The following is a 45,521-nucleotide window of genomic DNA, read 5'->3' as shown; positions in this document are numbered from 1 at the left end:
CCCCGCCGGAGAACCGTCAAGGCGCTGGAAGGCCAGTAATGAACCAGATGCATCAACAACCGCCACGCAACCCGTGCTGTGTTGTTCCGCAAGAGTGGATTTCACACTGTCGATCACGTTGGCGGCCTGCGCGTTATCCAGCTGCGGGTGTTCAGCGGCGAAGGCGGAAGTGGCCGAAAATAACAGCGTGCTGGCACACAGCAACGCTTGTACGGTGATATTTTTAACAGACATAGACTCATCCCTTGTAGCAGTAGAAAAACATGGCTTGACGTATTTTTCGAATAAGATTTCAAAAATAAACGTGTTAAATCAGAAAGATTAAATCGCAATAGCGTTAACGGGCGGAACACTCAGCGGCGTTTCTTATTGCCACACTAACTGGGGCGTTATTGCTCTTTGTTTCGCGGATGTTAATTCAATTAACAAAACGGCAAAAGTGACGATTGCGGCAGGAAATTAATTTTCAGGCGGTTTTGAGAGGAGATTATGCACAAATCAGGCTGGCAGGCCTTATGACATAAGGGGTGAACATTTTGTGCTTTTATGAACCAGATGATCCGTTTGTATTAATGCAATGTGATCGGGTTAACAAAAAAAACCTCCCTGAGCGGGAGGTTTTGGACTGGGCCGGTATCGTTAACTCAGGGGCTGCCAGCTGCTGCGGCATTCATCACGGCGGAAATTCAGAACGCGGCTGCGGTTAGAAATCAGTTTCACGTTATACCCCTGGAAGTACAGACAGAAGTTCTTTTTCCACGGGCCGTCCGGCAATTCGACCAGCAACCGTCCCGCGCCCAAAGACGTCAGCTGACCGCTGGCGCGCAATGTCCCCACACCCATCAGGAACTTATCGCCCTCAATATCAAACGCCGCTTTTGACGCCGGATGATACCAGCGGCCCTGAACCATTTTCAGGCAATCGTTAGGCTCAACCGGCGTGAAGTAACGCGGTGCATGGCCGATTTCTCCTTTGATGGCTTTACCGTCCCAGCGCAGGCGCATCGGCATATGCGCGGAAAGGGTGATCGCTTCATCTGCGTCTGCGCCCTGATACAGATTATCTGCCGAACCCAGATAACTGGCCGTGCCGTTGCTGACTTTCAGCCAGTAAGGTTCCGCCGTACTGGCATACAGACCGTCAGGCAGGGCGTGGCTGCGCGGCGGAAGCGGGGTGTCTAACAGCGCTGACATGACGTCCAGCGCATGGCTGTACGCGGCGGTGTCTTCACGGTTGGACACCAGCGCGACCCCTGCATCCCGCTCAGGATGCAGCAGGAAATAGGCTTTGTAACCGGCGTGAGAACCGCCGTGCCCGTAAACCGTATACGGCCCTATTTGCGTCGAGGTGGTGCCCAGCCCGTAAGCGGAAGGGATATCGCCGTGCAGGTAACGTTGCGCTGTCAGCGTTTTTAAAACGCCCGCGCCGGGGCCGGTTTGCGAAAGCAGGCTCTGCAACCAGACGGAAAGCGAACGGACGCTGCCGGTCAGGCTGCCGGACGCGGAAAGATGCAGACCGGCGAGGGCGGTTTTCCAGCCGGTGGTGTCCAGCCAGTAACCCGGCGCCAGGCCGGGCACAATATCGAACCAGGTTTCCGGTGCGTGAAGCGCGATGTCCAGCGGTTGCGCGATATGCTTTTGCAGCAGATCTTCAAACAAGATGCCCTTCTGTTTAAGGATTTCTTCCACCAGCCGGTAGCCGGTGTTGCTGTAGGAAATCTCGCTACCTGCCGGGAAATTCAGCGCGCCATCTTGTGCCAGAAACGTCATGATCGCTTCTGCGTCGCTGACGTTGTAAACCGACACGCCAAGCAGCGAAAGGGTTTCACGGACATCCGGCAGACCGCCGGTCATGTCCAGTGCCTGACCTATCGTCACCTGAGCCATCGGGGCTTTCAGCTGCGGTAAATGCTTGCCCAGAGGATCATTCACCGAAAGACCAGCATCGCTTTTCAGCAACGCCAGCGTGGCGAAAATATGTTTGGTGACCGAGGCGTAGCGGACAACGGAGTCAATGCTGAAAGGGGTTGCGGTGGTGAGGTTTTCCAGGCCACCGGTGGCAAAACCGCGCAGGGTTTTACTGTCGAAGAGGGTGATGGCGCCGCCCGGTTCGCCGGGTTTATTCCAGTTACCGGTAATACGTTTAGCCGTCGCTTCTGCGGCGTGCCACTGTAAATCAGAGGTCATTTGCGTCTCCACAAACTGTCTATCAGTGAGAAAGTGGGCAGCCGGAGCTGCCCGTGAAACCTGAACCTGTGCCGCGAGAAAACGGTTATTCGGGTTCCTCTAAACTGAGACTCAACGATCGTAATTCTGCGGTATGCGGATGGCTGACGTTGCCCGTCCGTAAATCGTCTGCGCTCAGAAGCTCGACCATTTCACCACCAATCATCACGCCAATGCTGGTGCAAAGGTGCGTTACCACCGCCAGATTGTGGCTGACCAGAATATAAGTGAGGTTGCGGCGTTCACGCAGGTCGCAAAGCAGGTTGAGGATTTCCGCCTGCACCGAGACGTCCAGCGCCGAGGTCGGCTCATCGAGCAGTAAAATTTCCGGTTCTGAAATCATTGCCCTGGCGATGGCCACGCGCTGGCGTTGCCCGCCGGAGAGCTGATGCGGGAAACGAAAACGCACGGACTGCGGCAGACCGACTTCACTCAGTGCGTCGGCAATGCGCTTCTCAATATTCAGAAAGCCATGAACGATCAGCGGTTCGCTGAGAATACGGTCGATAGTCTGACGCGGATGCAGAGAGCCATAGGGATCCTGAAAAACCATCTGCACGCGGCGGAAAAAACGCTTCTGCCGGACGGGCGTCTGGTCTTCACCGCCGATGACCATTTCGCCGGACCATGACTGATTCAGCCCGGCCAGCGCGCGCAGAATGGTCGATTTCCCCGAGCCGCTTTCACCAACAATGCCAAAACATCCGCCGGGGGCGACGCTGAAACTGACGCCTTTCACCACTTCGGTATCGCCGAACGCAATGCGCAGATTGTTGAGGATAATCTTACTGTTATCGAAAAAATCAATGTGTGTTGAGGCGTGTTCTGTCATGAGGTTTTCCATGCTTCATCACGTACCAGCACCGGCAGCCTGTCCCGCGGATGTTTCAGAGACGGCAGGCATTCCAGCAGCCCGCGCGTGTACGGATGCTGCGCGTTGAGTAAGTCACCGGCCTGTAAGGTTTCCACAATGCGTCCGGCATACATCACCGCCACCCGGTCGCAGAATTTTGACACCAGCGGCAGGTCGTGGCTGATCAGAATCAGCCCCATTCCCCGGCTGGACACCAGATCGTCGAGCAGGCGTAAAATTTCGGCCTGCACCGTGGCATCCAGCGCGCTGGTGGGTTCATCGGCAATCATCAGCTCGGGGTCGGGCGCCAGCATCATCGCGATCATCACGCGCTGGCCCATGCCGCCGGAGACTTCATGCGCATAACGTTCAGCCACTTTATGCGGATCACGGATGCGCACCTGATCGAGCAGTTCGATGGCGGCGTTCATCGCCTGTTTTTTCGTGCCGCCTTTGTGAGTCAGCCAGGCTTCCGCCACCTGTTTCCCCACCGGCATCACCGGATTCAGCGAGTATTTCGGGTCCTGTAAAATAAAGCCCACGCGTTTACCGCGAATTTGCCGCATCTGCTTTTCACTGGCATGACGCAGGTCTATGCCATCGAAAGAGAGCGTTTCGGCCCGGCAATGGGCGCTGGAAGGCAGCAGGTTCATCAGGCAGCGGGCGGTCAGGGATTTCCCTGAACCGCTTTCGCCCACGATGCCAAATTTTTCTTTACCCAGTGACAAAGAGACGCCGCGCACGGCATCAAAACTGCCGCTGTTGGTTTTAAACGTAATGTGCAGATCTTTGATATCAACCAGCATCATTGCTCCTTAGGATCGAGAACGTCACGCAGCCCGTCGCCGAGGAAGTTAAACGCCAGAGATGTCACAAAAATGGCAATCGCCGGAATTAACGGCACCCACCATTCGCTGAACAGGAACCGGCGGGCGGTGGCAATCATCGCGCCCCATTCCGGTGACGGAGGCTGTGCGCCCATGCCCAAAAAGCCCAGGCTGGCGGCGGTGATAATGATGGAACTCATGTCGAGCGTGATACGTACCACCAGGCTCGGAACGCACAGCGGCATGATATGACGCAGTACAATACGAGCTGACGTTGCGCCGGTCAGCCGGCAGGCGGCGATGTAATCAGTGCCGCGCACCTGCATGGTTTCCGCGCGCGCCAGACGGGCATACGGCGGCCAGGCGGTGAGGGCGATGGCCAGAATGGCGCTTTCAATCCCCGGCCGCAGTGCGGCGACAAATGCCAGCGCCAGAATCAGACGCGGGAAGGCGAGGAAAATGTCGGTGACGCGCATCAGCAGGCGATCTACCCATCCGCCCGCATAACCGGCCACGCAGCCAATCAGCAGGCCGAGCGGAGCGACGATCGCCACAACGATGATCACCATGCCCAGCGTGATGCGACCGCCGTAGAGAATCCGGCTCAGGGTATCGCGGCCCAGCTCGTCGGTGCCCAGCCAGTGCAGGGAGGAAGGTTTGGCTAAGCGGTGCGCCAGATCCTGCGCACCCGGATCATACGGCGTCAGCCAGGGCGCAAAAATGGACAGCAGCAGAACAATCAGCACCGTGAAAAGACCGGTGACTGCGAGTGGATTTTTGCGCAGGCCGAGCCAGATGCGGTAACGGCGTCCCCACACGGCCTGCGTGCGGGTCAGCGGCGTATCCGCCAGCAGCCAGGCGCGGCTACCGGCGCGGGGTGGCGATATAACAGGGAGTGAGGTCATTTTACGCGGGGATCCAATAGTCGGTAGAGAAGGTCGGCCAGCAGGTTGAGCAGCACATATATCGCGCCAATCAGCAGCGTGGAGCCGATCACCGGGTTCATATCCGCATTCATCAGTGAGACGGTGAGATATTGTCCAAGACCCGGCCACGAGAAGACGTTTTCAGTGACCACCGCACCTTCCAGCAAACCGGCATAGGTGAGTGCCAGAACGGTGATGAGCTGAACGCCGACGGTCGGAAACGCATGTTTCCAGATCACACGCTGCGCCGACAACCCTTTGGCACGGGCGGTGATCACATACTCGCCGCTCAGCGCGTTCAGCATAAAGGTGCGGGTCATGCGGGTGATGTAGGCCATGCTGAAATACGCCAGGATCAGCACCGGTTGCGCCATGTGCGCCAGTGCATCGCGGAACGCCCCCATGTCCCCGGCAATCAGCGAATCCACGGTTAACAAGCCGGTGACCTGGGGGATCATGTCCTGATAAATGATGTCCTGACGTCCCGGCCCCGGCGCGATACCGAGCACCGAGTAGAAAATCAGCAGGCTGAGCAGGGCCAGCACAAACACCGGCAGCGAGTGACCGGCCAGACATACCACACGGATGGTCTGATCGATCCAGCTGCCCTGACGGGTTGCAGCCCAGACGCCCAGAGGAATGCCGATCACGGCGGCGATAATGATCGCTGCCGTGGCCAGTTCCAGCGTTGCGGGGAAGAACCGGGCGATATCGGTGGTGACCAGATTGGAGGTCAGGGCGGAACGGCCTAAGTCACCGTGAAACACCTGACTGATGTAATGGAAGAACTGCAACCAGAGGGGCTGGTCCAGCCCCATTTCATGACGAACCCGTTCGACGACTGCCTGCGGGGCGTTATCGCCAACCGCAGCCAGAACCGGATCTGTCGGCATCACGCGACCGATAAAAAACGTCACCACCGACAGACCAAACAAAGTAAGACAAACGCTGATGCAGGTACTCAGATAGCCATTGAGTCTCTTGCTCACGCTTTCACAACCTTCTCGTAAGGGCTGGTGTTCATGACAGTTAATGCCACGCCGGAAATCACATTACGGCAGGCGGCGGTATTGGTCGGTTGCAGCATGATGATAAACGGGCTGTTTTCCATATGTCTGGTCTGCAATTCTTCATAGAGTTTGATACGGGTGGCCGGATCCGACTCTTTCAGCGCTTTGGTGCTGAGATCGGAAATGCTTTTGTCCTGCCAGCTGCAACGCCACGCCAGCGTGCGGCTCTTGGCAGCATCGGTGTTATCCGGGTTGCTGCAGAACGCTTCGGCATTTGAGTTCGGATCAAAGTAATCCGCGCCCCATTGGGTCAGCGCCAGTTGCTGCTGACGCGCACGCATCTTGGTCAGCACCTGACGGCTCTCGGCGGCCAGTAAGGTCACTTTGATGCCCACTTCGGCGAGGTTCGATTGCAAAGCCTGCACGATGTCGGAGGAAGGTGAAGCGGAATAGTGATCCAGCGTGATTTCAAAACCGTTCGGGAAACCGGCTTCGGCCAGCAGGGCTTTCGCTTTAGCAACATCACGTTTGTACATAATGGTGTTCACCGCCGCCGGGAAACCTTCAGGCAGGAAACTTTGATGGATTTTGTGCGTCAGCGGCACGATGTGCTGCTGAATATTTTCGTAATCCACGGCCCACTTAAGCGCCTGCCAGACCTGCGGTTTAGCCAGGTTCGGGTGCGCCGTGTTAGCAGAAAGCATGTAAGTGCCGGCGATACCTTTTCGCACCAGGGTGAAGTTTTTGTCGTTCATCAGCGGACGCAGCTGTTCTGTGGTCAGGTTGCGTGCGATATCCACATCACCTTTTTGCAACATCAGCAGTTGCGCAGAAGGATCGACGATGTGACGCATGATGATGCGCTGGATGTTACCCGCGTGCGGGTTGTTTTTATTGCTTTCAAGAATGACGGATTCGCTGACTTTCCAGTCGCGCAGCTTGAAAGCACCGGAACCGGCACTGTTTTTCTTCAGCCAGGCGTTGCCCAAATCGTCACCTGCCTGATTCGCCAGACAGGCCGATTTCTGCACGATGCTGCCGACGTTGGCGGTCAGGCAGTAGAGCAGGAAAGATTCAGACGCAGGTTCTGCGGTTTTGATCACCAGCGTTTCGGCATCAGGCGCGGTGACCATGCTGTCTACGTTGTCTTTGGTGTAGCCAAACTGATTGATGATATAGGCCGGGCTCTTGTCGAGTTTCACCACACGTTGCATGGAGAACGCGGCATCTTCTGCGGTAACCGGTTTGCCATCGGCCCATTTGGCTTTTGGATCCAGTTTGAAGGTGAAGGTTTTTTTGTCGTCAGACGCGGTCCAGGACAGGGCCAGATCGCCTTCGATTTCGTCCGGGGAGGCCAGCTTTGGTTTCACCAGTTGCTGATACATATTGCCGGTAATTTCACTGCCAACAGATTCGAAGCTTTCATGCGGATCCAGACTGGTAATGATGTCGAGCTGGATAGCCATCACCAGTATCGAGGCTGGCGTGGCAGCAAACACCGAATCAAACTTCAGGTAAGACAAAGCGGGTATTGCGGAAAAACCGGTAACGAATTGACGCCTGGTAACCATAACTACTCCCATCGTGTTGATATATAAAAGTAAAATTAAATATTACAGTGGCTAACCCTTGACTTCACCGCAGGCAACTGGCTTAAATGAAAAACCGTTGCTTTGCACCCTTCGACGTTTCATATCGAAAAATCTAATGTGAATGACGACAGACTTGTTCCTCTTTAGTGCAACATCGCAGTGGTGATGCACTCCCTGCGGGCAACTCGTCGTTGTCTCAGTCACGCTCAATCAAAGGTAGACCTTTTTTATGAATAACGTAGCGCACGGATCTGAAGAGCTAATGCCAGTTTTTGATGGACATAACGACGTTTTGCTACAACTTTGGACAGAACATCGTCAAAATCCTGAGCATGCATTCCTCCAGGGCCCGGCCAGCGGACAAATGGATCTGCCTCGCTGCCGTGAAGCAGGCTTTGCTGGCGGGCTTTTCGCCGCCTGGGTACCGACTCCTGATGTCGATCTTGCAAAGACCGTGCCCGATCGCTCGGTGGATACGCAATTTCTGCTGGAAGGTACTCAAAAACATCCTGATTTTTCTCCGACACCTTCTTTCGATTTTGCACGCGACGTCACGTTTGGCATGATGGCGTTTCTGTTGCGCATCGAAGAGCAGTCACAGGGAAAGGTGAAAATTTGTCGCACGGCGCGGGATATTCGACATTCAATCGATAACCACGCATTAGCTGTGGTTATGCATATTGAAGGCGCGGAAGCGATTGATGCCGATCTCTACAATCTCGACGTGTTGTACAGCATGGGATTGCGGTCACTGGGGCCGGTGTGGAGCCGCCCGAACATCTTCGGGCACGGTGTGCCGTTCAAATATCAGACCTCGCCGGATATCGGGCCGGGCCTGACGGATGCAGGCATCCGCCTGATTAAAGCCTGTAATCAGAAACGCATCATGATTGACCTCTCGCATCTGAACGAAAAAGGGTTCTGGCAGGTCGCGAAACTCAGCGATGCGCCGCTGGTGGCCAGCCATTCCAATGCGTTCAGCATTTGTCCGCAATCGCGAAATCTGACCGATAAACAACTCGGCGCAATCAGGGAGAGCCAGGGTTTTGTGGGGCTGAACTTTGCTGTGCCGTTCCTGCGGGAAGATGGCAAACGCAGTGATGACACCGGCACCGAGATCATGGTGCGCCACGTGGATTATCTGGTGGAACATCTGGGTGAGGACGGTGTGGGCTTTGGTTCAGATTTCGATGGTGCGTCAATGGCGCCGTTTATGTCTGACGTTGGTGGTCTGCCGGTGCTGGTGGAGGCATTAAGAAAAGCAGGGTACGGGCAGGCATTGCTCGAGAAGATTTGCTACAAAAACTGGATCAACGTGCTGGAAAGAACCTGGGGCGAGTAATGGCCCGGCATTGGCATCACGTCCGTATCGCATAATGAGGTATAAAAAAAGGCAGCTATCAATAGCTGCCTTTTTGCTGTGTGCTGGCGTCAGACTTATTTGAAGAAGTCAGCGCTCACGGTCAGGTTACCACCGCTCTTGTTCTGCCACTGGCGGGTAATGTGGTAGAACTTGGCGCCTTTCGCCGCAGCACGGTTCGCAACTTCCTGCGAAACATCCGTCGTGCTGTTGAAGTGCCCGGTGAAGGTGGCGGAATCAAACGGAACCATCTGTGCTGCGGTAACGTCGTTCACTTCCTGAATTTTGGCACCGTTAGTCGCGGTGACAGTGTAACGTTTACCGGTAGACGTCTGGGTTTCAAAGAAACGACCCACTTCGCGGCTTGGGCTGCCTGAAGAGGCAACGCCAGGGATTTCTACTTTCTTCGCGGCTGCACCACCGGCGGCCAGTGCGGCTTTACCTGCTTCAGAATCTGCAGGGATAGCATCCGGATCCTGAACAACACGTTTCGCGGCATCTTTTTTGTAGATGAACGCGGTGATGTACTGGTTGCCGCCGCTGTTGGCATCAATCTGGCGAACGATGAAGAAGGAGTAAGCCCCTTTGTCTTTCGCTGCTTTGGTGATGGCATCATTTACGTCTGGCTGGCTGCGATAAAAACCGCTGACCGTCACGGTGTCGAAAGGCTCAAGCTGATAGGCCACATCTTTAGGCAGCTCGACCACGCCGTTGATCACACGGTAATTTGTGTTCTTGCTCACTTCTGGCGCATCTTTTTTATAGATATCTGCAACGACGCGCCAGTTGCCGCTATTGTTAGAAGAGTTGGTGTCCTGAATATAGAAATAATCCGCACCCAGTGTATCGGCGCGGCGTGATACGGCATCAGCCGCATCGCCAAGCGTGTTAAAACGCCCGGAAATAACAATGCGATCAAAGGGTTTGATGGCTGCTGCTTTCTGCGGGCTTATTTCCTGCGCGGCGTGAGCAGCAGACAGCGCAGAAACAGAAAACAGGGCCGATACGATGATCGTTTTTGTCAGCTTCATAAAAAATCCTTTCACCTTGCGCAGTAATGTTGAAACGTGCTGAATTCTTGATGTGTAACAGGTTAGCGGCCGATTATTGCATGTAACAATGCTGAGTGTCTCAGTAATTTATGGCAATTATGCGAGCGTCAACGCGGTGACACGGTTCTTTTTTTGCTGACCATAACTTATATAAGTTTAAGGAATAATCCAAGTAGTGAAATTAATGTTAATTATTCACTATTTTCTAACTTTTATGCCCATCCGGAGCGGTCTGCAAGCGGGAAGGGCAGAGTGATAGATCTGGTTTCACTGGCGGATTAAAGAGAATTAAACACGTGTTTCTCAGGGTTCGCAGCAGGTTTGCGGCCCATATCAATTTTTTTATTATTAATTACCTGACTATCGCTGCGATACGTAGATTATTGATTAGATATTCAGTAGGTTATAACCAGCCTGAAAAAATACTCTCCGGCGTTCTTCATAAGCCAGCAGGCTGGTAAATAAAATGTTATGACGATGACACAAATCATCAATGAAAAGGGTGAAGGGAATACTATGCGTATTGGTGTACCAAGAGAGCGGTTGACCAATGAAGCCAGAGTCGCAGCCACACCGAAAACGGTGGAGCAGTTGCTGAAACTCGGCTTTACGGTCGCTATCGAACAAGGTGCCGGGAAGTTAGCCAGCTTTGAGGACGCCGCTTATGAACAAGCGGGTGCGTCTGTGGTCAGCGGCGAAGAAGTGTGGCATTCAGATATCGTTTTAAAGGTGAATGCACCTGAAAACGACGAAATCGATAAATTACAGGCAGGTACCACGCTGGTCAGCTTTATCTGGCCTGCACAGAACCCTGAGCTTATTCAGAAACTGGCTGACCGTCAGGTCACCGCCATGGCAATGGATTCCGTGCCGCGCATTTCCCGCGCACAATCTCTGGATGCCCTGAGTTCAATGGCTAACATCGCCGGTTACCGCGCGATAGTCGAAGCCGCTCACGAATTCGGTCGTTTCTTCACCGGGCAGATCACTGCCGCAGGTAAAGTGCCACCGGCCAAAGTGATGATTATCGGTGCCGGCGTGGCTGGCCTGGCTGCCATCGGCGCAGCAGGCAGTCTCGGTGCCATCGTTCGTGCTTTTGATACCCGCCCTGAAGTGAAAGAGCAGGTACAGAGCATGGGCGCAGAGTTCCTCGAACTCGATTTTGAAGAAGAAGCAGGCAGCGGCGACGGTTATGCCAAAGTCATGTCAGAAGCCTTCATCAAAGCAGAAATGGCGCTGTTTGCCGCTCAGGCTGAAGAAGTGGATATCATCGTGACCACCGCGCTGATCCCTGGCCGTTCTGCACCGAAGCTCATCACCAAAGACATGGTGGCTTCCATGAAGCCGGGCAGTGTGATCGTCGATCTGGCAGCCCAGACGGGCGGTAACTGTGAACTGACCGTGGCGGATAAAATCACCACGACAGAAAACGGTGTGAAGATCATCGGTTATACCGACTTACCCAGCCGTCTGCCGACGCAATCCTCCCAGCTTTACGGAACCAACCTGGTCAACCTGCTGAAACTGCTGTGCAAAGAGAAAAACGGTGAAATCGAGATCGATTTCGAAGATACCGTTGTTCGCGGCGTGACCGTTGTGAAAGCCGGTGAAGTGACCTGGCCTGCGCCAGCCATTCAGGTGTCTGCGCAACCTCAGGCGGCGAAAGCCGCAGAACCTGTCGCCAAAGTGGAAGCCAAACCGGCCTCCCCGTGGACCAAGTTCATCATTATGGCTGTGGCCATTGTGCTGTTTGGCTGGCTGGCGAACGTTGCGCCGAAAGAGTTCCTGTCTCACTTCACCGTGTTTGCGCTGTCCTGCGTGGTGGGTTACTACGTGGTCTGGAACGTCAGCCATGCCCTGCATACACCGCTGATGTCGGTCACGAACGCCATTTCCGGGATCATCGTGGTGGGCGCAGTGCTGCAAATTGGTCACGGCGGCTGGGTCAGCTTCCTGTCCTTTATTGCCGTACTGATCGCCAGTATCAATATTTTTGGCGGATTCACCGTCACTCAGCGCATGCTGAAGATGTTTCGTAAGAATTAAGGGGTAGCATATGTCTGGGGGTTTAGTTACAGCAGCATATATTGTTGCCGCTATTCTGTTTATTTGCAGCCTTGCGGGGCTCTCTAAACATGAAACGTCAAAACAGGGGAACATCTTCGGTGTTACCGGGATGGCGATCGCGTTAATCGCGACCATTCTCGGCCCTGATTCCGGTAACGTTGGCTGGATCATCGTTGCGATGGTGATCGGTGGCGCAATCGGTGTTTACCTGGCGCGCAAAGTCGAAATGACTGAAATGCCGGAACTGGTGGCGATTCTGCACAGTTTCGTCGGTCTGGCTGCGGTTCTGGTTGGCTTCAACAGCTATCTGGATCACGGTTCAGTGCCGATGGAAGGTGTGATGGAAAACATCCATCTGACGGAGGTCTTTCTCGGTATCTTCATCGGTGCGGTGACGTTCACCGGTTCCATTGTGGCTTTTGGCAAACTGCGCGGGATTATCTCTTCCAAACCGCTGGCGTTGCCACATCGTCATAAATTGAATCTGGCTGCGCTGGTGGTGTCTTTCCTGCTGATGGTGACGTTCGTGCGTACCGAAAGCGTGGGTCTGCAAGTGCTGGCTCTGCTGATCATGACTCTCATTGCACTCGGCTTCGGCTGGCATCTGGTGTCGTCGATTGGCGGTGCGGACATGCCGGTTGTGGTGTCCATGCTGAACTCGTATTCCGGTTGGGCAGCGGCGGCGGCGGGCTTTATGCTCAGCAACGACCTGCTGATCGTGACCGGTGCGCTGGTCGGTTCCTCGGGTGCAATCCTGTCTTACATCATGTGTAAAGCGATGAACCGTTCGTTCATCAGCGTGATTGCAGGCGGCTTCGGCACGGACGGTTCATCAACCGGCAATGCTGAAGAGATGGGCGAATATCATGAAGCGAGCGCGGAAGACGTGGCAGACATGCTGAAAAACGCCAGCTCAGTGATCATCACCCCTGGCTACGGCATGGCGGTGGCTCAGGCTCAGTATCCGGTTCACGACATCACAGCGAAACTGCGTGCGAAGGGCATCAAAGTGCGTTTCGGTATTCACCCTGTTGCAGGGCGTTTGCCGGGCCACATGAACGTTCTGCTGGCAGAAGCGAAAGTGCCGTATGACATCGTGCTGGAAATGGATGAAATCAATGATGATTTCAGCGATACCGACGTGGTGCTGGTTATCGGTGCCAATGACACCGTGAACCCGGCGGCGCAGGAAGATCCACGCAGCCCGATCGCCGGTATGCCGGTGCTGGAAGTGTGGAAAGCGCAGAACGTGATTGTGTTCAAACGTTCCATGAACACCGGTTATGCCGGCGTACAGAACCCGCTGTTCTTCAAAGAAAATACGCAGATGCTGTTTGGCGATGCAAAAGAAAGCGTTGAGAAGATCCTTCGCGCGCTCTGATTGTTATCAGTTCTATCGTTAACAGTAATGAAAAAGGCCAGTCAGATGACTGGCCTTTATTTTTTGTGGAACCCCGGCGGCTCTGACGTTACTCGTCGTCGTCCTCTTCATCATCGTCCTGCGTGATCGGGCATTCGAAATCATCAGGTTTAATCGCCAGCAAATCGCACTTAAGATGGTCGATCACCTGTTCAGTGGTATTACCGAGAAATGCGGCTGACAGACCGGTACGGCCAATCGCGCCCAACACCACCACACCGGCTTGCAAATGTTCAGCCAAATCGGGGATCACTTCTTCCGGCAGGCCTTTTTCTACGTGAGTGAATTTTTCATCGATCTGGAATTTCTGCCGTAACGCTTTCATGGCAATCAGATGCTGACCACGGATGGCGTCGTTGTAAACGCTGGGATCAAAGTCCGGCAGTTCAATGGCGATATTGATCGGTGTGACAGGGTACGCGCCGACCAGATGGACTTCCGTCTGATTAACGTGAGAGGCCAGTTCGATACTTTCTTTCACCAGTTTGATATTAAGCGGATCGTGGTAGGGCTCTTCGCTGGAAAGGTTCACCGCGACGACGGCTTTACCGCCTTCTGGCCACGGCTGGTCTTTCACCATCCACACCGGACACGGGCACTTACGCAGCAAATTCCAGTCAGTAGGGGTGAAGATAACGGATTCGAGGCGGTCGTGCTGATGGGCCATTTTTAACAGCAGGTCATGCTGGGCAGAAATGACTTCCTGAATAATCGCTTCAAAGGGTTTGTTGTGCCAGACCACTTTGACTTCAATCTGGATACCGGCCTCAATATAGTAGCGGCACTGCTCTTTAATCCATTCCGCCCGCTCGTTGATCACACTTTGTCGCATGCTCGTCCGTTCATCAGGCGACAGCATGGTGGTCATCTCATAGGAGAAATCATAAATAGACAGGAAAGCTTTGATCCGTCCACCGTTACGCTGCACCAGATAAACGGCGCGTCGCAGTGCGGGTTGATCATCCTGATTGGGGTCTATAGCAACGAGTAAATTCTGATACTTAGCCATGGGGACTCCTTAACACCTGTGAGAGAACAGCATTTCACTGTATTAAGTACAGAGTAAACCAAGATTAAGCAATCGGACAGCGGAGAAATTGAGTCGGATCAACAAATTATTCACTGATGATCCGACACAAAAATTTAAGCAGAGACGGGAGCAGACTGACCGGCTAACTGAGAAAGCATTTCATGATTCTCAATGGTGATGTATTTCCCTTTCACACTCAGCATTTCTGATTTCTGGAAACGGCCTAACAAGCGGCTGATGGTTTCCACGGTCAGGCCGAGGTAGTTACCGATGTCGCCACGGGTCATGGTCAGGCGGAATTCACGCTGAGAGAAACCACGCTGTGCGAAACGGCGGGAGAGGTTGTAGATGAAAGCAGCCAGACGTTCTTCGGCATTTTTCTTCGACAACAGCAGGATCATATCCTGGTCGCCTTTGATCTCACCGCTCATCAGACGCATCATTTGCTGGCGCAGATTCGGCATTTTCCCGGAGAGATCATCAAGTGTCTCAAACGGGATTTCACACACCATGGAAGTTTCCAGAGCCTGTGCGAAACTTGGGTGCTGCAAACCGCCGATCGCATCAAAGCCAACTAAATCACCTGCCAGATGGAAACCGGTGATTTGCTCGTCACCTTGTTCGGTGATGGTGTAGCTCTTGATGGTGCCGGAACGGATGGCGTAAAGGGATTTCAATTCATCGCCAGCTTTGAACAGTGCCTGGCCTTTTTGAATCGGTTTTTTCCTTTCGATGATGTTGTCGAGCTGGTCGAGTTCATGCTCGTTCAGCGTGAAAGGAATGCAAAGCTGACTAATGCTACAGTCCTGACAATGGATCGCACAGCCACCAGATTGGATACGTCGAATAATACGCTTTTCCGGGATCATAAGAGTCACTCAGGCAATATTGATATGGGTCAATTTTAACATCTTTTGCGGCGAGTGATAAGTAGCAGAATGGGGCTAAAAGGGCGAAATGTTAAAAAACCACGATTTTTAACGGGTTTTTTTTCTAATTGTTTTGATCTGAACGAGGTATTTCGACGAATTGAGAATCAATGAGATTTAGATGTGGGTCAATTTATTCATAAAAATTATATAATTTTTTTAAGAATAATTTGTTTGAATCTAAACAAACCCATCTCAGAGTTATCTGCAGGCCGTTTTTTGATTATCTGCGTCTTAACTTAATCTTTAAGAATACTGACAAATGCGCACGGATTATGCCATAAATCCCGCTACCCGGCGATTATTGCGCATCCTCCGATTGTTTGTTTTGTTCGCGAATAAAGCCGGTGATTTGAAAGCAAAAAACGCTGCCGAGGCAGCGTTGAAATTTTGGGTTTTTATTGAAGCGGGGCGGTTACACATCACCTTCGTTATCTTTTTCCACCGCTTCATGAAGGCGATCCAGCATATCGGGAAACGCCGACTGCACGCGACTCCAGCTTGGGATAAAGGGTTTTTCACTCGGCGTATCCACAAACGCCTGACCGGCTTCAATAATGGCGCCGGAGAACAACTCCACGGCGGATTCCTCGCTGTGCCGGTCGAAAGACAAACCGTTCATGCGCGCGTCATTCTCAAACCAGTCAATCATATCCAGCGCATTGCGATAGTAGGTGGCTTTCAGAATGCGGAAAGACTCGCTGGTGATATTCACGCCCAGAATCGCCATCTTACGATACAGCGCTTTAGTGATGTCGATGCTCATACGCTGCAAACCGTTAGTGGCATCATCTTCTGACATCGGCTGATGTTTATGGTCGTAATTATCGGCGATATCCACCTGGCAGATGCGTCGGGTCGCCGTATTGCGGTGCAGTTCGGAAAGCACGCCAATCTCCAGCCCCCAGTCACTCGGGATACGCAGATCATTGAGAACGTGGGTACGCATGGCGAATTCGCCGGAAAGCGGATAACGGAAAGTGCGCAGATACTCAAGGAAATCGGAGTGGCCGTAGACAATTTGCAGGGATTTCAGCAGCGGAAATACCAGCAGGCGGCCAACGCGGCCATTGAATTTCCCGTCTGCCACACGGGCGTAATAGCCTTTACAGAAATCATAATGGAAATTAGGGTTCGCCACCGGGTACATCAGGCGCGCCAGCATATCGCGGCTGTAGGTGACAATGTCACAATCATGCAGCCCGACGACCGAGGTGCGCCGCGATGCCAGCGTATACCCGACGCAAAACCAGACGTTGCGGCCTTTACCCGGTTCCATTGGCGAAAGATTTTCTTTTTTAAGCTCTTCATCCAGCGCTTTCAGACGCGGGCCATCGTTCCATAAAATACGGTGGCGCTGTGGCAGGCGGGAGAAAAATTCGCGGGCAAATAAAAACTGATCGCGGTCTGCGCGATCCAGACCAATAACAATTTCTTCCAGATAGGGGACTTTTGTCAGCTCATCGACAATTTTGGTCAGCGCCGGACCTTCAAGTTCTGAAAATAATGAAGGCAATATTAACCCCATTGAGCGGCGTCCCGAAAAAACCTGCAAATCGTATTCCAGTTCTTCCACTTTTCGGTTGGTCAAATTATGGAAATTAGTAATCACACCATCCTGATAAAAATCACTCATTCGATATTCTCCAATTTTAGAATTGATAAAATTATTGGAAACAAACAATTATCTGAAACGCACTCCCGCGACACTCTTTCCCTTATTTTTCATTTAGCATTTCCCGTTGGCGGGACGAAATAAAATGATCTAATCCCTGAACCCAGCCGTGCGGGCCAAATTCCGTGGTGCGATAAACCTGCGCGGGGTGATGACGGCTCAGCGGCATCTCGTGGTGGTGATGGCCTTTAATGACCACGGCGTGATCGACCACTTTCAGCATCGAGAGATCGTTAGGCCCGTCCCCCAGTCCGATACTGATCGCCGGTTTACCGCGCTGGCGCTGATACTCAGCGGAAAGCCATTGCACCGCCGGGCCTTTCCCCGCATCAACGCCCATCACATGCCAGAAACGTCCGCCACGCGTCAGCGCCAGCCCTTCACGGGTGAGACATTTTTTGAAATGTGCGAAATCCAGATCGTTACCAAACCAGATCAGGGGTTCGGAAGCTTCACGCAGCATCGCCAGCGCAGCATCCGCTTCGGAAAGTCCGGTCCAGAGGGCGACCTGCTTTGGCGTAACATCCCCGAAACCGCGAAATTCAAAATCGTAGCGGTGGCGTAATTCCTCCAGGGTGCGGCGGATATCCGCATAGCGCGCACCCATCATCGGACCCTGACCTCGCCAGTCTGGCGGAAGGTGGATCATGGCACCGTTTTCAGCAATAAAAGGGAGATGCGTCAGCTGGAGATCTGACTGCAATGCCGCCACTTCGGCGGACGTTTTACTGGTGGTCAGGATCAGCGGTATCTGCGCCGCGGCAAGCCTGTCCAGCCAGGGCTTCGCCGGTTGCCAGCTGTAATCATGGTGGTCGAGCAGCGAACCATCGAGGTCAGTAAAAATAATTAAGGGATCATCAAGGTACGGCATTCTTTCTCCTCAATTTTGTGGCAGAACAGACGTGCATTTTTGTTAACCCACTTCTGCTCCAGCAGCTAAGTATAGATTCAAAAATGATTTTTATGACCGGGCTAACCATTTCAGGATTATTTACCGGCAAGGGTAACGGGCAACATCAAAGCCGCAGACGGCTTTACCCACAGGCGGTTTATGCGGATAATTTACGTCAGTTCCACTGCGGTTTAGATGTCATCCTTTACCATTGCGTTTTCTTTTTTTGCCCAGTTTCGGGCAGTCAGACGAGTCTTTCCTCATGTCTTTAACACCGGTTTTAACGCGCACCGCCTTTGTGCTTTGCGCCGTCAGTATGTTATCTGCCTGCGATGGCAGCTCCACCGCGCAGGAGAGTGCGCTGGTCATTGAAGGTAAAACCATGGGCACGTTTTATCGTGTCAGTCTGGCGGGCGTGGATAAAAACCGGGAAGCGGCGCTGCGGGAGCAAATTGAGGCGCAGCTTAAAGAGGACGACCATCAGTTATCGACTTACAAAGAGGATTCGGTGCTGTCGCGTTTCAATCAGTATCAGGGCAACGTGCCCCAGCCGATCAGTGCCGGGATGGCTGACGCGATCGTCACCTCAATGCGTATCGGCACCTTAACCGGTGGCGCGATGGACATCACCGTCGGCCCGCTGGTGAACTTGTGGGGATTTGGCCCGGACAAACAGCCGGTGAAAACGCCGACGCCGGAACAGATCGCCGCAGCGCGTCAGCGTATCGGGTTACAGCATCTGAAAGTGATCCAGCAAAATGACGGGCAGTATCTGCAAAAAGATTTGCCGGGCATGTACGTTGATCTCTCTACGGTCGGCGAAGGTTATGCGACCGATCACCTGGCGCGGCTGGTTGAGGGGAACGGCATCAGCAATTATCTGGTGTCGGTAGGTGGCGCGGTGGTTTCACGCGGGCACAATGCGCAGGGGAATCCGTGGCAGGTGGCAATTCAGAAACCAACGGACAAAGAAACCGCGGTGCAGGCGATTGTTGATTTGCAGGGCATGGGCATCAGTACCTCCGGCAGTTACCGCAATTATTACGAGCTGAACGGCAAACGTCTTTCGCACATCATCGATCCGGCCACCGGTTCGCCAATCACCCATAAGCTGGTATCGGCGACGGTGATCGCCCCGACCGCGCTGGAAGCCGACGGCTGGGACACCGGTCTGATGGTGCTTGGCACGAAGAAAGCGCTGGCGCTGGCAGAACAGCAACATCTGGCGGTGTATCTGATCACCAAAGAGGGCGACACCTTCAAAAGCTATATGTCGCCGCAGTTCAAAGCCTATCTGAAAGATCCGCAGTAAACGTTATCGTCTTAAAGCGTGCCGTGCATTTTTTCACTGAGATAAGCGAGAAATGCACGCAGCGCGGAAGACGCTGCTTCAGATCCTCAATGCCTGAAGCAGCGCCGTGGTTCAGTGTTTCGCGGTACTGATCAGTTCAAACAGCACCACCGTGCGCGAAGTACAGATGTACTCGCGTCCGAAATCGAAATTATGCTCGTTCACATCATCGGGCTGGAAGGTATCGAAAATATGCCGCCAGCTCTCGCCGTGCGCCACCGAAGGCAACACAAACATCACGTCTTTGTGAGACGCGTTAAACAGCAGCAGCACGGTACTCAGGGAACCGTGACGCAGCAGGCCGGTGGGCTGGGCGCGGCCATCGAGCAGCATGGCGATGCATTTTGCGTGCGGATCTTTCCAGGCGGCATCGGTCATTTCCGGCCCCTGCGGCTGGAACCAGCTCACGTCTTTGACATCGAGCTTTTCATGGATCGCGCCGGTCAGAAAGCGCCCGCGATGTAAAATCGGGAATCGCTTGCGCAGGGCGATCAGCCGGTAGGTGAACAGCAGCAGGGACTGGCCTTTATCGCCGATGTTCCAGTTGACCCAGGCAATCTCAGTGTCCTGACAATAGGCATTGTTATTGCCGTTTTGCGAACGGGCAAACTCATCACCGGCCAGCAGCATCGGGGTACCTTGTGAGAACAGCAGCGTCGCCAGCATATTGCGCATCTGGCGCAGGCGAAGTTCGCTGATTTCCGGATCGTCGGTCGGGCCTTCCACGCCATAGTTGGCTGAAATGTTGTTATCGCTGCCGTCTTTGCCGTTCTCCCCGTTGGCTTCGTTGTGTTTCTTCTCGTACGACACCCAGTCGTTGAGCGTGAAGCCGTCGTGCGCGGTAATAAAGTTGACTGACGCGTAAGGCTTACGGCCGCGATGATTGAACAGATCGGCAGAACCGGAAAGCCGCGTGGCGAACTGCGCCAGCTGGCCTTCGTCACCGCGCCAGAATTTGCGCACGGTATCGCGGAAACGGTCATTCCACTCCATCCAGCCTGGCGGGAAACCGCCGACCTGATAACCGCCGGGACCGCAATCCCAGGGTTCAGCAATCAGTTTACACTGGCTGAGGATCGGGTCCTGACGGCAGGTATCGAGAAAACCGCAGCCTTCATCAAAACCATAGCTTTCACGCCCGAGAATGGTCGCCAGGTCGAAGCGGAACCCATCCACCTGCATTTCTGTCGCCCAGTAGCGCAGTGAATCCGTGACCATCTGCAACACGCGCGGGTGGCTGAGATTGAGCGTATTGCCGGTGCCGGTATCATTAATGTAATAGCGTTTGTTGTCCGGCATCAGCCGGTAATAACTGGCGTTGTCGATGCCTTTGAAGGACAGCGTCGGGCCGAGCTCATTGCCTTCCGCCGTATGGTTGTAGACCACGTCCAGAATCACTTCGATACCCGCCGCGTGGAAAGTGGCGATCATCTGCTTGAATTCATTGACGGTGTGCGTCGCCATATATTGCGGATGCGGGGCAAAGAAGCTCAGCGTGTTATAGCCCCAGAAGTTATGCAGACCTTTATCCTGCAGGTGCCGGTCATCGGTGAAGGCGTGGATCGGCATCAGTTCAACGGACGTTACCCCCAGCGAGCGGATGTACTCGACGATGTGCGGGGTGCTCATCCCGGAAAATGTGCCGCGCAGATGCTCCGGCACCGCCGGATGGCGCATGGTGTAACCGCGCAAATGCGTTTCATAAATCAGCGTTTTTTCCCACGGAATATGCTTTTTGCGCGACCGCGCCCAGGAGAATGCCGGGTCAATCACCCGGCATTTTGGCAGGAAAGGGGCGCTGTCCGTATTGTCGAGGTGCAAATCCTTCTTGTCGCTTTGCATGTCATAGGCGAACAGGGCGTCATCCCATTTCAGGTCGCCGACAATTTGTTTGGCATACGGGTCGAGCAGAAGTTTGGCCGGGTTAAACCGGTGGCCGTCGTGTGGCGCATAGGGCCCATGCACGCGATAGGCGTAAAGCAGGCCGGGGCGGGCATCCGGCAGATAGCCATGCCAGACTTCATCGGTATATTCCGGCAGTTCAATGACGTCGTATTGTTCTCCTTCATCATTAAACAGGCACAGCTCAACTTTGGTGGCATTGGCGGAGAACAAGGCGAAGTTCACCCCCAGACCGTCCCAGGTTGCGCCAAGCGGAACCGGTAATCCTTCGCGCACGCGGGTGGTATGGCCGGAGTCAAAGCTTCGGACGATTTCACCGTCGCTGTAAGGATGCATGATGCGCACGCCCAGCTCATCAACAGCGATGTTGACCTGAGCATTGGAGGGTACGCTGCGGACTTCTTCCGTGGTGGCCGTCGGTTGGGTGACTTTGCCGGATCGAGGTTTTGCCATTCGTTTCACACTCCTGAGCAGGTCAGTCAGAATAAATCCTGAAAAATTGAGCGAAAAATATCCGCAGCTCAAGGGGCTGCTTGTCTGTTGCTACCAAACCAGTGTAGTTGCACTTGCGCCATTTCCCCCACCGGTAGCCGATTAACCGCAAAATCAGTGACCGCGGCGTGACAAAAAAGAGGGGTATCACGTCCTGCGCACAAGCATCAGCGTGCGGCAAACATTCCTGATTGAGGTTTTTTTGCCTCTCACCGGCAATCACTCACAGAGGCTTTACTGACTGATATTAAAGCCTTCATTCCTCACGAAAATTTTTGATGAAGTGTGATTTTCTCTTTTGAAATCAGGCTCCGATACTGGCCTCAGAGAAAGCAGCGGTGAGCGATGAGACAACGAATTTTACCCCGCGCCCGCCGTTTGCTTTCCGTCACTTACCCCCATCTTCATTACTAATCGGAGTTATGATTTATGAGCACCACCAAACAAAAATATATGGTTTCTGCTGCATGGGAAAATGCAGATGATGTCTGGTCATCGGCGTGTTTCATTGACGTATTTAATATGACGGACACCGATCTGGCGTCCGGAAAAGTAGAATTCACCATCGACAATACCCAGAGCGCTTCGGCAAACCAAAATTTCGAATTTGAAACCTGGAGCAGCCCGATCAAAGGCAAGCTGATTGACGATTGCAGCGTGATCCCGGCGGGCGGCAAAGGCCGTTTTGCTATCATGATTGGCTGTAATACCGGTGTCAGCATCGGTAACCTGCCGCGCAGTTTTAAAGTGAACGGCGAAGCTGCCGATCTGGTGGCGGATACTCAGGCGCCGACGGTGCCGGCTGACGTAAAAGCCGTTGCCGCCGGGGCCGTGACCCTCAGCCTGGTCTGGACGCCTTCTACAGATAACGTGATGGTCAGCGGTTACGAAGTCACTTATACCGATACCAAAACCAAAGTCGCCAAAACGCAAAAAACCACCAGCAGTTCCATCACCCTGGGCGGCCTGACCGCGCAAACGGCTTACAGTGTTCAGGTTCGTGCTTACGATCTGGCCGGTAACTTCTCGGCGAAATCCTCTGTACTGAATGTCACCACGGATAAAACGTTGCCGGATGCGGGAGATTACTCCTTCAACCATGCTCCGTTTATGGACTTCACCGGCTGGCCAACGCCGCGTCCGAGCGTTTTCGGCAAAGATTCCGGTCTGAAAGCTTACACGCTGGGCTTTATCACGGCTGCCGACATGAATGCCGGTGAGGGGACACCAAATTACCGTCCTTGCTGGGGCGGTCTGGTCACCATCACCGATGGTAATGTCTCTGATTACGGTCAGGAATTTACCGGTGATGCCACTGTGTCTGATTACGGCAAAGCAGATATCGCTGCATTCCGCGCCGCAGGTGGCGATGTGGCGATTTCCTTCGGCGGGGCGAACTCCAACTTCCTCGAAGAGCACATCACGGATGTCGGCGCACTGGCTGAACTCTATCAGGGCGTGCTGGATAACTATGCCGTGACGCATATCGATTTCGATATCGAAGGCGGCGCGTTGCAGCAGACTGAAATGCTCAAACGCCTGCTGGCAACCATGGCGGTGGTGCAGAAAAACAATCCGCAGTTGCAGATTGCGTTCACGCTGCCGGTAGACGGGCAAACGTCTGATGATTCACAGGGCCTGACGTCGTTCGGTATTGATTTCGTCCGGATGGTGCATGAAAACGGGATTTCTCCGTCCCTGTTCAACGCCATGTCGATGGACTTCGGCGACGTGGCACCGCCACCGGATATGTATACCGGCGTGGAAATGTCGATGCTGGCGATGCACCGTCAGATCAAAACCGTGTTCACCGAATGGTCGGATGCCAAACTGTGGCGTCGCATTGGTGTCACCCCGATGTTTGGCATTAACGACACCGGCCCGAGCTTCACTGTCGAACACATGAAAAAGCTGATCACGCTGGCGAAGAAATACAACTTCGGCACCATCTCCGGCTGGGATGCGACCCGTGATTACAACCAGGGGCTGGAAATGTGCCATACCAGCGATCACAACAACCTGTACCAATGTACTTATGAAGGCACCGAGTCTTACGCCTACAGCAAGATCATTGCCACGTATCAACATAAGGCGGTCTAATCCGCCAGTCAGGTCAGAGGTCAGTCATTTTTTCTGTGCAGTGTAACTTCGCCGGTGTGAACTCTTCACACCGGCTTTTTTTTGTCTGCATCATTCTGCAAAGCTTAACTGCTGTACATGGCCGCAGCATTGGCTGATATTCATGCTGACCCGCCGCCAACAGGGCGGGCGCTGACACTTTTTGTCGTCTTTGCCGCAGAGAAAGGAGCCTTAATGACTATCGCGTTGCTCAGCCACGTCCCGCTGGATGCTGGCTATCCTGAACGGTTTGAAGCTGCCGGTTTTACCCTGCATTTCGCCACCACGCCCGCACAGCGCGAGACGCTGGATCCGCATATCGCGCAGCAGATCCGCGCCGTACTCACCATCGGCAGTATCGGCCTGAGTGATGCGCAGATGGCAGCGTTGCCACAACTCAGTATCATCTGTGCGCAGGGAGTGGGGTATGAGCATATCGATGTGGCGGCGGCGAACGCGCGCGGTATTCACGTCACCCACGGGCCGGGCACCAATAATGCGTCGGTGGCTGACCACACGCTGGCGCTGATGCTGGCGATCACCCGGCGCATTCCGCAGTTTGATGCGGCGGTTCGCGGCGGAGAATGGAACAAGTCACGCTGGAACGTGCCGGGCATGGCGGGCAAAAAGCTCGGCGTGGTGGGGCTTGGCAATATAGGTGCGCTGATTGCGCGGCGTGCCGCCGCCGGATTTGATATGGCCGTCGGTTATCACAACCGCACGCCGGTGGAAGATTCGCCGTATAGCTATTTCAGCAGCGTACGCGAACTGGCGGGCTGGGCGGATTATCTGGTGGTGGCCACGCCGGGGGGAAAGAATACCGTCAGGCTGGTGAATGCGGATGTCCTGCACGCGTTAGGGGCTGAAGGTTTTCTGATTAACATTGCACGGGGCAGCGTGGTGGATACTGCGGCGCTTATCGCCAGCCTGAAACACCATCACATCGCCGGTGCGGCGCTCGACGTGGTGGAGGGTGAACCGCAGGTGCCGCCTGAATTACTGCGGCTTGATAATCTGGTGATCACGCCGCACGTGGCGGGACGTTCGCCGGAATCGGTCGAAAACATGCTGTCGCTGGTGCTCGCTAACCTGAACGCGCATTTCGCCGGAAAACCGGTGCTGACCGCCGTGCCTGAGTAAATCCGCCCCTGCGCCGCCGCGCTCTATAGTCGTAAAAAGCATAAGTAACCGCTTTTTCTTATTTGGCTGGCATAGCCCGAGGCCGTAACAATAGGGTTTTAGAACAGACAGAGGCGACGGCGGTGAATTTTCAACAACTCAAAATTATCAGGGAATCAGCGCGATGCAATTACAACCTGACCGAAGTGTCGAACATGCTGTTCACGTCGCAGTCAGGGGTCAGCCGTCATATTCGTGAGCTGGAAGACGAGCTGGGCGTCGAGATATTCATCCGTCGCGGCAAGCGTTTGCTGGGGCTGACCGAGCCGGGTAAAGAGTTGCTGGCCGTGGCCGAGCGTATTCTCAATGAAGCGCAGAATATCCGGCGGCTGGCGGATGTGTTCTCCAAAGAGGACGCAGGCGTACTGACCATCGCCACCACACATACGCAGGCGCGGTACAGCTTGCCGAAAGTCATCAAGGCCTTTCGCGCTATTTATCCGGGCGTGCGGCTGGAACTCCATCAGGGTTCTCCTCAGGAAGTGCTGGCGATGTTGCTCGGCGGGCAGGCGGATGTGGCGATTGCCAGCGAAAAGCTGATGAACGATCCGTCAGTTGCCGCGTTTCCGTATTACCGCTGGCATCACGCCATCGTGGTACCGCAGGGGCATCCGCTCACCTTACAGCACCCGATCACCTTGCAGCATCTGAGCGAACAACCGCTGATCACTTATCGTCAGGGCATTACCGGCCGTTCGCGTCTTGATGAGGCTTTCAGCCGCGCGGCGCTCAGCCCGGATATTGTGCTCAGTGCGCAGGATTCTGACGTCATCAAAACGTACGTTGAACTGGGGCTTGGCGTGGGGATTTTGGCCGATAAAGCCTACGAAGCCGCGCGTGACACCGGGCTGCAACTGATCAACGCCGAGCATTTGTTTGAAGCCAATACGGTCTGGCTCGGGCTGAAAAGGGCGCAGCTTCAGCGTAATTATGTCTGGCGGTTTATCGAACTGTGTAATCCGGGGCTGTCGGTGAATGACATTAAGGAGAAGGTCTTTGCATCGGGGCAGGAGAGCGAGACGGTGATCGATTATCAGATTTAACGCACCGGCGCTATAAGCAGTATCAGGCGGGGCGCCATCAGACGCCCCGCAGAATTTTACTCAGTCAACCGTCGAATACTTCACATAGTGATTTGAGCAGTTGAAGTGCGCCACATAGCTCAGCGTTCCGTTCGGACCTTTCGCGCTGAACGGAATGTGATAGGTTCCCTTATCCTCTTTCGCGTCATCACTGATAAAGCTCAGCACCGGCACGGAAGTGCCCATATTGTCTTTATCGTTGCCCCAGTTCGGGATGCGGTTTTCCATGTAGTCACGGGTGACGGTATCAATGGCGTTGCTCTTGCTGATCTGAGCGCAGGCGCCTTCCGTTGAACGCTGCATCCACCACGGATAGACATAAACTGAGCCGAGCATCACGACCATCATCAGGAAGATAACTGAAATAATTCCGATCAAAACAACTTTACTCATAGTGCTTCCTACTCCTGAAAATTCTCAGCCAAATCATAGACTGCGCAGAACATTCGATGTTATTTATCGAAGGAAAGCGCGTATGTTACGCCAGTTGGTCAGCAGAGGTTAAGTATTATCAGCCCTTCTGTTGCATTCCGTTACAGAAGCCGGTCCCGCCACACCCTTCGCGGTGTTAGCCTTTGAGCATACCGTCATTGCACACATTGATAGCACAAGGAGTTACACATGAGTCAGCAACCTGTTGTTCAGCCATCCACCGTTGTTGCGGTACTTGGACTGGGCGCGATGGGCCATGCGTTTGCCGCAAACCTCATCAAAAAAGGGTTTACCACCCGCGTCTGGAACCGTACGCCATCCCGCGGGGATGACCTGGTGGCCGCCGGAGCAACGCGCGGTGCAACGCCCCGTGACACGGTGGAAGGGGCAGACGTCGTTATCACGATGCTGTCCGACGGCAAGACGTCGCTGGACATATATCAGGGGGACAACGGTGTGCTTGCCGGGCTCAAGCAGGGCGGGATTATCGCGCAGATGGGCACGCTCGGCGTGGACGCCACCGAAAGCCTGATCGCCCTGATCACACAGCTTCGCCCTGACGTGGTGTTCTTTGACGCGCCGGTGTCCGGCACTAAAGGCCCGGCAGAGCAGGCGCAAATCGTGGTCCTGGCCAGCGGTGACCGGGAAGCCGGCGCGGCGATCGAACCGGTATTTGCGGCGATCTCTAAAGCCACCAAATGGCTGGGGGAAGCCGGTCGCGCCTCTAAAATGAAGCTGGTGGTGAATGCCTGGCTGATTGCCATGATGGAAGGTATCGCCGAAACCACGCAACTGGCCGAAGAACTGGGCTTTTCTACCGACGATCTGTGGAACGTCCTGGAAGGCGGCCCGCTGGCTGCGCCGTACATTAAAGGCAAAATGGACATGTTCAAAAGCGACGATTACACCCCGCAGATGCAACTGACCTGGGCGCTGAAAGACATCAATCTGGCGCTGGACGCCGGCAGTCAGCTGAATTTGCCGGTGATGAAACGCATCAGCGAAACCTGGCAGGGCGCGGTGGGTGCCGGTTACGGCGATCAGGATCTGGCGGTGGTGTACCGTTACCTCGGCAATCACTCTTTTGAATCATAACTTCGCAGTATAAATCAGAGCATCTGGCTATTGGTCACCCGCAACAGCGCTGTGTTAGCGTCACAAACAGATATCTTCTTTTCACTGATGCGGAGTGAGCAATGAGCCAGCCTTCAAGCACTATCCCTCTGATCGACTTCAGCCAGTTCTCCGGCTCACCGGAACAGCGCGAAACCTTTTTGTCAGAGTTGCGTTATGCCTCCCGCGAGATCGGCTTCTTCTATCTTAAAAACCACGGCGTTGATGCCACGTTATTGAGTGATGTACAAAACGCCTCACGCCAGTTCTTTGCGTTGCCGGAAGAAGAAAAGCTCTCCGTGGCGATGATCAACTCTTCACATTTTCGCGGCTATAACCGCGCGGCGTCTGAAATTACCCGCGGCCAGCCGGACTGGCGGGAACAGTTTGATCTCGGCGCAGAGCGGCCAGTATTGCCGGTCAGTGAACGCACGCCGGCATGGGCCAGATTGCAGGGGCCGAATCAGTGGCCACAGGCGTTACCTGAGCTCAGGCCGTTGCTGCTGCGCTGGCAGCGTGAAATGACGGCCATGTCATTGCGTTTACTGCGTGCTTTTGCCCTGGCGCTGAAACTGCCGGAAAACGCATTTGATCCGCTGTATGGCGAAAAACCCAATGAACATATCAAGCTTATCCGCTATCCGGGGAGGCCGGAGGGCGAAGGCAATCAGGGCGTCGGTGCACACAAAGATTCAGGATTTCTCAGTTTCTTATTGCAGGACGATCAGCGCGGATTGCAGGTCGAAGTGGAAGAAAATCAGTGGGTAGACGCCTTACCGGTGCCGGGTACGCTGGTGGTGAATATAGGCGAACTGCTCGAACTCGCCACTAACGGCTATCTGCGCGCCACGGTGCACCGCGTGGTGTCTCCGCCTGCTGCCGGTGAGCGTTTATCGCTGGCCTTTTTCCTCGGCGCACAGCTTGATGCCGTGGTACCGCTGTTTCCGTTACCGGCGGAACTGGCGAAAGAAGCGCGCGGTGAGGCCAGCGATCCCCTCAATCCGCTGTTCCGCGATGTGGGCTTCAACTATCTGAAAGGGCGGCTGCGCTCACATCCCGACGTGGCGCAGCGCTATTATGCCGACGTCACGGGCTGATCAGATTTTCGGGGCACGTGCCGTATCGATACTGACCACCGCTGACATCCCCGGCCGCAGGCGATCGCTCTGCGGCTGACCAGGCTCCAGCTCAATCCGCACCGCGATGCGCTGGGCGATTTTGGTGAAGTTACCGGTCGCGTTGTCGGCTTTCAGCACGCTGAATTCCGACCCCGCCGCCGGAGCAATGCGCACCACATGGCCTTTAAACGCATGATCGTCAAGCGCATCCACGGTAAACGAGGCTGGCGTGCCGACCGTCATCGCGGCCAGCTGACGCTCTTTAAAGTTAGCTGTCACCCAGATCATTTTCGGTGTGATCGACGTCATTTGCGTCCCGGCTGTCACATACTGGCCTAAACGCGCGCTGATCTCGCCGAGCTGACCATCAGAGGGCGCAACAATCCGGGTGTGCAGCAGATTGATTTTCGCCACTTCCACTTTAGCCTGCGCGGCCTTCAGGGCGGCGGCCAGCGACGCTTTATTCGCATCCACCAGAGACAGATCCTGACGGGCGATATTGACCGATGCCCGCGCTTTGGCGACGCTGGCTTTGCTGGTCAGCAGGGCCGCATGTAACTCATCACCGAGGGTTTTGGACACCAGACCTTTTGCCAGCAGGGAACTGTTACGGCCGGTATCCAGTGCGGCTTTGCTTTCGCCCGCCATTGCGCTTTGCAGTTCAGCCTCGGCCAGTTGCAGGCTTGCGGCGCTGGAGGCACGATTTTGCTCAAAATTCTGCAAGGTCACCTGTTGCTGTGCGGCGGCAGCCTCAGCCTGCAATAACTCCTGACGGTAGGTGCTGTCATCGATCATAAACAGCAGATCGCCTTTTTTCACCGACATGAAATCCTGAACCTTGACCTCGGTAATGTACCCCGAAACCTGCGGGCTGAGCAGGGTGACATTGCCCCGCACGTAGGCGTTATCGGTGGATTCCACCTGCGAGCTGAACGGAAACAACTGCCAGCTGTACAACACCAGCATCACCCCCGCCATACCAAGACAAAGCACCACCCAAATCGACGGATAACGAAATACATTTTTCATCACTTTTCCCGCATTACTCTTATAGTTCGATAATAGAAACGAATGAATTACGCCACCGCGTCAGCGGCTTCGCGTTTTTTGTCCTGGATCCGGCCGGCAATAATGTGCGCGCAGAGAATCGCAAAGCAGCCGAGCGACATATAAAACACCACCATAAACACATCGTTGTAGGCCAGCAGCCCGGCCTGCTGGCTCACTTTAAGGCTCAGTTGCATCACCGCTTCGGCGCTCAGTTGTGTGCCATCATTGAGCGACGGTTTCAGCAAATGGCTGTATTGCGAAAGACGCTCGACCACCAGCGGGTTTTGCAGCGATATTCCTTCGGTCAGGACGCTGGAGTGAAACTTCTCCCGCAGAATTTGAATCGTTCCCAGAAACGCGCCGCCCACCTGCGCACCGACGTTTTGCGTCGAGAGAAACACCAGCACGAAGCTGATGATCTGGCTCTGACCGTATTGCAGTGCGCGGATAAAACCGAGCCACAAAGAGGTCGGCAGGAAGATCGCGCCGCCAAACGCAATCATGCCCTGAGTCAGATAAAACTGTTCGGGGCGGGTGTCCGTGGTCGAATGGGCGTCCAGCCAGGCCGCAACGGCAATCAGCGCGATTGAAAACAGATGGATGTAAACAATCCGGTTCGCCTTGTGGATGATGCTGACGAACACCAGACCGGCAAAGGTCGCGGCCAGAATGATGCAGAACAGCGTCACCAGCTGATCGTTAAGCAATCCGAACAGATTCAGAAAGCCCACCATGCCGGTGGTTTGTTCAGAAAGCAGCATGCGCACGAACAGCATTGAGCCGGTAAACAGCAACATTTCCGGCGTCATCAGCCAGCGTAAATCGATAATCGGATTCTTACGGCGCAGCTCGACCATAAACGACAGCGTCAGCGCAATGATCCCGACCACCAGCACTTCGCCAATCCACGCTTTTTCCTGCCACCAGTAATAGCGGCCCATGGTCAGCACCACCGACATACAGGCCACGGCGGTGGCAATCAGCGGATAACTGATCCAGTCGGTGCGCTCGAACACTTTCACCCGTGGCGGATGCGTCAGCGGCAGGATCCAGATGATCGCCAGACAGATCAGCGACAGCCCGGATTCCAGCATCGTCAGCTGGTGCCAGTGCCCGAGATCGAGCAGGTGCGGCGAAATGATGCGGGAAATGGGTAACGAAATCTGGCTGCCCGCCAGCCCGAAACATAATCCCGCCGTAAGCTTTTTGGCGGGCGGGAAAATTTCAAACATGTAAAACAACGCCAGCGGCCCGAGCGACGCCATCGCAAAACCCATGACTGCGCGCACGGCCACGGCTGTCTGAAAGTCATGGGTAAACATCTGCGCCATCGACGCAAAAGCAAAGAACAACAGGCCGTATTCCCCAAAACGACGGAACCCGAACTGGGTGCGGATTTTGTACAGCAGAATAGTACCGGTGACGCTGGTGGCGGTGTACGCGGCGATCAGCCAGTAACTCTCCACGTTAGAAATGCCCAGCGAGCCCTGTATCCCCGGCAGATTTGAGCCGACAAGGTTGATGCCAAGCCCCTGCGTCATACCGATTATCAGCGACGCCATCACATAAACCGCAATCCGCAGACGCGGAAAACGCATCAGCCAGTGGCTGACCTGTACCGCAAAAGGATGGTGCGTGGAGGGCGGAACCGAGGCGGTTTCCGGTGGCGCAGGTGTCTCTTGTGCGGCGGAGGCATCCTGTTGAGTCAATTCACCGGCGTCCTGCCGGATATCAGAATCAGAACGCGTCGTCATCGTTGTGCCATGTAAGTCGTTACCCAACTAGTTTGTAGCTTGCTACATAATGTAGTGAGGCATTTCAAATGTGTCTAGCTCAATTATTCATATCAGTGATATTTACAAATGCGAATAGCGAATAACCAATCAATGACAGACGTGATTATTGCGGAGAAAACGACGGGGCAGGAAAGGGGAAAACGCCACTCAAAGCGCGGCGATATTGGCAGTAATAGCAGCGAGAACGTCACGGGCGACGGCGATGTTGTTTTCAGGAATGCCTTCCATTACGCGAATTAAAATGTCATCCGTCATACTGCGCACCTGATTCGCCAGTTCGGTCCCGGTTTCGGTCAGTTTGATGTCTTTTGAACGGCGATCGTTTTCGCCAGGGCAACGTTCCAGCAAACCCAGTTGTGCAAGGCTGTCAAACAGGCGGATTGCAGTAGGGTGCTCAACTTCCAGCAACGCCGTCAGCTCGCCCTGTGGCAAACGTCCTTTGGCGGCTTCGAGATGCAATAAAACCTGCCCGCGCGCGAGAGTCAGCCCGATGGTTTTAAAACGGGCATCGCAGTAAGTGCGCAACTGACGGCCAATATGAATGGTTTCCGGGAGGAAGCGCAGGGTAGGCGAAGCGGCTTCCGGTCGGGGGTGTAATGTGGTCACAGGATCCTCACAGTCGGTACTTTTGATGGCGTCAGGTTAGCAGGATATGTGACTTTTGCCACAAAAGAGAGGAATGAGGTGAAAATTTGAGACAACAGGAAGGCATAAAACCGCGACGATAATCTGTGTTTATCAGTTTCAGAAAGGTATTATTTTTAAAGCAATAAAAAACACATATGACCTACTCGGGAGAATAAATCATGCAACCTGTCATCAATATGATCACGCTTGGCGTTAAAGATTTGGCCGTCGCCACGGAGTTTTATCAACACGGATTAGGCTTTCCAAAAGTCGTTATCGATTCCGACGGAGTGAGTTTCTTTGAGCTGGCAGGGGCGTGGTTATCGCTGTTTCCGTGGGAGGAGCTGGCGAAAGATGCACAGGTGAGTGCCAGCGGTGAAGGTTTTCGCGGTATGGCGCTGGCGCAAACCGTTGCCAGCGAAGCGAAGGTGGATGCAATCCTCAGGCAGGCAGTCAAAGCCGGAGGCACGCTAATCAAGCCAGGCCAGAAAGTGTTCTGGGGCGGATATTCCGGCTATTTCGCCGATCCGGACGGACATCTGTGGGAAATAGCCTATAACCCGTTTATGAACATCGGGCCGAAGGAAGAGTAAACGGGCAGGGCCTCCATCAGCGCATTTGAAGAAAACGCATCCAATTAGTTACAACATACAAGTGTTGGCGTTTAAAAATATCATCGTCGTCTGTGATATCAGGCAACACGCTTATTCCAAGGTGTTGCCTGATAAAGTTTAGCAGAAACAGAGGGTTATAAACCGCGTTTTTCCATCAATACCGCCAGATCGACCAGGCGGTTTGAGAATCCCCATTCGTTATCATACCAGGCTAAAATTTTCACCAGTTTGCCGCCGATAACCAGGGTGGAAAGCCCATCGATGATGGAAGAGCGCGGATCTCCACGATAATCGCTCGAGACAAGCGGTTCATCACTGTACCCGAGGATGCCTTTCAGCGGGCCGGATTCAGCCGCCTGACGGAACGCCGCATTGATTTCTTCAACCGTCGCTTCACGTTTCAGGTTCACCGTCAGATCGACAATCGATACCACAGGAACCGGTACGCGCAGGGAATAACCGGTCATACGGCCGGCGAGTTCCGGGATCACTTTACCGATGGCCTTCGCCGCGCCGCTGGAATACGGCACAATCGAAACAGCCGCGGCACGCGCACCGCGTAAATCTTTTTCCGGCTGGTCGTGAAGCGCCTGACTGTTCGTGTAAGCGTGGGTGGTATTCATCAAACCATGCTCAATCCCGAAGGTCTGATGAAGAACCTGCGCCGCCGGAGCCAGACCGTTAGTGGTGCAACTGCCATTGCTGACGACTTTGTGTTTAGCCGGGTCATACTGGTCATCATTAACGCCCAGTACGAGAGTGATGTCCTCATCCTTACCCGGTGCGGAAATGATCACCCGCTTCGCGCCGCCGTGCGTAATGTGTACTTCGGCTTTGGCTTTATCCGTGAAGAAACCGGTGGCTTCAATCACGATATCTACCCCTGCGCTGCTCCACGGAATCGCGGCCGGATCTCTTTCTGAGAATACGCGAACCGTTTTACCGTCCACCCGTAACTCGCCTTCGCCTGCTTCGACGGTGGCGTTTAACGTGCCTGCGAGAGAATCATATTTAAGAAGATGGGCAAGGGTTTTACTGTCGGTGAGATCGTTAATCGCCACCACCTGAAAGTCATCGCGTCCCAGAGCGGCGCGCAAGACATTTCGACCAATTCTGCCGAATCCATTGATACCAACGTTGACCATGATGCACTCCTTAGTTTACGGAACTGCATTCACTGTATGCCGGTAGCATGATGGCGTAAATGACAATAAAAGATCTATTTACGCCAATTTGCGCGAACAGAAACGGTCGCGATATTCGGAAGGGGTAAGTTGCAAATTTCGTTCGAAAACACGGCGCAGATTCAGCCCGCCACCGAAACCGGTCATCAGGGCAATCTGCTCAATGCCCAGCGTGGTTTGTTCCAGTTTCTGTCTGGCGGCATTCAGGCGGATCTCCTCGACATATCTGGCCGGCGTGATGCCGGTTTCACGGGTAAAGACGCGGGTGAAATTACGCGGGCTCATGGCGACACGTTCAGCCATTTTCTCCACGGACAAATCCGCCGTGAGATTCTCCGGTAGCCAACATTGAAGATCGCGGACAGGGCCTTCAGCGGCCTCGTTTAACAAGTACCGGCTGAACTGAGCCTGATTGCCGGGCCTGCGCAGAAACATCACCAGATCCTGTGCCACGTCGCGAGCCAGGCTGAAACCGTGATCATCCTCGATAAGGGCGAGGGTGAGATCAAATCCTGAACTGACGCCGCCGGACGTCCAAACGTTGCCGTCCTGAACATAGATCGGCCCGCGTTCGACAATGATGGAAGGGTAAGTCGATTGTAAAGTATCGAGTAGCCGCCAGTGCGTGGTTGCATGGCGACCATCAAGAAGCCCGGTTTGAGCCAGCAACATCGCGCCGCCGCAAATAGAAATCACGCGTCCGGCATGAGGCGCCGCACGCTTCAGCCACTGAACCACATCCGAACCTTCTTCTTCGGTCAGGCCTTTGCCAGTGATAAGGACAGTATCGCGCGGAACCTGCGGGTCGAGATCGCACAAACGATGATCGGCCAGCAGATTTAGCCCTGAAACTCCATGAACGACGCGGTGCGGTTGCGTTGTTGCCACCGTGACATGATAAGCCGGTTTTGGATCGTCTTCAGACCTCAGGCGATTTGCCTGCATCAGAATATCGGCGATACCGGCCGCTTCAAATAACATGCCCCCGTCGGGGACGATAATCAGAAAGGTATGCATGGCATTAAAAATACTTCCTGTACTAAATAAGTCAAGGAACGCTGCCTGAAAATCAAAAAGAGCAGGGCGCAGCGAGGTGCATTTCTCGGGCAATCATCCGTCAGTCAGGCGCAATTTCTATAAAAACGCCAATTAATACATGACCCTCCGCGGCGATAGAGGTATCTTGTCTGCGCCATTAATCCCTCCAGCTAAACACGGGTATTTCATGACGTCATTACTCAAAAATCCGACCCGCGCAGGCATACTGATTATGCTGATGATCCTGGCTGGCTGCTCGGGAAAACCACACTATAAAAAATATGACTCGCACGCTTTTGACGATGAAATTGAAGATGCCGCTGACAAATACAAAGTTGACCGAAAACTGGTGAAAGCCATTATTCAGGTCGAATCCAGCTACAATCCGAAAGCGGTAAGTCCTTCAAATGCCATCGGTTTGATGCAACTGAAAGCCTCTACCAGCGGCTGCGACGCTTACCGTTATAAAGGAAAACGGGGTTGCCCGGACGATGATGATTTGCTGGATCCTGAAACCAATATTGATTTGGGCACGGCATATATCAGCGCATTACAGCATCAACAACTAAACTGGATTAATGATCCGGTCACACGCCGTTACGCCACAGAAGTGGCTTATGCCAATGGTGCGGGCGCATTGCTGCGGACATTTTCCAGCAACCGCCAGACCGCCATCAGCCTGATCAACCAGCTTTCACCGGAAGCATTTCACTGGCATGTCCGTCAGTACCATCCGGCAGCGCAGGCGCCGAGATACATGGCGAAAGTTGAAAAAGTTTACGCAGGTTTATAGCGAATAACACATCACATCAGAGAGTGCGCTACGTAAAATCTGCAGCATTATGGTACTGCTCATTTCTCAGATTTCACGTAGCGCGATCATTTCACATGGCGAATTTTTTGCCGATAAAGAGGAAATCTCATGACAGGTAATATGTTTGCTGATTTTCCCCATGATGTCGCCAGCCGAAATGCCGAATCCTTCGAAGCCTTGTTAACGCATCAAGACGTACGCATCGAGCGGATCATTTCAAGCGGTCAGTCGAGCCCGTCGGATTTCTGGTATTGCCAGCCACAAAGCGAGTGGGTGATGCTGATGCAAGGTTCAGCAGGTTTGCGATTTGAGCACGAACCGGATGAACGTGTTTTACGAGCCGGGGACTTTATGAATATTCCCGCATACTGCAAACACCGCGTCGAATGGACAGACGCTAAAGAAACCACGATCTGGCTGGCCGTTCATTATGGTGATGAAAAGCCAGAGAATAAGGCAGGTGAGGTGTCACGGTAACGGGGTAAAGGATGGAAAGCGATAATGCAGTTCCTATTTAACATAATCATGATTATGCGCACCAAAGCTTTGGTAGCCAAATTGAGATGTCCGCTTACGGCTAATTTCAAATGTCCGCTTTATTGTCGTTGTTCCGGGTATTTTATCCTCTGAGGACACGACTGATGACGACATACACTTCGGCGTTTTTCACGATTAATGAAGTTAACCGCCTCTGATTTTGCAGGATGTCATTGATAACAGACTGGCCACACGTCTGGCCGCGCTGCGGCTCAACATTACTGACCGTCGGTTGGTGAAGGAGCTGCGTTTGAGGAATATCAGCACACCGGGAGAAGCTAATGCCTTTGCCGAAGAGTATATGGCTGACTATAATCGGCGTTTTGCCAAGCCGCCGCGCCATGACTTTGACGTTCACCGCCCGCTGGAACTAGAGGATGTTCTGGATGCTATTTTCACATGGCGCGAACCGCGCCGCATCTCAAAAAGTCTGACATTACAATATGATAAGATATTGTATTTACTTGAGGATAACGAACTAAGCCGACGTTTTCAGGGCAAATACGCAGAGGTCTGGCAATACCCGAATGGCACGATTGAGCTGCGTGCAAACGGTACTTCCCTGCCCTTCACCACTTATGATCGGCTGGGAGATATTGATCAGGGAGCAATCGTGGACAACAAGCGACTGGGCCGGATGCTGCAGATAAAAAACTGGTGCAGGAACAGCGGGAGAACACGCGCTCACAGGCACTGCCACGTCAGGATGTAGAAGCATCGAGAAAAAATAACCGGATAAAAAGTCTCAGCGCTCGCTGAATCAGGACGACATTCTGGAGGCTTTGACGCAGTTACAAACGCAGTCAGCATCAATCTTTGATAAACCAGGCTAAACCAGAGGGTGTTTTATCAGACGGACATTTTAACTTAGCTAAAAGGCGAACATTTAAAACCAGCCTAAACAAATATTGTGAGTCCCATTTGATAATGTCACTTTTTAGCTAGTTTATAATGCCCCCTGGGCCTGCAACCCACCCGATCTTTCAGGGATACTTTCAGTGATGTTGGTGACTATCTTAGGAAAAGAACTTTGCAGACTTACGGTTATCTAGGCCATTATCGAAATTCATGTGTTCAATGCTGATAATATGATTGCCTGCAATTTAATGAACATAAAGTATATGAATTTATGTATAAACGCCCACATCTTGTCATATAAATAATTACCAAAATACGAATTTAAATATATCAATAAATCAGAGGAGATTTTTAATGGGCATTAAACCTGGGCCAAAACCGGTAGCCAAATCGACTGGTAAAGAAGATAAAAGGCAGCGCGTAACTCCAGAAAGTAAACTAAGAGCCCCATCTAGCAAAGGACACCAAATTTCTTTTGATTCCGCAGACCAGCTGGCTGAACAAGTAGCCGCGTTGACAGAGAAAAGAAAATAATGGCAGATCCGACAACTGTTGTGGTTACCGTTTCATGGACATTACGAGACATACTTTACACTGTAGGTGTTGGTGTTTCGTTGCTTGCGGCTGGAGTCTCAGTATTCAGCGCTCATCGAACCGTAAAGAGAGACCTCAACTCATTAGGTGATTCAGAGCTAAAAACTCTTGAAATGATAACAAAATCGGAAACTGAGTTTGCTAAGTACAATGCCGATATAATGAAAGCTAAAGAAGAAAAAGGTGATGGCTACTACATGAGCGAGTCTGTGAAAGCACTTCGGAATTTTCATCTTCATAATGTGCTTAATTCCTATGAAGTATCGTGTCAGCGTTTTCGCGATGGAAAAATGGATAAGGGTCGTTTCGAAAAGACCTATGGACACCGTATCGGCAAAGTCTGCTCTAGTCCTGTCTATGGGCCGGTAATTAATGCATCACCTCTGAACTTTAGTGCTTTGTTGAAAACAAATATTCAGTTTAATGATCCAGAAGTCTGACCCTGTCAATTTTCAATTGATAGTGTGATGTGAATCTAGGTTTGGAGCAGGAAATTATTCTGTTATTTCCTGTTCGCTCCTATCCCATTTATATTCATTCCCTCTATTATGACCCTCCCCGTACTCATAAGTTAGCCAAATGCCGAAAATAAAAATAAGGGCGACAATAATATTTCCAACTACCCTGCCGTGTTTCATCATAAAGGTTTTTTTGGGGCGGCAACGTGCAATCAAGTCATTTAGATCTTCTCTGCTGAAAAAGCCTCTATCTGTGAGTTCAAATTGATATATTTGCCTAGGCTCATCCGAAAAACTGAAATATGCAGTATTTTCTTTTACCATAAAAAAACACCTCATCTTACAGTTTAGTAAATGGTAAGACTCGACTTGTTCCTTTTTACGGCATGAAACCGCAAAACAATGATTCTTTAACTGCATGATTAATAATTTATTTTTCATATTCTTGTGCTTGAAGGCTAACCATTTTAAAGCATTATAGTTGCTTTCTCATTTCTTGGTGAGAATCGGTCAGAGTTAAATCCGCCTATTCTTCAGAAAGGTGTCAGTTCTATCTTGCACAAAGAGGTGACACTTTAAAACTGCATTGACAAATATGTGCAGTAGCTAAATTGAGATGTCCGCTTATGGCTCATTTCAAATGTCCGCTTTATTGTCATTGTTCCGTGTATTTTATCCTCTGAGGACACGACTGATGACGGCATACGGTTCGGAGTTTTTCACGATGAATGAAGTTAATCGCCTGCAGATTTGAAACCGACGTAACGCCCGGTAATTCATCCAGCCCTGTCTGCCTGTCAGATTTTTGCCTGGTTGATCCTTGTAGAAAGCTCCTGATGGTTTTCTTTCCTTTCGCTGTAGCGGTCCGCCAGATAACCTGCATGTCCTTTCAGGATTAACGTAATTTTGAACAACTCTTCGACAACGTCCACAATTCTGTCATACCAGGCTGAGGGTTTCATGCGTCCTTCATCATCAAATTCCTGCCATGCCTTTGGCACAGACGACTGATTGGGAATGGTGAACATACGCATCCAGCGGGCAAGTATCCGCATCTGATTTACCGTGTTAAATGACTGTGAGCCGCCACAAACCTGCATCACGGCCAGTGTTTTACCCTGGGACGGACGAACAGCACCTTCACTTAAGGGTATCCAGTCAATCTGGGCCTTCATCACCGAACTCATGGCTCCATGCCTTTCCGGAGAACTCCAGACCATTCCATCACACCACCTGACCAGTTCGCGGAGTTCAAGCACTTTAGGGTGACTGTCCGGCGCATCATCAGGTAACGGCAGGCCAGATGGATTAAATATTTTCACCTCAGCGCCCATCCTTGCCAGCAACCGCCCCGCCTCTTCTGCTGCAAAACGGCTGTAGGAGCGTTCTCGTACCGATCCGTAAAGGATAAGAATACGTGGCATGGTTTCAGCGCCGTCCAGTAAATTACTGGCAATGGCCTCATCAAAGCACCCCGGTTCTATTGCTGGTAAGTGCGTCATAAAAAACTCTCTCTCTTGTAAGCTATGCTTTAAAACTTATCACATATGAAATATCATATGTATTGTTAATTTTATCGAGGTTAAGCATGCTACAGCCTGTTCAGCTTTTTAAACTGCTCGCCGATGAAACCCGTTCGACAATCTTACTGCTTCTCAGGGAATCCGGAGAAATGTGCGTCTGTGACATTTGTGGAGCCACAAACGAGTCTCAGCCGAAAATTTCCCGCCACATGGCTCTTTTGCGTGAGTCAGAGCTGGTCATCGACCGCCGTGAAGGAAAATGGGTGCATTACCGACTGTCACCCCATATGCCTGCATGGGCTGCCGGAATCATTGATATAGCCTGGAACTGTGAACGCGAACACATACGCAACAAGCTCCTTAGCGCAGCATCGGCCTCATGCTGAAGTCGATGTATATATACGAATAAACAAATATGAATGGGGTTTCTGATGTTACTGGCGGGTGCTATCTTTTTGTTTACGCTCGTCCTGGTTATCTGGCAACCCCGTGGACTGGGGATTGGCTGGAGTGCCATGCTGGGCGCAGGTCTGGCATTGCTGACTGGCGTCGTTCACCTGGGGGATATTCCGGTGGTTTGGCAGATAGTTTGGAATGCGACTGCCACCTTTATTGCCGTGATCATCATTAGTCTTTTACTCGATGAATCCGGTTTCTTTGAATGGGCCGCATTGCACGTTGCGCGTTGGGGAAATGGCCGGGGCCGGTTGCTCTTTACCTGGATTGTTCTGCTTGGCGCGATGGTCGCCGCACTGTTCGCCAACGACGGTGCCGCACTGATCCTGACGCCTATCGTCATCGCGATGCTGCTTGCGTTGGGATTCAGCCAGGGATCAACCTTAGCCTTTGTCATGGCCGCAGGGTTTATCGCTGACACGGCCAGCCTGCCGCTGATTGTCTCAAATCTGGTGAACATCGTCTCAGCAGATTTCTTTAAGCTTGGTTTCTCTGAATATGCAGCCGTGATGGTGCCGGTGAACCTGGCGGCCATTGCGACTACGCTTGTGATGTTGCATCTGTATTTCCGCAAAGACATTCCTGCCGTTTACGACGTTTCCCTGCTGAAAGAACCGAAAGATGCGATCCGTGATTTCGGGACTTTTAAAACCGGATGGCTGGTTCTGGTTTTGCTTCTGGTGGGGTTCTTCGGACTGGAGCCGCTGGGCGTTCCTGTCAGTCTGGTCGCGACTGCTGGTGCCCTGCTCCTGTTTGCTGTGGCGAAGAAAGGTCATGCCATTAACACAGGCAAGGTGTTACGAGGTGCGCCATGGCAAATCGTTATCTTCTCGCTGGGTATGTACCTGGTGGTCTACGGATTACGAAACGCCGGACTGACCCATTATCTTTCATCTGTGTTAAATCAGCTGGCAGAGCAAGGATTATGGGCGGCAACGCTGGGTACTGGCTTCCTTACAGCCTTCCTGTCCTCTGTAATGAACAATATGCCGACCGTGCTGGTCGGGGCACTGTCGATTGATGGCAGTACAGCAACCGGTGTTATCAAAGAAGCGATGATTTACGCCAACGTCATCGGCAGCGATCTGGGGCCTAAAATCACCCCTATCGGCAGCCTGGCAACATTGCTGTGGCTGCATGTTCTTTCGCAGAAAAACATCAAAATTACCTGGGGATATTACTTCCGGGTGGGGATTGTCATGACAATCCCCGTACTGTTTATCACGCTGGTAGCACTGGCACTGCGGTTGTCTGTATCACACTCACTCTTAAACCCATAACCCCGGAATGAGTCGCTTCCGGGGTTCAACCAGAGATCATGACTATGAGCAATGTGACTATTTATCATAATCCTGCCTGCGGGACATCACGCAATACCCTTGAGATGATCCGCAACAGTGGGATTGAACCCTCGGTTATTCTGTATCTGGAAACACCACCCACCCGCGAGGATCTTATAAAACTGATTACAGATATGGGGATCACGGTTCGGGCATTGTTGCGTAAAAATACAGAGCCTTATGAACAGTTAGAACTTGATAAAAATACACTCACTGATGATGAACTGATCGACGCCATACTCGCTCACCCAATTCTGATGAATCGTCCCGTTGTGGTCACGCCACTTGGGACATTGTTATGTCGACCATCAGAGAAGGTACTCGACATACTTCCGGAATTTCAAAAAGCAGCGTTCACAAAAGAAGACGGCGAAAAAGTTGTTGATAAAGAGGGTCATCGGCTGATCTGAAAGTCACTTTTGTCGTACAAGCCATGGGTGTTCACCGGAACATTTGTTTTTCAGACCCATTTATGAGCCGTTTACAATCCTTATTCGGCTCGTATAATGAGCCAATTAACGTCACTCATCGGCTCACAGGAACGTCAATGGATAACCGGGAATGGATTTGGCAATCACCTGACTGGCCTCAGTTCAACTGGGATGACGATGTCATTCAGCCACAATTGCGTCAGACACGCCTGAAAATGGGCAAACTGGTCGGTAAAGCGGAATCACGCCCCGGGCAGGATGCTGCTGAATATTCTCTCGATGCGATGCTGAGCAACATTCTTGCATCCTCCGCCATCGAGAATGAGCGGCTTGATGCCCATTCTGTCCGTTCTTCGCTGGCCAAACGCTTGGGGTTGACCTGGCATCTTCCGGGAACCACCACGGAACGATCAGAGGGTTTAGCCAAAATGATGATGGATGTATTCGATCCCGGCGCTGGCGAGCTGACTGAAACCCTTCTTTTTCAATGGCATTGCTGGTTATTTCCGGAGCCGGCCCCGGCTTTTTTAAGACGTGGAGATTGGCGCGGTGACGCAACAATGCGTGTTGTCTCAGGCCGGATCGGAAAGGAAAAGGTGCATTATCAGGCTCCGCCACGCGAACAACTTTCCGCTGAGCTGACAGCGTTTTTGCAATGGTATAATCAGTCACGATATCGCGCCGCTCTGGATCCCCTGCTTCACGCTGCGCTGGCTCATTTCTGGTTTATCACGCTGCATCCTTTTGAAGATGGGAACGGCCGGATCACCAGGGCACTGACCGACATGGCGTTATTTCAGGCTGACCATGAAAGTGTGCGTTTGTATGCCGTTTCGGAAGCCATTCTGAATCACCGTAAAGAGTATTATGACGTGCTCGAAGCTACACAGCGCGGAACGATGGATTTGACGGTCTGGCTTAGCTGGTTTCTGAAAATGCTCGAAACCAGCGTAGATACGGCGATCATGCGCATTGATCAGACGCTGGTTAAAACACTTTTCTGGCAGCTTCATCACAGTAACGGACTGCCCGTTGAACAGGTTAAAGTACTGAATCGTCTGCTGGACGGAGGCGAAAACGGGTTTGCCGAAGGGATCAACGCGGGTCAGTATCAGAAAGTGGCGAAAGTCAGTAAAGCGACGGCTACCCGCCATCTGGCTGATCTCGTTGCGCGGGGCTGTCTGACAAGAACCGCAGCGGGCGGACGCAGCAGCCGGTATAAAATCAACAACACCTTTTCACACCCTAATGGAAACTTTATGAAAAACATCACTTTTTATGGTCGCTTTGAGGCGGATATTCTTGCAGGCCGTAAAACGATTACACTGCGCGAAGCCAGCGATGCAAACTTTTCAGCCGGTGATAAGGTGCGGGTCAGCCGTTATGAAGATAATGTTTTTTTCTGCAATATCGAGATTATCAATGTGACGCCGGTGCAATTTGACGCGCTAAATGATACCCATGCGTTGCAGGAAAATATGACGTTGCCGGAACTGAAACAGGTCATCAGCGAGATTTATCCGGGGCTGAAAGAACTGTTTATGCTCGAGTTTCGCCATATTTAACGCTAAAAACGCGCCGTGCTAAAACCGGCGCGCCCTGCTCTTCTTCAGCCCTGCCAGCGCGACTGACGGATAATGGAACAGAAATTCCCCCTGATAAATTCAGGTTCTTTATCTGCAATAACGTCTGCTTTTACATTGCCGAAGGTCGTTTGCGGCTTATTTTTTATGCCGTCATAAAATGCCTGAATAATATCTTCTTTAAATGTCGCCGTGCGTGGATGTGTATTCACCACCGCATGGCGAACGTCCTCTTCATACGCCTGATAATTGATGCCGAGCACGTCCATTTCCACTCCTGCCGTGACCAGCGCGATCACCGGATCCATAAACTCGGGTATACCGGGCGTGGTATGCAGCGCGATGGCGGCCCAGACTTTGTCGATGTCCTGCCCGCTGATGCCATATTGCTGCATGAATTCACGCGCGGTATTGGCGCCGTCCACTTCAAAGCGCTTATCACAGCTGCAGTGTTCGTGGGTCAGCCCCATGTCATGGAACATGCAGCCAATATAAAGTAACTCGTGATCAACGTTTAACTGGCGAGCCTGCCCGGCGAGCGCGGCCCAGTAATATACCCGGCTGGAATGATGAAACAGCAATTCCGATTCGCTATCGCGAACCCGTTCTGTGGCTTCGCGGCACATTTTGCTGTCAGGTATACGGATGCCATTAATTGTGAGACTCATGATATTTCTCCTGTGGGATTGCATAAACCCAGCGTAAGCCGCAGGATGAATGTCATCAATCGACGTAGTAATACGATTTAAGACATTACGCCGTTCTGCGACAGGAAAACGATCAATGCCCAAACACATCATTATTCTGGCCGTCCCCGGCGTACAGATGCTGGACGTTTCCGGCCCGATGGATGTTTTCGCCGAGGCCAATCAGCAGCGTGGCCGCGAAGTGTATAAACTCAGCGTGATGGCGATAAACGACCCGATCGTTACCTCGTCTTCAGGCACCCGGATCCTGGCCGACATGATTCTGGACGCCCCGCTTCCCGATAATCTCGACACCTTTTTGGTCGCCGGTGCGCCCTTACTGAACACGTTTTCGAGCGACGATGCCTTAAAGAACAATCTCTGTCGCTGGAGCCAACATGCACAGCGTTTTGGCTCAGTGTGCAGCGGAGCTTTGTTGCTCGCCGCCGCAGGACTGCTGGATAACCGCCGCGTGACCACTCACTGGGCGGTTGCCGAAAAACTGAGTCAGGAATATCCACGGGTGTGTGTCGAAGCAGACGCTATTTTTATCGCTGACGGCGAACTGCGCACCGCTGCCGGTGTGACGTCAGGGCTGGATCTGGCGTTAAGTATGGTTGAGGAAGATCTCGGGCGGGAAACGGCGCGTAATGTGGCCGCTCAGCTGGTGATGTTTTTCAAACGCCCCGGCGGGCAGCTACAGTTCAGCCGTCACGGTCAGGCATCGCTGAGTGGCCGGGCTGCGTTGCAGGATGTTCAGCGCTGGGTGCTGAGTTCCCTGGACCAGCCGCACAATGTCAGCACGCTGGCACAACATATGGGGCTGAGTGCCCGCCACGTCACGCGGTTATTTAATCAGGAAATGAAACAATCACCGGCAGAATGGCTGGAACAGCAACGGGTATTTCATGCCCGCCAGATGCTCGAAACCGGCGGTCTTGCCATGAAACAGATTGCCTCGCAATGCGGATTTTCCAGCGTGGATATCTTACGGCGGGCCTTTATGCGCCAACTTAACGTGACACCGTCACAATATCAAAAACAGTTTGTGTGACTCACTATAGCCTGATAAATCAGGCCTCTGCGGCAACCTGCGCCCGCCTGAAACACTCAGGACGGTGAGTATTGATAAGGCCGGTGGCTTCCATCCAGGCATAAACAATTGTCGGACCGACAAACTTAAAACCGCGCTTTTTCAGGTCTTTCGAAATACGTTCTGACAGCGCATCTTTGGTGGGCACCGGCCCCACATGCTGAATGGCTTTACCGCCGATCTGCGTCCAAAT

General features: G+C 52.9%; 42 protein-coding genes and 2 pseudogenes. 21 read left to right on the top strand and 23 right to left on the bottom strand.

Annotation, left to right across the window (positions count from 1 at the left end):
- The 7 genes from ED901_RS06095 to ED901_RS06065 form a co-directional block, all read right to left on the bottom strand.
- Positions 1-234, bottom strand: a 234-nt coding sequence (locus ED901_RS06095; protein ID WP_162997820.1) for a heme-binding protein, incomplete at its 3' end; no start/stop codon positions are given.
- A 405-nt stretch (positions 235-639) separates the two neighbouring features.
- Positions 640-2,187 (bottom strand): serine hydrolase, encoded by a 1,548-nt coding sequence (locus tag ED901_RS06090; protein WP_122095312.1) that lies wholly within the window; start codon positions 2,185-2,187, stop codon positions 640-642.
- 85 nt (positions 2,188-2,272) lie between these two features.
- Entirely contained in the window at positions 2,273-3,058 is a 786-nt protein-coding gene (locus ED901_RS06085) for an ABC transporter ATP-binding protein (protein ID WP_056770682.1), read from the bottom strand.
- Positions 3,055-3,885: an ABC transporter ATP-binding protein gene (locus ED901_RS06080; RefSeq protein ID WP_056770680.1), complete on the bottom strand. Its 831-nt coding sequence runs from the start codon at positions 3,883-3,885 to the stop codon at positions 3,055-3,057. Before ED901_RS06080 ends, ED901_RS06085 begins: the two co-directional genes overlap by 4 nt.
- The gene (locus ED901_RS06075; RefSeq protein WP_122095311.1) at positions 3,885-4,811 is read right to left on the bottom strand and encodes an ABC transporter permease; all 927 of its coding nucleotides are present in this window, start codon (positions 4,809-4,811) and stop codon (positions 3,885-3,887) included. Before ED901_RS06075 ends, ED901_RS06080 begins: the two co-directional genes overlap by 1 nt.
- Positions 4,808-5,821, bottom strand: a complete 1,014-nt coding sequence (locus ED901_RS06070; RefSeq protein WP_122095310.1) for an ABC transporter permease — start codon at positions 5,819-5,821, stop codon at positions 4,808-4,810. The genes ED901_RS06075 and ED901_RS06070 overlap by 4 nt, the downstream gene beginning before the upstream one ends.
- A complete protein-coding gene (locus tag ED901_RS06065; protein ID WP_122095309.1) occupies positions 5,818-7,413 on the bottom strand; it encodes an ABC transporter substrate-binding protein in 1,596 nt (531 codons plus the stop codon). Before ED901_RS06065 ends, ED901_RS06070 begins: the two co-directional genes overlap by 4 nt.
- Positions 7,414-7,663: 250 nt before the next feature.
- On the opposite strand from ED901_RS06065, the gene ED901_RS06060 reads away from it, so the two are divergent.
- Positions 7,664-8,776: a dipeptidase gene (locus ED901_RS06060; RefSeq protein WP_056770665.1), complete on the top strand. Its 1,113-nt coding sequence runs from the start codon at positions 7,664-7,666 to the stop codon at positions 8,774-8,776.
- A gap of 95 nt (positions 8,777-8,871) precedes the next feature.
- Here ED901_RS06060 and ydgH read toward each other — a convergent pair whose 3' ends face one another.
- Positions 8,872-9,825: a DUF1471 family protein YdgH gene (ydgH, locus tag ED901_RS06055; protein WP_056770662.1), complete on the bottom strand. Its 954-nt coding sequence runs from the start codon at positions 9,823-9,825 to the stop codon at positions 8,872-8,874.
- Between the two features lie 537 nt (positions 9,826-10,362).
- Between ydgH and pntA the strand changes: the two genes are divergently transcribed.
- Positions 10,363-11,892 (top strand): Re/Si-specific NAD(P)(+) transhydrogenase subunit alpha, encoded by a 1,530-nt coding sequence (gene pntA / locus ED901_RS06050; protein WP_122095308.1) that lies wholly within the window; start codon positions 10,363-10,365, stop codon positions 11,890-11,892.
- Positions 11,893-11,902: 10 nt separating this feature from the next.
- Positions 11,903-13,294: a Re/Si-specific NAD(P)(+) transhydrogenase subunit beta gene (pntB, locus tag ED901_RS06045; protein WP_056770657.1), complete on the top strand. Its 1,392-nt coding sequence runs from the start codon at positions 11,903-11,905 to the stop codon at positions 13,292-13,294.
- A gap of 88 nt (positions 13,295-13,382) precedes the next feature.
- On the opposite strand, the gene uspE is transcribed toward pntB, so the two are convergent.
- The 4 genes from uspE to ED901_RS06025 all read right to left on the bottom strand — a co-directional run bounded on the left by uspE (position 13,383) and on the right by ED901_RS06025 (position 17,838).
- Entirely contained in the window at positions 13,383-14,342 is a 960-nt protein-coding gene (gene uspE / locus ED901_RS06040; protein WP_056770655.1) for a universal stress protein UspE, read from the bottom strand.
- A 134-nt stretch (positions 14,343-14,476) separates the two neighbouring features.
- Positions 14,477-15,232, bottom strand: a complete 756-nt coding sequence (locus ED901_RS06035; protein ID WP_013575564.1) for an FNR family transcription factor — start codon at positions 15,230-15,232, stop codon at positions 14,477-14,479.
- Positions 15,233-15,707: 475 nt separating this feature from the next.
- Positions 15,708-16,928, bottom strand: coding sequence for a glycosyl transferase (locus tag ED901_RS06030; protein WP_122095307.1), 1,221 nt, complete (start codon positions 16,926-16,928; stop codon positions 15,708-15,710).
- 82 nt (positions 16,929-17,010) lie between these two features.
- Positions 17,011-17,838, bottom strand: a complete 828-nt coding sequence (locus tag ED901_RS06025; protein WP_122095306.1) for a mannosyl-3-phosphoglycerate phosphatase-related protein — start codon at positions 17,836-17,838, stop codon at positions 17,011-17,013.
- 283 nt (positions 17,839-18,121) lie between these two features.
- Between ED901_RS06025 and apbE the strand changes: the two genes are divergently transcribed.
- Positions 18,122-19,171 (top strand): FAD:protein FMN transferase ApbE, encoded by a 1,050-nt coding sequence (gene apbE, locus ED901_RS06020; RefSeq protein WP_122095305.1) that lies wholly within the window; start codon positions 18,122-18,124, stop codon positions 19,169-19,171.
- Between the two features lie 111 nt (positions 19,172-19,282).
- On the opposite strand, the gene glgX is transcribed toward apbE, so the two are convergent.
- A complete protein-coding gene (glgX, locus tag ED901_RS06015; RefSeq protein WP_056770644.1) occupies positions 19,283-21,565 on the bottom strand; it encodes a glycogen debranching protein GlgX in 2,283 nt (760 codons plus the stop codon).
- 468 nt (positions 21,566-22,033) lie between these two features.
- Between glgX and ED901_RS06010 the strand changes: the two genes are divergently transcribed.
- The 3 genes from ED901_RS06010 to cbl all read left to right on the top strand — a co-directional run bounded on the left by ED901_RS06010 (position 22,034) and on the right by cbl (position 25,944).
- Entirely contained in the window at positions 22,034-23,704 is a 1,671-nt protein-coding gene (locus ED901_RS06010; RefSeq protein WP_056770641.1) for a fibronectin type III domain-containing protein, read from the top strand.
- A gap of 213 nt (positions 23,705-23,917) precedes the next feature.
- Complete coding sequence (locus ED901_RS06005; protein WP_122095304.1) at positions 23,918-24,862, top strand: 2-hydroxyacid dehydrogenase; 945 nt, start codon at positions 23,918-23,920, stop codon at positions 24,860-24,862.
- A 122-nt stretch (positions 24,863-24,984) separates the two neighbouring features.
- Entirely contained in the window at positions 24,985-25,944 is a 960-nt protein-coding gene (cbl, locus tag ED901_RS06000) for an HTH-type transcriptional regulator Cbl (RefSeq protein ID WP_056770637.1), read from the top strand.
- A gap of 60 nt (positions 25,945-26,004) precedes the next feature.
- On the opposite strand, the gene ED901_RS05995 is transcribed toward cbl, so the two are convergent.
- Positions 26,005-26,376 (bottom strand): YebF family protein, encoded by a 372-nt coding sequence (locus ED901_RS05995; RefSeq protein WP_056770632.1) that lies wholly within the window; start codon positions 26,374-26,376, stop codon positions 26,005-26,007.
- 228 nt (positions 26,377-26,604) lie between these two features.
- Between ED901_RS05995 and ED901_RS05990 the strand changes: the two genes are divergently transcribed.
- Together ED901_RS05990 and ED901_RS05985 are read left to right on the top strand one after the other, a co-directional pair.
- Complete coding sequence (locus ED901_RS05990; RefSeq protein WP_122095303.1) at positions 26,605-27,510, top strand: NAD(P)-dependent oxidoreductase; 906 nt, start codon at positions 26,605-26,607, stop codon at positions 27,508-27,510.
- Between the two features lie 101 nt (positions 27,511-27,611).
- A complete protein-coding gene (locus tag ED901_RS05985) occupies positions 27,612-28,625 on the top strand; it encodes an isopenicillin N synthase family oxygenase (protein WP_122095302.1) in 1,014 nt (337 codons plus the stop codon).
- On the opposite strand, the gene ED901_RS05980 is transcribed toward ED901_RS05985, so the two are convergent.
- From ED901_RS05980 to ED901_RS05970, 3 genes are all read right to left on the bottom strand, one after another.
- Positions 28,626-29,675 carry an HlyD family secretion protein gene (locus tag ED901_RS05980; RefSeq protein ID WP_122095301.1) on the bottom strand — a complete coding sequence of 350 codons (1,050 nt, stop codon included), beginning with the start codon at positions 29,673-29,675 and terminating at the stop codon, positions 28,626-28,628. It abuts the gene before it with no gap.
- Between the two features lie 47 nt (positions 29,676-29,722).
- Positions 29,723-31,450: an MFS transporter gene (locus tag ED901_RS05975; protein WP_122095300.1), complete on the bottom strand. Its 1,728-nt coding sequence runs from the start codon at positions 31,448-31,450 to the stop codon at positions 29,723-29,725.
- A gap of 189 nt (positions 31,451-31,639) precedes the next feature.
- Positions 31,640-32,098: a MarR family winged helix-turn-helix transcriptional regulator gene (locus ED901_RS05970; protein ID WP_122095299.1), complete on the bottom strand. Its 459-nt coding sequence runs from the start codon at positions 32,096-32,098 to the stop codon at positions 31,640-31,642.
- Between the two features lie 200 nt (positions 32,099-32,298).
- Here ED901_RS05970 and ED901_RS05965 point away from each other — a divergent pair, with 200 nt between their 5' ends.
- Entirely contained in the window at positions 32,299-32,712 is a 414-nt protein-coding gene (locus ED901_RS05965; RefSeq protein ID WP_122095298.1) for a VOC family protein, read from the top strand.
- Positions 32,713-32,867: 155 nt separating this feature from the next.
- On the opposite strand, the gene gap is transcribed toward ED901_RS05965, so the two are convergent.
- Together gap and ED901_RS05955 are read right to left on the bottom strand one after the other, a co-directional pair.
- A complete protein-coding gene (gene gap, locus ED901_RS05960) occupies positions 32,868-33,878 on the bottom strand; it encodes a type I glyceraldehyde-3-phosphate dehydrogenase (RefSeq protein ID WP_056770608.1) in 1,011 nt (336 codons plus the stop codon).
- 78 nt (positions 33,879-33,956) lie between these two features.
- Positions 33,957-34,934 (bottom strand): GlxA family transcriptional regulator, encoded by a 978-nt coding sequence (locus ED901_RS05955; RefSeq protein ID WP_122095297.1) that lies wholly within the window; start codon positions 34,932-34,934, stop codon positions 33,957-33,959.
- 208 nt (positions 34,935-35,142) lie between these two features.
- Here ED901_RS05955 and ED901_RS05950 point away from each other — a divergent pair, with 208 nt between their 5' ends.
- From ED901_RS05950 to ED901_RS05930, 5 genes and pseudogenes are all read left to right on the top strand, one after another.
- Positions 35,143-35,748 (top strand): transglycosylase SLT domain-containing protein, encoded by a 606-nt coding sequence (locus tag ED901_RS05950; protein WP_056770600.1) that lies wholly within the window; start codon positions 35,143-35,145, stop codon positions 35,746-35,748.
- Positions 35,749-35,877: 129 nt separating this feature from the next.
- The gene (locus ED901_RS05945) at positions 35,878-36,246 is read left to right on the top strand and encodes a cupin (RefSeq protein WP_122095296.1); all 369 of its coding nucleotides are present in this window, start codon (positions 35,878-35,880) and stop codon (positions 36,244-36,246) included.
- Between the two features lie 253 nt (positions 36,247-36,499).
- A pseudogene (locus tag ED901_RS05940) lies at positions 36,500-37,139 on the top strand (ISNCY family transposase); the annotation flags it as partial.
- 379 nt (positions 37,140-37,518) lie between these two features.
- Positions 37,519-37,698, top strand: a complete 180-nt coding sequence (locus ED901_RS05935; protein ID WP_122095295.1) for a hypothetical protein — start codon at positions 37,519-37,521, stop codon at positions 37,696-37,698.
- On the top strand, positions 37,698-38,198 hold the full coding sequence (locus ED901_RS05930; RefSeq protein WP_122095294.1) for a hypothetical protein: 501 nt from the start codon (positions 37,698-37,700) through the stop codon (positions 38,196-38,198). The genes ED901_RS05935 and ED901_RS05930 overlap by 1 nt, the downstream gene beginning before the upstream one ends.
- Positions 38,199-38,252: 54 nt before the next feature.
- On the opposite strand, the gene ED901_RS05925 is transcribed toward ED901_RS05930, so the two are convergent.
- Positions 38,253-38,540, bottom strand: coding sequence for a hypothetical protein (locus ED901_RS05925; protein ID WP_162997819.1), 288 nt, complete (start codon positions 38,538-38,540; stop codon positions 38,253-38,255).
- Positions 38,541-39,013: 473 nt separating this feature from the next.
- The gene (gene arsH / locus ED901_RS05920; RefSeq protein WP_122095292.1) at positions 39,014-39,718 is read right to left on the bottom strand and encodes an arsenical resistance protein ArsH; all 705 of its coding nucleotides are present in this window, start codon (positions 39,716-39,718) and stop codon (positions 39,014-39,016) included.
- Positions 39,719-39,804: 86 nt separating this feature from the next.
- Here arsH and ED901_RS05915 point away from each other — a divergent pair, with 86 nt between their 5' ends.
- The 5 genes and pseudogenes from ED901_RS05915 to yqfB all read left to right on the top strand — a co-directional run bounded on the left by ED901_RS05915 (position 39,805) and on the right by yqfB (position 43,531).
- The gene (locus tag ED901_RS05915; protein ID WP_122095291.1) at positions 39,805-40,125 is read left to right on the top strand and encodes a metalloregulator ArsR/SmtB family transcription factor; all 321 of its coding nucleotides are present in this window, start codon (positions 39,805-39,807) and stop codon (positions 40,123-40,125) included.
- 45 nt (positions 40,126-40,170) lie between these two features.
- Positions 40,171-41,475, top strand: a complete 1,305-nt coding sequence (locus ED901_RS05910) for an arsenic transporter (RefSeq protein ID WP_122095290.1) — start codon at positions 40,171-40,173, stop codon at positions 41,473-41,475.
- 44 nt (positions 41,476-41,519) lie between these two features.
- On the top strand, positions 41,520-41,945 hold the full coding sequence (gene arsC / locus ED901_RS05905) for a glutaredoxin-dependent arsenate reductase (protein WP_122095289.1): 426 nt from the start codon (positions 41,520-41,522) through the stop codon (positions 41,943-41,945).
- Positions 41,946-42,082: 137 nt separating this feature from the next.
- Positions 42,083-43,189, top strand: a pseudogene (locus tag ED901_RS05900) (Fic family protein); the annotation flags it as partial.
- A gap of 36 nt (positions 43,190-43,225) precedes the next feature.
- The gene (gene yqfB, locus ED901_RS25205) at positions 43,226-43,531 is read left to right on the top strand and encodes a N(4)-acetylcytidine aminohydrolase (protein WP_205965083.1); all 306 of its coding nucleotides are present in this window, start codon (positions 43,226-43,228) and stop codon (positions 43,529-43,531) included.
- A gap of 44 nt (positions 43,532-43,575) precedes the next feature.
- On the opposite strand, the gene ED901_RS05895 is transcribed toward yqfB, so the two are convergent.
- Positions 43,576-44,217 (bottom strand): HD domain-containing protein, encoded by a 642-nt coding sequence (locus ED901_RS05895; RefSeq protein WP_122095287.1) that lies wholly within the window; start codon positions 44,215-44,217, stop codon positions 43,576-43,578.
- Between the two features lie 115 nt (positions 44,218-44,332).
- Here ED901_RS05895 and ED901_RS05890 point away from each other — a divergent pair, with 115 nt between their 5' ends.
- Entirely contained in the window at positions 44,333-45,289 is a 957-nt protein-coding gene (locus tag ED901_RS05890; RefSeq protein WP_122095286.1) for a GlxA family transcriptional regulator, read from the top strand.
- 19 nt (positions 45,290-45,308) lie between these two features.
- On the opposite strand, the gene ED901_RS05885 is transcribed toward ED901_RS05890, so the two are convergent.
- The coding region (locus tag ED901_RS05885) for a DNA-3-methyladenine glycosylase I (protein WP_162997818.1) at positions 45,309-45,521 on the bottom strand (213 nt) is incomplete at its 5' end.

Source organism: Rahnella sp. Larv3_ips (assembly GCF_003697865.1).
GTDB lineage: Bacteria > Pseudomonadota > Gammaproteobacteria > Enterobacterales > Enterobacteriaceae > Rahnella > Rahnella rivi.
Note: the sequence above shows the minus strand (reverse complement) of the source record. Positions and strands in the feature narration are given on the sequence as shown.

Bases quoted from the DNA above. Each gene is read 5' to 3' on its own strand.
- ED901_RS05975 (WP_122095300.1), bottom strand. From the start codon at position 31,450: ATGACGACGCGTTCTGATTCTGATATCCGGCAGGACGCCGGTGAATTG.
- ED901_RS06090 (WP_122095312.1), bottom strand. From the start codon at position 2,187: ATGACCTCTGATTTACAGTGGCACGCCGCAGAAGCGACGGCTAAACGT.
- ED901_RS05985 (WP_122095302.1), top strand. From the start codon at position 27,612: ATGAGCCAGCCTTCAAGCACTATCCCTCTGATCGACTTCAGCCAGTTC.
- pntB (WP_056770657.1), top strand. From the start codon at position 11,903: ATGTCTGGGGGTTTAGTTACAGCAGCATATATTGTTGCCGCTATTCTG.
- arsC (WP_122095289.1), top strand. From the start codon at position 41,520: ATGAGCAATGTGACTATTTATCATAATCCTGCCTGCGGGACATCACGC.
- ED901_RS06010 (WP_056770641.1), top strand. From the start codon at position 22,034: ATGAGCACCACCAAACAAAAATATATGGTTTCTGCTGCATGGGAAAAT.
- glgX (WP_056770644.1), bottom strand. From the start codon at position 21,565: ATGGCAAAACCTCGATCCGGCAAAGTCACCCAACCGACGGCCACCACG.
- ED901_RS05890 (WP_122095286.1), top strand. From the start codon at position 44,333: ATGCCCAAACACATCATTATTCTGGCCGTCCCCGGCGTACAGATGCTG.
- ED901_RS06080 (WP_056770680.1), bottom strand. From the start codon at position 3,885: ATGCTGGTTGATATCAAAGATCTGCACATTACGTTTAAAACCAACAGC.
- ED901_RS06005 (WP_122095304.1), top strand. From the start codon at position 23,918: ATGACTATCGCGTTGCTCAGCCACGTCCCGCTGGATGCTGGCTATCCT.
- uspE (WP_056770655.1), bottom strand. From the start codon at position 14,342: ATGGCTAAGTATCAGAATTTACTCGTTGCTATAGACCCCAATCAGGAT.
- gap (WP_056770608.1), bottom strand. From the start codon at position 33,878: ATGGTCAACGTTGGTATCAATGGATTCGGCAGAATTGGTCGAAATGTC.
- ED901_RS05965 (WP_122095298.1), top strand. From the start codon at position 32,299: ATGCAACCTGTCATCAATATGATCACGCTTGGCGTTAAAGATTTGGCC.
- ED901_RS06065 (WP_122095309.1), bottom strand. From the start codon at position 7,413: ATGGTTACCAGGCGTCAATTCGTTACCGGTTTTTCCGCAATACCCGCT.
- ED901_RS05935 (WP_122095295.1), top strand. From the start codon at position 37,519: ATGGGCATTAAACCTGGGCCAAAACCGGTAGCCAAATCGACTGGTAAA.
- ED901_RS05895 (WP_122095287.1), bottom strand. From the start codon at position 44,217: ATGAGTCTCACAATTAATGGCATCCGTATACCTGACAGCAAAATGTGC.
- ED901_RS06025 (WP_122095306.1), bottom strand. From the start codon at position 17,838: ATGCCGTACCTTGATGATCCCTTAATTATTTTTACTGACCTCGATGGT.
- yqfB (WP_205965083.1), top strand. From the start codon at position 43,226: ATGAAAAACATCACTTTTTATGGTCGCTTTGAGGCGGATATTCTTGCA.
- ED901_RS06030 (WP_122095307.1), bottom strand. From the start codon at position 16,928: ATGAGTGATTTTTATCAGGATGGTGTGATTACTAATTTCCATAATTTG.
- ED901_RS06075 (WP_122095311.1), bottom strand. From the start codon at position 4,811: ATGACCTCACTCCCTGTTATATCGCCACCCCGCGCCGGTAGCCGCGCC.
- ED901_RS05980 (WP_122095301.1), bottom strand. From the start codon at position 29,675: ATGAAAAATGTATTTCGTTATCCGTCGATTTGGGTGGTGCTTTGTCTT.
- ED901_RS06060 (WP_056770665.1), top strand. From the start codon at position 7,664: ATGAATAACGTAGCGCACGGATCTGAAGAGCTAATGCCAGTTTTTGAT.
- ED901_RS05915 (WP_122095291.1), top strand. From the start codon at position 39,805: ATGCTACAGCCTGTTCAGCTTTTTAAACTGCTCGCCGATGAAACCCGT.
- arsH (WP_122095292.1), bottom strand. From the start codon at position 39,718: ATGACGCACTTACCAGCAATAGAACCGGGGTGCTTTGATGAGGCCATT.
- ED901_RS05910 (WP_122095290.1), top strand. From the start codon at position 40,171: ATGTTACTGGCGGGTGCTATCTTTTTGTTTACGCTCGTCCTGGTTATC.
- ED901_RS06035 (WP_013575564.1), bottom strand. From the start codon at position 15,232: ATGATCCCGGAAAAGCGTATTATTCGACGTATCCAATCTGGTGGCTGT.
- ydgH (WP_056770662.1), bottom strand. From the start codon at position 9,825: ATGAAGCTGACAAAAACGATCATCGTATCGGCCCTGTTTTCTGTTTCT.
- apbE (WP_122095305.1), top strand. From the start codon at position 18,122: ATGTCTTTAACACCGGTTTTAACGCGCACCGCCTTTGTGCTTTGCGCC.
- ED901_RS05945 (WP_122095296.1), top strand. From the start codon at position 35,878: ATGACAGGTAATATGTTTGCTGATTTTCCCCATGATGTCGCCAGCCGA.
- ED901_RS05955 (WP_122095297.1), bottom strand. From the start codon at position 34,934: ATGCATACCTTTCTGATTATCGTCCCCGACGGGGGCATGTTATTTGAA.
- ED901_RS05950 (WP_056770600.1), top strand. From the start codon at position 35,143: ATGACGTCATTACTCAAAAATCCGACCCGCGCAGGCATACTGATTATG.
- ED901_RS05995 (WP_056770632.1), bottom strand. From the start codon at position 26,376: ATGAGTAAAGTTGTTTTGATCGGAATTATTTCAGTTATCTTCCTGATG.
- ED901_RS05925 (WP_162997819.1), bottom strand. From the start codon at position 38,540: ATGGTAAAAGAAAATACTGCATATTTCAGTTTTTCGGATGAGCCTAGG.
- ED901_RS06085 (WP_056770682.1), bottom strand. From the start codon at position 3,058: ATGACAGAACACGCCTCAACACACATTGATTTTTTCGATAACAGTAAG.
- pntA (WP_122095308.1), top strand. From the start codon at position 10,363: ATGCGTATTGGTGTACCAAGAGAGCGGTTGACCAATGAAGCCAGAGTC.
- ED901_RS05990 (WP_122095303.1), top strand. From the start codon at position 26,605: ATGAGTCAGCAACCTGTTGTTCAGCCATCCACCGTTGTTGCGGTACTT.
- ED901_RS05930 (WP_122095294.1), top strand. From the start codon at position 37,698: ATGGCAGATCCGACAACTGTTGTGGTTACCGTTTCATGGACATTACGA.